We start from the raw sequence: 48,280 nt of genomic DNA, 5'->3' as shown, positions 1-48,280 counted from the left end.
TTGTAGAGTGCGATCGCTTTATCCACATCCCCTTTGTTGGCGTAGATCATTCCCAGACAGTTCAACGTCGCCGCTTTCCCTTGGACATTACCAATGCGTTCATCAATTTCAAGGACTTGATTGTAGAGTGCGATCGCTTCATCCACATCCCCTTTGTTGGCGTAGATACGTCCCAGTTCGTGCAACGTCGCCGCTTTGCCTTGGACATTACCAATGCGTTCTTTTATTGACAAAGACTGATTGTAGAGTGCGATCGCTTTGTCCACTTCCCCTTTATCGGCGTAGAGAATTCCTAGTGCGTGGAGAACGCTGGCTTTGACTCCTACTAAATTTTCATCTTCTTCAGTTAACTCTAAAGCTTGTAGCAAAAAATCTTCTGCTTTTTTCGCCTCACCAATACTGCTGTAAGCTGCACCTAACTCCTTTGAAATAGTAATGCGGGTGCGTATATCTGTTGATTCTTCCATTAGCAAGCGCTCAAGTAAATCAATCCGCTCTTGCCTTTCTGGTAAATCTAAACTTCCTAATATTCTCTCAGACTGAATAGTTTTTTCAATAGCCAAGTCTTGAGTAGACTGGACTGTTTGAAAATAAAATACTCCTTTTCTCCATGCCCAAAAATCTGGGGCATATTTTGCCAAACGCATTAGGGCATGATCTGGCAAAAATATCAGTATAGGGTGAGGAACACTATTAGTAAAAGCGTCTCGGACAAAGTTCAAGTCTTGGAGTACAGGCGGATATTTTCCAGATAAACCAATAGACTTTTCTAAACCCATAACAATTAAAACTAATTTTTTATCTGGTTCTAAATGAACTTCTTTTAAATCACGAATAATTTCATCCCTTAAAAAACGCAAATTAGGAGCAGAAAAATTGAGAATTTCAAACTGAATATCATGACATCCAGGATGGTTGTCAAGGATTTCAATTAAAGTATTTCTATCTTCAGCAAAATTAACAGCAACGAACCCAATCGTTAACTGAGTGTCAGCAAAGTCAATAAAGGTTAACAGTTCCGCTAATGACTGCTGATTTATTTGCAAAAAAGTTTCTTTTGCTAAATTTAAATCATGGGTTACTTGTAGCTGATTTGAGTGCTTCTTGGAAAGCATGGATTTGCCTCACAACTGGATTAACATAATTCCAGCGATTTGTGCCGTTGTACTCAAAAACCCAAAGACTGAACAGCATTAACCTGCCTAGTTCATCTTTAGAAACATCCTTATTTACACATACCGCAGCCAACGCCGAATAGTATTCTGTTGATATACTCCGCTCAAAATTAAACTGTTCTTGCTTAATTGCATAGATGATATCATCGGCAGTAACTTTTTCGCGATCGCGAGTTGCGGCTGTAAGAAATGCTTGTGATGCTATTTGCATCAATTGGCGGATGTGACCACCGCTTGCTTTCGCTAAATCTACCAATAGTTGACGCGATTCAAATACTGCATCTACTTCAACTCTTTGTTCAATTAAACTCGTAATTGCTGTTAGACCATCGTCATTATGATCTAGATCGGTTTTGTCTTGTTCAAACTCATATATGTTGACCATCGGCACAATATTGGGAGTGTCGAAAGAATTACTCAAGTTATTTTCAGAATAGACAATAGAAATTGGTGCTGTATAGATAATCGTACAATGTAGACTTTGTAATTGAAATGCGTAATCACAAAATAAATGTTTAGCTACATTTGGAGGCACTCTGTCTAAGTTATCAAAAATAATTAAAAATCCTTTTTCATATTCAGGATATTTTGATTTAAGCTTGACAAAAGCATCACCTAACAACAAATTTATATCTGCTTGTAAACGACCAATATCTTTTTGTAAATTCTGACGAACCGTTTTTCTTTGTTTGTCAGCGCCTTTAATTTGAGCCTGTATTTTACCCAACAGCTTTGAAATAAAGGGAATTTTTATTCCTGCTTCAGCCTCAGCACCAATACTTGCTGACCTTTCAACTGTTTGTTCAGTTTCTTGAGTAATTTCTTTAAACCAAGACTCAAAATTAGTTAAAAGTTTTGCATCAAAATTTAATTCCGATGTGTATAGGACATCAGCAACTTTTTTAATAATTACTAAATATAAATCTGTGTATTCTGCATCTAATATATCTAGTTCAGCGTCTGCTTCAATATAAATAACTTTATATTGAGATTCCCATTCTTGCTGAATCTTTCTTAATTCTGTACTTTTACCGCATCCCCGATGTCCAGTAAATAGAAGACTGCAAAATTCTGCGGGTTCCAGAAAGTCTAAGCGTTTTTTAATAGTATTAATTGCCTCTGTCTTGCGAACTTTTGATAAGTTAACATAATAACGTTCAATGTCTCTATTACTCACTAAAGGAGCTACATCACAAACACGAAAAGCAGCTTTGAGGGTATTAGCACGATTAGCGGGTAAGGAACTCATCAGGTGTTATTTATATGAAGAATTTATATATACATATTTTACAGCACCGGAATCTTAAAGCTTCTTGGCGTTAGAGAACTTTTAGGAATAACTGGCGCTCAACTAAGATTATTGAAGTGATAGTATGTTCAGGAATACCTGGCTTTAGATTACCAACAGAATTGTATAATGTCTCTTGCTCCTTGGCGAGGTGCGATCGCCCATGCACTCCATCGCAACCGTAGCCTTGTTTATGCCCGTTACCTACAACTAGCAACGTTACAAGCGAATGGTCGCCCCGCTAATCGTACCCTAGTCTTTCGCGGCTTTCTACAAGATACCAACCAGCTAAAATTTATCACCGATACTCGTAGCGCCAAAGCCGATCAGATACAGCAACAACCTTGGGCAGAAGTTTGTTGGTACTTCCCCAATACACGAGAACAATTCCGCATCACAGGTTGTTTGACCTTGGTAAGCGGTGATGATTTTCACCAAGATTTACAGTTAGCGCGGATCGCTATGTGGCAAGAATTGAGTGATGCGGCGCGTTTACAGTTTGCTTGGCCTCATCCTGGTAAACCCAGAGTAAAAACCCCAGAAGTTTTTGCACCACCAGCACCCGACCCCGTGCAGCCAGTACCTAATTTTTGTCTACTGCTACTCGATCCGATGCAGGTAGATCACTTAGAATTACGCGGCGAACCACAAACGCGATCGCTTTACCATCGTCATGACCAACAAGAGTGGTCTAGCCAAGCGATTAATCCTTAAATATTGTCAATTAGGAGTTAGGAGTTGGAAGGTGCAAACCTGACATTGATGATTTTTATTCCTCACTCCTCACTCTTAACTTCTCACTTTTTTAAATACCCGCACCATCGAGAAATTCCTGGATGGTCTTATCCTTGAGGTTGCACCAGCGAATATCGTGGGTTAGTTCATCCTCTTTGGTGACTAAACAACCCACTAAAACAGGAGTTTTTGCAGAAGAGTTGGTGCGCTGAAGAGTTTGTATTTGTTCTTCCAACGCCTCAATCCGGTCTACTAAAGCACGAATTACTTGAGCTTCTGAATCTGGTAAGTTATTGTGTTCAAGAGGTGAAACCCTAACTCCAGAACGATACATGATGCGCCCAGGCACCCCTACCACAGTACAGTCTGAAGGGACATCCCTGAGAACAACAGACCCAGCGCCAATACGGACATTATTACCAATTTGGATATTGCCTAGTACCTTCGCTCCAGCACCGACTACGACATTTTCACCGACAGTGGGATGGCGCTTACCACATTCTTTACCAGTACCCCCAAGGGTGACACCTTGATAAATTAGGGCATAGTTTCCCACGATCGCAGTTTCACCAATTACTACACCCATACCGTGGTCAATAAACACACTTTGCCCAATTGTTGCCCCAGGGTGGATTTCAATTCCAGTGAAAAACCGAGCCAAGTGAGAAATCAGGCGCGGAATAAAGGGAAGACCAAGAGTATACAGCCAGTGAGCCAGCCTATGGAATAGCAGGGCTTGCAAACCAGGGTAACAAAATAAAACTTCCAACCAGTTACGGGCAGCTGGGTCACGTTCAAATATGATACGAAAGTCAGCACGCAGTATAGATAGCACGAGATAGCACCCTCGGAAAGCACAACAAGCTACTCTCCCATATTATCCTCTCAGGTGTTACACGTAAAAATGGGCAATGGGGAATGGGGCATCCCTTCTCTACGAGACGCTACGCGAACGGCTCCGCTCAGGGAAAGTGGGCATGGGGCATGAATTTTTCCCAATACCTAACTCCTAACTCCTCTAGAGACGCGATTAATCGCGTCTCTACTTCACTGCTGCTCTACTTTCAGAGTATAATCCCACTTGACTCCAGGATTAAATGTACCTACCCAAATCCGATAGGTGCCACTTTTCCAGTTGCGATCGCTAACGCTAGCATCTTTACTTTTGCCAGTGTCATCACCGCAACGAATTGTAGTTTTATCTGGGCCTTGGATGAGTAAAGTCGTGTCATTGTTGTTGCTATCGACTTGTATTGTTAGCTGGGAAAAGTCCTTTTCCAAAACCATAATATGATCTGGATTGGGATCGGCAAAGCCAACACAGGCTTTTTGATCGCGATCGCGGTTACTTATGGCAGACAATGAGTATGAACCGCCTGTAAACCCTTGCACTGTTCCTTGTGCTGGATTAAAGTTTGTTGATAAATTGAAAGTGCCAAAATTTGCTGTCTCTGCTATTACAGGGGTAGGTGTGATGACGGTAAGTATAGCCAACAACCAACCACCGCTAAACTGAAGTCGGGGGCGACAGTATTTCATAGTAGCCCTCCAACAGGCTTTTATAGTAGTTATATATACATATTCTAATAAAAAAATTCCAGTGAAATTTCAGTTACTTGTGCCACATTAAAATGTGCCACAAGTAACGGCTTTGAAAGCAAGCAGCTAATTGCTATGCCAGTAGCCAGTACCTATCCAAAGATTACAAATAAAAATAGCAAATACTAGAGAAAATCGAGGTAAATATCATAGGGTAAGAAAGTGTAGAAGGTAGAAAATTATTTTTTACTTTCTACACCTGAGCTTTTATGGAAATCTCACGAATTATGGAGTTTGAAAAAAACGCCACCTTTAAGCGATCGCGTGTCAGTTCCATAACTACTAACTGTGAGCGATCGCAGATTATTAAAAAACGGTTTGCCTAAAACTTCCACAAGTTTTAGAATCGGTACTTGGCGCTCTAACAAATTCTGGCTTTTTGTCCAGTCAAGATATATATAGCCTTGGTTTGGTAAGGGAATTGCTGCGATACTATCTTTGAAATTGGGATTGTCAATTATGGAATTATCCTTGGTTGTAAGAATTTCATCCATCGTCTCTAAATCAGAGGTGAAAATTTCATAATTTCCTAAAGTTGTATGCAATCCCCGCACTTTTGTTTCAATGCTGAAAGTTGCTCCTTCTTTAACATCACTTTTTTTTGTAGCCGTGGTTAACTCTGTCCATGCAGAGATTTTTTGCTGATCTATAGTTAAAGGATTGATACTGAGTCCATTGGATGAGGCGATCGCATCTAAACGAGCAACGCCTTTTTCTACACCTTCAGATTTTTCCACCACAAAAATCCAATGAGGTGTTGTTTGCTCTTTCTCTGGTAACAATGCAATGGCATATTCTCCTTGTACCCAGCTAAAAATATCCTCTGGTAAGTTTATACCCCAGCGTTTTTGAACATCCGCCAAAGGTTTTGCTAGCCGAGAAATCACATCTTCCCCAGAACCATATAGAGTTGCTGTTGCTTGTCTCCAGAGTTTAGTTAAATCACTGTCACCCAAATTACTCAAATTTGAGCCGGAAATTGCTAAACCTGCTGATGCTGGAATATATCGCAATGCTCCCACAGGTTTAGATAGCGGTGCAGATGGAGGGACAATTTCTGATGAAGTCAGAAAGGTGGTTTCTGCTAGCAATCCTTTGGGGTTTAACGCCAAGGATATGATTTGGCTGTTATAAAGTTGTTCTGGTAACTCCAACCCTTGCCATTTTGCTACAATGGGAAGATTCAAGAAAGCTACAGCTAAACCCCCTTTGGGCAATTCTTTGGTAGCTTTTTGGTATTCGGGAGAGCTAGTCAAATTCAGATCGGGCGCTTGGACGTTATTAATCGCATCTCGCAATACTTTAAGATCGTTGGCAAATAACACAAAGCCTTCGCCAACAACAGCACCAGCAAGTAACTGTTGTTCTGGTTGAGAATTGTCAGAAATCAGCTTTATGCCTTTGTATTGTTCAACAGCTAAGTTTGCTCCAGATAACGCCCGTTTGGAAAATAACAACTCAACAAACTCGCGGCTTTTCTCGGGTTGCTTGGTTGCTAGTGCCAATAAATACCCTGGTTGCTGTCCGTTTTCTAAGTCGCGATCAATATCTAAGGTAGTGATAGCTAATGTAATTTCGTTCCCTAACCAGGGTTGAATGTCTTCTTTGTAATTTATGCCACTCTTGGCAAATAAACTGGTTTTGAGTTTAGATAGTTCCTCTTCCCGCTCCAACGCCTGTAAACTGTCAGGATTCGCCAGGAATGAAACCATTACAGGGGAAAGTTTCGACACGAATATGGCTGCACCAGCCTGGGAGGTGGAAGCAATAAGGTTAGCCGGACTTTTGGCGAAAAACCAGTAAAAGCTTGCGATCGCAATTACTAGCAGTGCGATCGCCCCAGCGACGATAAAACCGATAGATGAACGTTGCCTATTCACATTAAACCTATTAAAAAAGACGATTTACAGCCATTTAAGCAGAAAGCCTAGCAAAATTAATCAACCCTCTTAAGAATGGATGCTGATGTCAAGGCAGAGATTTTCTGTCACCATAAATAGTGTTGGGACTGTTTACGAAAACCTCATGACAGGGAACTCATGAACCAAATTAGTGTAGAAGAACTGGCGCAACGTCTTTCTTCTAGTGATGCAAGTATTCAGCTAGTAGATGTGCGTGAACCAGAAGAATTGGCGATCGCTAGCATTGAGGGCTTTGTCAACCTACCTCTGAGTCAATTTGCCGAATGGGGAGATCAAGTACCTACCCTCTTCAATCCCCAAGCTGAAACCCTTGTGCTATGCCACCACGGTATCCGCTCTGCCCAAATGTGCCAGTGGTTGATTGCTCAAGGTTTTACAAACGTGCAAAATATTTCGGGTGGTATTGATGCCTATTCTTTATTAGTAGACCCTTCAATTCCCAAATATTAGCTTTTGCTCAGATGGAACTCACTCTTCCATCTGGCTTTTGCTATACTAAAAGAAGTAGTACATCACTTGAGACGCTTGCTGGAAAGCTTGGAATTTGGGCATTAAGTACATCTGCACAAAAGTTTTCGACTGGTCAAAATCATACTTCAGCATTAGCCCTTGCAAAAAATACGTATCTAATAATACTGTTGCAAGTGAAAACTTGTGCGAAAGTACGGTTAGAAAGAAGCATCGTAAGGGTAGATTATAATTAGCAGCTTTTGCCAGAAAAAGTTGACCTTCTGTTTCTAGCCTACTCTGGAAAATACTGTATATACATCAACTTTAAAAATACTTATCATAAGATAGTTATATAATTTGCTATCTTAATCAATTATTAATATTTTCTGTTTTCGATTAAATCTCCGAATTTTGTCAGAGTTTGATTAAAATTTGCCTTCAGCAAAACATACCATAATGGAAGTTCAGTTAACAAATCGACAACAGCATATACTTTGGGCAACGGTACGTCACTACATTGCTACGGCAGAGCCAGTTGGTTCAAAGGCTTTAGTTGAAGAGTACGATCTAGGTGTAAGCTCTGCGACAATTCGCAATGTGATGGGCGTTTTAGAAAAGTCTGGATTGCTCTACCAACCACACGCTTCTGCTGGACGTGTACCCTCAGATTCAGGCTATCGCATTTATGTTGACCAGCTAATGACACCTTCTCTGCGTTCGCGCAGCGTGTCGCAGACAGACGCTACGCGTAGCTTGCTTCCACGTTCGCGCAGCGTCCCGCAGGGAAGTGGTACGGAAACTTTAGGGCGAGAAGTAGAAGTAGCACTGCAAAAGCGTCTCCAGTGTGAAGATCAGAGTTTAGAAACCCTACTGCAAGGAGCCGCGCAAATTTTAGCAACCTTGAGTGGTTGTATTAGCTTGATCACTATGCCGCAAACTACTACAGCGCTATTGCGACATCTGCAATTAGTGCAAATTGAAGCGGGGCGGATCATGCTGATTGTGGTGACTGATGGTTATGAGACACATTCCAAGTTGATGGATTTGTCGCCAACACCAGAAGAAACAGAACGAGATTCTGAGGTAATCGATCGCGAGTTACAAATTGTTTCTAACTTTTTGAATAGCCACTTGCGGGGGCGAAGTCTGTTGGAATTAGCTCACCTCAACTGGAGCGAACTAGATCAGGAGTTCCAACGTTATGGGGAATTTTTGAAAAATTCAGTCGCCGAATTGACTCGTCGTACTCTTGCACCAACTGCAACCCAAATTATGATTCGGGGTGTGTCAGAAGTTTTGCGCCAGCCAGAATTTTCCCAGTTACAGCAAGTACAAACGATTATCCACCTGTTGGAAGAAGAACAAGACCAACTGTGGCGATTAATATTTGAGGAAGCAGAGCCGGAAGATGGAGGTAAACCAAAGGTAACAGTACGCATTGGCGCAGAAAATCCTCTAGAACCGATACGCACCTGCACCTTGATTTCTTCCAACTATCGCCGAGGTTCTATACCCGTAGGAAGTGTGGGAGTTTTGGGACCAACGCGCCTAGATTATGAAAGTGCGATCGCAGTCGTAGCATCTGCTGCTGATTACCTCTCAGAAGCTTTCAGTTATTTCAATCCTTAAATCCTACTCAGATGAGATTTAGGGACAAGCCGCTACGGGTCTAGGTGAATCAACAATATAATAGCAAGCAGATAGCCTAATTTGTAGTGGCAAAAACAATAATTAATACTACCTAAATCTTTCATGGTTAGAAAAATCGCCTTTGGCTTGCTGTGGCTGGGATTCGCTGTCTATGCTTTTTTTCTCGCGCCTCCTGAGCAACCCGGTACATTCGAGTTAATTAAAAACCTTTCTATTGGGCAGTGGCAAGGCGTTAACCCCTTAGTGATAACACTATTCAACCTCATGGGTATCTGGCCTCTGATCTACAGTGCAGTAGTGTTTATTGATGGCAGAGGGCAAAAAATACCTGGTTGGCTGTTTGCTACTGCATCTTTCGCAGTTGGTGCTTTTGCCTTGTTGCCGTACTTAACCCTACGAGAACCCAATAATCAGTTTCTCGGTAAAAAGAATACCTTAATCAAGGTGCTAGATTCTCGTGTGACTGGTTTGGTGTTGACAGTAGCCACGGTTATTTTAGTTGCCTACGGTTTAAGAGGAGGAGATTGGGGCAGTTTTGTCCAAGAGTGGCAAACTAACCGCTTCATCCATGTGATGAGCATAGACTTCTGTCTACTTTCCCTACTCTTTCCCACATTACTAGGGGATGATATGGCGCGTCGCGGTTGGAAAAATCCGCAGTTTTTCTGGTTAATAGCGTTGATACCACTATTTGGCCCATTGATTTATTTATCTGTGCGTCCACCTTTGCCAGAAGCGGGTTTAGAGTCCATATCCAAAGAGCCAGCATTTTCACAATCCAAAATCTAAAATGGCACTGCCCAAAGTCCCCCAATTCAGTGAATTGAGGGACTTTGTTGTGGGTGCGTAAATCCCAAGAAAAAATTTTTCTGAAAGTACTTTACAAAACGCAATAAATTACTTAAGATGTGTAACAGGTAGTCAAACCTACCTAATTCATTCGCAAATAACAGCACTTATAAAACAATGACAGCAACCATTCAACGTCGCGAAAGCGCCAACGTATGGGAGCGGTTCTGTAGCTGGATCACCAGCACCAATAACCGCATCTACATCGGTTGGTTCGGGGTAGTAATGATACCCACCCTACTAGCCGCTACCGCTTGCTTCGTAATCGCTTTTATCGCAGCACCTCCAGTAGACATCGATGGTATCCGTGAACCTGTTGCAGGTTCCTTGATCTACGGAAACAACATCATCTCTGGTGCAGTAGTACCTTCCTCCAACGCTATCGGTTTGCACTTCTACCCCATTTGGGAAGCAGCTTCCTTAGATGAGTGGTTGTACAACGGCGGTCCTTACCAATTGGTAATTTTCCACTTCCTCATCGGCATATTCTGCTACATGGGTCGTGAGTGGGAACTATCCTACCGCTTAGGTATGCGCCCTTGGATTGCGATCGCCTATTCTGCACCAGTAGCAGCAGCTAGCGCAGTCTTCTTGGTATACCCCATCGGACAAGGTTCCTTCTCAGATGGTATGCCTTTGGGAATAAGCGGAACATTCAACTTCATGATCGTGTTCCAAGCAGAACACAACATCTTGATGCACCCCTTCCACCAATTAGGTGTAGCAGGTGTATTTGGCGGAAGTTTGTTCTCTGCAATGCACGGTTCACTTGTAACTTCTTCCTTAGTTCGTGAAACCACCGAAACCGAGTCACAAAACTACGGTTACAAATTCGGTCAAGAAGAAGAAACCTATAACATCGTTGCAGCCCACGGCTACTTCGGTCGTCTAATCTTCCAATACGCTTCATTCAACAACAGCCGCTCACTGCACTTCTTCTTAGCAGCGTGGCCTGTAATCGGTATCTGGTTCACCGCCTTGGGTGTCAGCACAATGGCGTTCAACTTGAACGGTTTCAACTTCAACCAATCAATCATTGACTCTGAAGGTCGTGTAATTGCGACTTGGGCAGATGTAATCAACCGGGCTAACCTGGGTATGGAAGTAATGCACGAGCGCAACGCTCACAACTTCCCTCTAGATTTGGCTGCTGGTGACTTTGCTCCTGTGGCTCTAACCGCTCCTGCGATCAACGGTTAATTCTGAAAGTTTAGCTAAATCAAAAAGCGCTCTCCGAAAGGGGGGCGCTTTTTGATTTTATGAGTTTTGTTAAGTCAAAAAGTTTCTTTAAATTTACTATGGTATAGAATTAACTAAGCTAATGGAGATTTTGCTTGACCCCAGACAGAATTAGACTACATGCGAATGAGATTAAGCCCAGGTTAAAAGAACTAAGACGGAAGTCCTTGTTTATAGAACCTAACTTGGCAACTCGGATTAATGAAATTGGAATTACACTGTTGAAATATAAGAATGAACTCATTGATAAGAAACAGTTTTTAATTGATTTCCTAAACGAATTTTATTACGATATTCAAACTTATTTAAGTTTACCACAAGAAAAAATACAAGAATTTTACCAGCAAAAGAATATATCATTGACCGAGTATTACTGGTACAGCGTAGTGTTATCTGATTGGTTGAGTAAGGAAGATCCAAAATTTTCCTACTGGATAGAAAAACTATTATTAGAAGAGTATAAAGGTAATGATCAAAACTTAATTCTTGCACTGACTCAAAAAATTAATGCTAGGTCTGACGGTAGTGCTTCACATCGCTATATTCTAGATTTGTCAATGGCAACAGATTTACTTGTAAGCCATGTTCCTAGTCAATTTGAGCCTGTTTTTGTCCAGCTAAAAGGCATTCCCATCTTTCGGGATGGACAACGCAACCCAGATTTTATAAATGAGCAACAGCGATGGAACAGTACTCTGTCGTGTTGGTGTATTAAACGAGCTTTATTAGTTGCTCATAATCCTGAAGTCAACCGTCCAGACAATCTACTTATGTTAACAGATGCTATCCTGAAAGAGAGTAGGGATCGCCCATCTGAATTTCGTGCCTCTATAGTCTTCCATAAATAGCAAAATGAAGAATAATAGAAACATTTATAATCAATCCAACTCTCAGGTAGATGATAAGTCTCTGCAAGCATCCCAACAATTACAGAGTGATAAACAAACTTATGGTTCAGAGTATATTCATCTTTATGTTGATGATATAGAAGGTGACTGGCTAGAAAATTGGGATTGGGAAGATGATTTAATAGATTATATTGATGCCTTTAATCATCATTGTCAGAATAGAAATTATCAATTTGCTATTGATACTTTGAATGCTTGTGATGAACAACTGAAACATCCAGAAAATTATCAAAAAAGTGTAGACCTTTACAGACAGCTAGTAGAACTTTTGGAGCTAAAAAGTATAAATCTATCAAGAATGGAACAAGAAATATTGCTCAAAGCAAAAGAACGTCTTGCTTTGGCGAACTCTTTAATTGAGCAAGTCAATCAACAAGAGAAAGATGCTAAAGAAAAAAATATTATGAATATTATAGAACCAGAAGGAAATCGTATAGGATATATAAAAAAACTACTTGACAAAATACACAACGGTGTAATTAGGAAAACTTGGGAATTTGAATACAGTGTTTATGAAGATGATATCGATACTTTTTCTAGTAAGGTAGGGAAGGCAAATAGTGGCGAATTTGTAGTAAAATTAGGCATCTGGGATGATGTTTTTGGTGGTGGTTATTATTTAAACATAGAAAATGGATCTGAAGAAAAAGAGAAAGTTGATGAACATACAGAGTCGCCAACATTTTCTGTTGATGAATATAAATTAATAAAGGAGTATTTAAAAAAGCTTGATGCAGCAAAATGGCAAACTAAGTCAGTTGATTTAGATGCTTTACCTGAATAAATTAAATTTGACATACATATCTTAATATTATAAATTTTGGCTAACCTTTTGCACATTAACTTTTTCAATAAGTCTAGGTAGAATACATAAGCCTCACCTTTTTCTTCAAAATCATGGGCAACACTTTTGGTCATCTATTTCGCATCACTACTTTTGGTGAATCTCACGGCGGGGGTGTGGGGGTTGTGATTGATGGTTGTCCTCCACAACTGGAAATTTCGGCAGAAGAAATTCAAGTAGAATTAGATAGAAGGCGACCGGGACAAAGTAAAATTACCACCCCTCGCAAAGAAGCGGATACCTGCGAGATTTTATCAGGGGTATTTGAAGGTAAAACACTAGGAACGCCTATAGCGATTTTGGTACGGAACAAAGACGCTCGTTCGCAAGACTACGACGAGATGGCCGAGAAGTATCGCCCTTCTCATGCGGATGCAACTTATGATGCAAAATATGGCATTCGCAATTGGCAAGGTGGGGGTAGGTCGTCAGCGCGTGAGACAATTGGCAGAGTAGCAGCAGGTGCGATCGCTAAAAAAATTCTCCGTCAAGTTGCCAATGTCGAAGTTATCGGTTACGTCAAGCGCATCAAAGACTTGGAAGCTGTAGTTGATCCAAATACTGTCACCTTAGAACAAGTGGAAAGCAACATCGTTCGCTGTCCCGATGCTGAATGTAGCGATCGCATGATTGAATTAATTGAGCAAGTCGGTAGAGAAGGTGATTCTATCGGCGGTGTCGTAGAATGTGTGGCGCGTAATGTCCCGAAAGGTTTGGGCGAACCAGTATTTGATAAATTGGAAGCTGATATCGCTAAGGGTGTGATGTCTCTCCCTGCTAGCAAAGGCTTTGAAATTGGTTCCGGTTTTGGGGGGACGCTGTTAACGGGAATTGAGCATAACGACGAATATTATATTGATGAAAAGGGTGAAATTCGCACTGTAACTAACCGTTCTGGTGGGATTCAGGGGGGAATTTCCAACGGGGAAAATATCATTTTACGAGTTGCATTTAAGCCGACGGCGACAATTAGAAAAGAGCAAAAAACAGTAACTTGTGAAGGTGAAGAAACGCTATTAGCAGCAAAAGGGCGGCATGATCCTTGTGTGTTACCGCGTGCAGTTCCAATGGTTGAGGCGATGGTGGCGCTAGTTTTGTGTGACCATTTGTTACGGCATCATGGACAGTGTAAGGTGTTGTAAGAACTACACTAAGACGTACAGAAAATATTTATGCTTCCGGGGGTGTGTCTTCCTCGCCCTTTTTGATCGAGGAATGATATCATGTCCGCTTGATTACTTATTAAACCCGAAGAACCCCACCCCGCCAAAGCTACGCTTTGTCTCCCCTCCCCGCAAGCTCTTAGGGGTTGGGGGTGGGGTGCAATGACTGCGGGAATCATAACTATTTATACGGACATGATATGACAGGAGGCAAAGGGCAGTTATTGCTGGAGGAAAACAGCCCGATGTTCACGGACTCGCTCTAAGCGTTGGCACAGCCTCTCGTAGAGAAGCTATGCCGAAGGCTTTACGCTGCGCTATCAGCAATAACTGCCGTGACCAAATCGGTGTTGGGTTTAATACCCATACCGAACTACGTTTAGTGGCTCTAACTCAGGAAAGGTGGTCACTAAGCAACGTCGAAGTGTCGAATCCTATCAGTGAATTGCCCCTCCTGCCCCCTTCAATTCTTTGCCTGTCTCATTCTCGATTTTTTTTCTATACTAATCGTCCAAAAAAGCTCTAGCTGTGGCAATCTGAGAAACAGAGATTTATTAAATCTGATATTTTAGCGACAGCAAATTTACCTACTCAGGTTATGCAAACTCTGCCCACAGTAAACACTTCAAGCATCACATCCAGTCAAACCACCTTTGATACAACTATCAAGCGGCGTAAAACCCGTCCTGTACAGGTGGGAAATGTCACTATTGGTGGCGGCTACCCCGTTGTGGTGCAGTCAATGATTAACGAAGACACTCTTGATATTGATGGTTCCGTGGCTGGTATTCGTCGTCTGCACGAAATTGGCTGCGAAATTGTCCGCGTCACGGTGCCGAGTATGGCTCATGCTAAAGCTTTAGCAGAAATTAAACAAAAATTAATTGAAACTTACCAAGACGTGCCAATTGTGGCTGATGTCCATCACAATGGGCTAAAAATCGCTGTGGAAGTCGCCAAGCATATAGAGAAAGTGCGGATTAATCCCGGCTTGTATGTGTTTGAAAAGCCAAACGTCAATCGAACTGAGTATACTAAAACCGAATTTGACGAAATTGGCGATAAAATCCGCGAAACCTTAGAACCTCTAGTAGTTTCTTTGCGCGACCAAGGTAAATCGATGCGAATTGGGGTAAATCACGGTTCCCTCGCGGAACGGATGTTATTTACTTACGGCGACACCCCCGAAGGAATGGTGGAATCTGCCATAGAATTCATCCGCATCTGTGAATCTTTGGATTTCCGCAACTTGGTAATTTCCATGAAAGCCTCACGAGTACCGGTGATGGTAGCCGCCTATCGCCTCATCGCCAAGCGGATGGATGACCTGGGTATGGATTACCCGTTACATTTAGGCGTTACGGAAGCCGGTGATGGCGAATACGGGCGAATTAAATCCACGGCTGGTATTGCTACCTTACTTGCTGATGGCATTGGTGATACAATTCGCGTCTCACTTACAGAAGCACCAGAAAAAGAAATTCCCGTCTGTTACAGCATTCTCCAAGCTTTGGGATTGCGAAAAACGATGGTGGAATACGTCGCTTGTCCTTCCTGTGGACGCACTTTGTTTAACCTAGAGGAAGTGCTGCACAAAGTCCGGGAAGCCACTAAACACCTAACTGGGTTAGACATCGCAGTTATGGGTTGCATTGTCAATGGCCCCGGAGAAATGGCAGATGCCGACTATGGTTATGTTGGCAAAACACCTGGTTACATTTCTTTGTATCGTGGCCGAGAAGAAATTAAAAAAGTCCCAGAAGATAAAGGTGTAGAGGAATTAATTAACCTGATTAAGGCAGATGAACGCTGGGTAGAACCTTAATCGGAGCAGGGGAAGCAGGGGGAGATGAGGGGGACAAAGGAGACAAGAAAAATAACCAATGCCCCATGCCAATCCCCACTCCCCAATTCGCCAGATTGTCAAGTATTTTGTTTAAATTAGAATACATACTCCGTCTGTACAGTGGTAGCCTGTGTTAGATTGAGCATACTGACTATATATTTTCCCTCTGACGCAGCTGTCATTATGGTGATTACAAAAAGTAGGCTTGTTTTGGGTGCTACGGCAGTGACACTCTCCACGATCGCTGTTACTAGCCTTGGCATTCATTCGCGAGGTCAGGCTTTATTTAAAGCAAGTCCTAAAGAATTAGTAGATGAAGTTTGGCAAATTGTTCAGCGCCAATATGTAGATGGTACTTTTAATCAGGTCGATTGGCAGGCTGTTCGTAAGGAATACTTGAGCAAGTCCTACAGTAATCCGCAAGAAGCGTATAAGTCCATTCGGGAAATGCTGAAAAAGCTACAAGACCCCTACACCCGGTTTATGGACCCAGAGGAATTCAAGAGTATGCAAGTGGATACTTCTGGAGAACTCACAGGAATTGGGATCACAATTGGTCAAGATGAAAAAACCAAGCAACTGGTTGTAATTGCGCCAATTGAAGATACACCAGCCTTTAAAGCTGGTGTTTTGGCGAAAGATGTCATCCTGAAAATCGACGGCAAAGATACTAAGGGGATGGATACCAATCAGGCTGTATCCTTGATTAGGGGTGAAGCAGGAACCCAAGTCAGCCTAACTATTCAACGCGACGCTCAGACAAAACAGTTTGACATCAAACGGGCGCGGATTGAAATCCATCCAGTTAAGTATTCCCAAAAGCAAACTCCAGCAGGGAATCTTGGTTACATTCGCTTGAACCAGTTCAGCGCCAATGCTGGTAAGGAAATGCAAGCCGCCATCAAAGATTTAGAAAGCAAAAAGGTAGCTGGATATATTCTGGATCTGCGTGGTAATCCCGGTGGCTTACTCTTCTCCAGTGTGGATATTGCCCGGATGTGGATAGATAAAGGTAAGATTGTCTCCACCGTTGAACGCCAAGGAGAGGCAGAAAAGGAAGAGGCCAATGGACGAGCCTTGACAAATAAACCGTTGGTGGTACTGGTAGATAAAGGTTCAGCCAGTGCCAGTGAAATCCTCTCAGGGGCCTTGCAAGATAATAAGCGTGCTACTTTGGTCGGCACTCAAACCTTTGGTAAGGGACTGGTGCAATCTGTCCGTCCCCTAGAAGATGGTTCAGGATTGGCGGTGACAATTGCTCATTATTATACCCCCAGTGGTAGAGATATCAATCATAAAGGCATTGAACCAGATGTGAAGGTGGATTTGACCAAACAGCAAATCCAGGAATTGTGGCTTCATGGACGTGACAAAATCGCTACCCTAGCAGACCCTCAATTCGCTAAAGCAGTGGAAGTGATAGGTAAAAAAATTGCTGCTAAGGGCACACCCACAGCAGAAAAATAAAGTTAGGAGTAAATAGTGAGGAGTTAGGAATAAAAACCATCATTGTTAACTCTTAACTTCTACTCCTAACTTAAACTGGTTGGCACTTTCCAGCCCTAATAAGTCCAACCCGACGAGCGATCGCTTCTGCTTGCGAACTAAAAGGCCCCCACTGTTCTATAATCTCTAGATTATCGTCCCCAACTTCGTCGCTGGGGATAACTTCGCAGTTTCCACCAGAACGCTTGACAATATACCAAGTTTGTGAATTATTCATATTTTAAATAGAAATCTTGGTTTTTATAGTAAGAATTTTACGGCATACAGAAAATATCTTTGCACTTAGGGACTTGCGTGAAAATAAAGTACCAGTAAACCGAGTTTCGACTGCGCTCAACTCTCGACGGCTGAGGGTTGAGCGCAGTCGAAACCCGTTTGGTTGGGACACTATTAACCCGCAAATCCCTTACTGCTCAATCAGTGTCTTTAAAGAATTTAACTCAGATTCGGCAGGTGCGATCGTAGAACCCTGTGGATTTTTTGCTGACAATCATATATTGGATGTTTGAGGGTAGTTCCTGTTGCTCACCCTATCCTCAAAAGTTAATTCGCTACGAACTTACGCAAACCTGTACTAAGCGGCAATTTAAACTATAGGACTACTATTTGATTTTCAAAAAGATACGTAGGGTGTGTTAGCGACAGCGTAACGCACCAAATCCTTACGAATGGTGCGTTACGGATTTCATCCTAACGCACCCTACAGTACCTAATTTTGTTCAAAAATCAAATAGGAATCCTATATCAAACTAATGTTTTACGTTATGAATAGCATTAGAATTTAGTATGAGCCTTGCTCATGGAATGTACTAAGTAAATGTCACCGTAATTCATCATAATCATTAGAACTTGTAAATAAATTCGGCTCTACCGCCCCTCTTATGCTAAAGCATTAAATTCAGGGTTTTATAGAGAAGTTCCAAATGCTTAAAACTTAAGTCGATCTAAGGAACACAGGCTATAAGACCGTTTGATTTATTATTAAATTCCATAAAGGTAGCGGTAGGGACGTAAATTCTAAAAAATCTTACTTGGAGGAATTAAAAATACATGAAATTAGACTTAGTAGAATATTGTCAGGACAAAGATTTACCAAGTGAGTGGGGTTTAGATGGTTGTCAGTTAGATAATGTAAACTTGATTGTTGGTAAAAATGCCTCTGGTAAATCGAAAATACTGAGAGCTATCAATCTGATATCGGGTTTACTATCTGGTGACGCAAGTTTAAGACCTGATCGTATATCGCGAGAGTGGAAATTAACTTTCGATTCTGATAACGCAGATAACAAGAAAGTCTACATATTGACAGTTGATAAAGGTCAGGTAGTTAGAGAGAGTTTCACTATTGGTTCTAAGAATTACCTTGATAGAAATGAATCAGGTGTGGGTCTGGTTTGGGCTGAAAAACTACAAAAATCTATTGACTTTCAGACCCCTACTGATGAGGTTGCTGCTTTCCAACGGAGAGATTCTATCCAGCATCCTGTTTTTGATGAAATTTACAATTGGGCAAGTTCCTTGAATTACTACCAGTTTGGAACAGACTTAGGTAGGAAAAATCTTGCGGTTGATCACTCTATTAAAAAAAGAAAAAAGATAAATTTAAGAGATGCAGATAACGTAATTGATATATTTAAGTTAGGAAAAGCTCAAATAAGTCCTGATTTTATTGAAGCTATCAAGTCAGATATGTTATCTATAGGTTACAACATATCTGAAATTGGCACTCAAACACCATCAGTTATATTTTCTGAAGAAGAGGATGAAGTGTCATTACAATATGTAGAAATACAATGTCTTTATGTTCAGGAAAATGATCTACAAAATAAAACTGAACAAGTGTCAATATCTCAAGGTATGTTTAGAGCCTTATCTCTAATCATTCAAATAAACTACTCTCTTTTAGCTAAAAAGCCTAGTTGTATATTGATAGATGATATTGGAGAAGGACTCGACTTTGAAAGATCATCAGCGATGATTAAGTTACTTATCAGTAAAGCGCAGACTGGATTAGTTCAGCTAGTTATGACCACTAACGATCGCTTTATCATGAATGGTGTTCCTTTAGAGTATTGGTCAGTGATTGAGAGGAAACCAGGATTAGCTAAACTTCACAATATAGATAATTCAAAGCAAATATTTGAAGACTTTAAATTCACTGGTCTAAACAATTTCGATTTCTTTGCCACTCAATTCTATGTAGAAGGGTTTGGTAATCAGGAGCAGATAGAGCAGTGAAAAAGCTAGCTATTTTTGTGGAGGGGCAAACAGAACAGATTTTTGTAAGAACATTGCTTAAAGAGATTGCTGGAAAGAATAACATTGCAATAGATGAGAGTTCTGTAAGCGGTAAACTAGGAAGTAGAATTACTACCTTAATAATGAGGGATAATATTACTTCTCAAACAAAATTCTATGTCTTAGTTTATAACTCATGTAGTGACAACAGCGTTGTTTCAGACATGAGGGATCAGTATGCTTCTTTAATTGGATCTGGCTTTGAGAGAGTAATAGGATTAAGAGATGTTTATCCAATACCCATAGCTGAAAAACTAAAACTACAAAGTCGTTTGAACTACTTCTTACCAAAAGGGACGATTCCTATTCATCTAGTTCTTGCTGTCATGGAAATAGAGTCATGGTTTTTAGCAGAATGGAATCATTTCATGAAAATAGATTTAAGTCTTACTCCAGACAAAATTCAAGCGACTTTTGGATTTAACCCTCAAACTGATGATATGGAGACAAGACCTCATCCTGCTAATGATATGGACTTGATTTATAAACTTGTAGGTAGAGCTTACAAAAAGCAAAGGAATCAGGTGAATACAATTGTTTCAAGCTTAGATTATGAGTTTTTATATATGCAACTTGTCAATAGTGTTCCTAGCCTTGGAGAATTGGTTAGATATCTTGACCTATTTATAACTCCTTAGTCAAGTATTTGTAATTCTCAAATACTCTGTCTAACTTATCAAATAAAGTATGAAAGATAAAGTTTTTCAGCCTTCATCTTTCACACTTCATCCATAACTAATACTTCCGCTCTTTTGGTTCAAACATGGTGATGGCCACCGGTCGATATTGAATATCAATTCCAGCTGGTGAATAGTAAGCCATTGTGTGTTTGAGAAAGTTAGCATCATCTCGCTGAGAATAATCTTCGCGGAAATGAGCGCCACGACTTTCTTGACGATTCAGGGCTGATGCCAAAATAGTCTGTCCCACTACCATCAAACTTCGCAGTTCCAAGGCTTCTACAAGTTCCGTATTCCAGCAACTACCTTTGTCATCTAAATAAATCTGAGGGTATCGCTGTTGTATTTCTTCTAGTTTCTGCAAACCTTCAGTCATGAATGCCTCAGTACGGAAAACACCACAGTACTCAGTCATACAATCCTGCAAGGCTTGACGGACTTGGTTAATGCGGTATTGTCCTGGTTGTTCTAGCAAAGCTTGAATTTGTTGTTGGGCTTCTGTTATGTAATGTTGCTCATTTAGAGAGGGTAACTTACGTTTTTGCACAAATTTGGCGATCGCAGCCCCAGTTCTCTTACCATAAACTACACACTCCAGCAGTGAATTACTACCCAGACGATTGGCACCATGTACGGAAACACAAGATGTTTCACCAGCAGCAAAGAAAGCATCAACTAAACCATCGCCACTACTACGAACTTGACCATCGGTGTTAACTGGGATACCACCCATACAATAGTGATTTGTCGGGCGGACTGGCATAGGTTGAGTTACCGCGTCCACACCTACCAAACGATGGGCTTCTTCCCAACAGAAGGGAACGCGACTCATAATTTTTTCTTTACCCAGATGGCGCAGATCCAGATAGACAAAGGGTCCACCAGCACTTCCATCGAGATGAATACCACGTCCGGCGCGAATTTCGTAAGTAATCGCTCGTGAGGTAATGTCACGAGGAGCCAATTCCATGCGACTGGGTGCATAGTTCGCCATAAAGCGATCGCCTTCACTATTAATCAGATATGCCCCTTCTCCCCGTACCGCTTCCGAAATCAGCACCCCTACCGGATATAAACCAGTGGGATGAAACTGGACAAATTCCATATCTTCGAGGGGCAAACCTGCGATCGCAGTCATTGCCAAACCATCACCAGAAGAAGCGTAATCATTAGAGGTGGTATTATAAACGCGGCCATAGCCCCCAGTGGCAAACATCACCGCCTTAGCCCGTACCACCTCTATCTGTCCATCCAAAAGATGAAACATGACCACACCCTTAGCCTCATTTTCTTCCAAAATGAGACGCATCACATACCACTCTTCATAAACTTGCACCCCATAACGCCGCAAATTGTTAACCAATTCGTGCAAAATTGCGTGACCGGTCTTGTCAGCAGCGTAACAAGTGCGGTTGTGAGAATGTCCACCAAAAGCCCGTTGAGCAATGCGCCCATCGGGTAAGCGAGAGAACAAAACGCCGATATGTTCCAAGTCAATCACCACATCTGGCGCTTCTTGAGTGAGAATTGCTACAGCATCTTGGTCTGCCAAGTAATCAGAACCCTTGACAGTATCAAAAGCGTGTGCTTCCCAACTATCTTCTGAATCAACATTTTTCAACGATGCAGCCATACCACCTTGAGCCGCCACCGAGTGGGAACGAATTGGGTGGGTTTTGGCAACCACAGCAATATTTAAACTAGGGTCAGTGCGGGCAATTTCCAGAGCAGCGCGACATCCCGCCAATCCACCCCCGACAATAATCACATCATGTTCCAGCATAATAAGCCCCCTGATTGCAAACCACTGCTGTTCTATTGTAGAGAGGTGATTAATCAGGTAGTTAGAGGAATTGCGATCGCGTCTCTACAAAAAAATTCCCTGCCTATAGACAGGGATGTTATTACAAATTTTGAAATTATGAAGAGTTATGAGACAGATTGAGTAACTCCTAACTCCTAACTCCTTAGCTAGTTGCTTGTACAGGTTGTTGCTGAGACACATTACCTGGCATAGGTTCCATTTTGGTTCCCGGTCCTACAGGAGTAACTTCAATATGATTTAACAAGGTCGTGACAAACGCAAACAACAAGAAAGGTAGCGATAGCAGAACTACCAGACCTGCTGTTGCTAAAGCGTACACGGGTCGCTTGGCACCCATCAGTGCCAAGGCTGATGCCAAACTTAGGGTAATTGTAATCAACCAAACAATTATTTGACCGTAGATATCACCAAAAGTCAGAGTACAGACAAACCGATACTTTTGAATATTATTTCCGCTCATCACATTTGCCTCAAGTCTCTCCTAATAGGTTCTACGTTAGAACCATGTTTGCCTTCTAGACAATTTCTAAATATTTTTGCAAGCTTCGTAATATCACTTCACAATCAACTTTTTTTGTCACAAAGGGTAAGTTCTAGTACAGTATGGCGTAAATAGACCAACCCCCTGTTCTGTAGTCGTTACTGCGAGCATTGGTAACTCTTCCCCATTCCCCATGCCCAAGAACTACATCCCTCTGTGGGCGGAGTTTTTTATTTTTCTCGTAATTTAACGCGATGTGCAACTTAATATTCTGACCTCTGTTCCATTCTTCTCTCCTAGAAGGCTACGGTGTATACACAAGTCCTAAAAAACTAGCTTGATGAGGCTTTATCTCGTTTTCTCGTTCTCATACTCCGCATGGAAATGTATTCATTCATCTGGGCTGCTGATTCAATCTCTGACTGGAGGCAGCAGCCCCTAATCAGCCATTCCCCAGCTTTGTATGGGAACGAGATATCAGAATGGAAAAACCGATTTTTTGATGTTAAATTTTGAGTATTGCCCGAATTTGTTGACTTAAATCAACAAAAACCTTTATTTTTCGTGGCAATGTTGTTTTAGGAGTGAACGTGAATACTATTTTTTTTCGTAAAGGTGTTTTTTGGTTCCCAAGTATAGCTGCTCTTGCAGTCCTGAGTAGCGGCTTATCTGCAAATGCCCAGACAGTAGACAAGGTGAGCAGTCAGCCATTAGCCGACCCTTCCGCAACTGTAGCGTCTCCCAAGGAGTTTAGTACAGAACTAGACACTGTAAGCCAAAAACTCTCTACAGAAACAATTGAAACATTTACAGCCACAAATTTAGCTAAGGTACAGCAGTTGTCGAACCCTGCGATCGAGGAAAACGCCAGCGCAACGGCTACACCCGTTCCCGGCACAGTGGCCACCTCATCTGCGACCCTTACCTCTGAGTTTGTACAACCGACTTCTCAAACCACTTCTGAACCATCTGCTACCAAAGTGGCGCAATCGGATATTGATTTAGGTAGAACTACCCGTGGTGGCAGCAGCTATATTGGCGTGGCTGGTAATATTGGTTTGAGTGGTGCTGGTGACGCGTCTTTGGGCGACGGCAACTTCGCAGTAATCAGCAAAATCGGACTGACAAATGCTATATCTGTGCGACCTTCAGCCGTATTTGGGGACGATACCACAATTCTAGTTCCGATCACCTACGATTTTACCTTCAAGTCAGCAGATGCTTTTAGGGAACCGTTAGCGATCGCACCTTACATTGGAGTGGGTGCAGCTTACAAAACTGGTGATAATTCAAAATTGGCCTTTTTGGCATCTGCTGGTGTTGATGTGCCTCTAACTCCTCAATTCACAGCAACGGCTGCTATAAATGCCGGCTTTTTCGATCAAACTGACGTGGGCTTGTTGTTAGGAGTTGGTTACAACTTCACTGGGTTTTAAAAGTTAGAAGTTAGGAGTTAAAAGTTAAGAGTTAGTGATGTTTCACTCCTAACTCCTAACTCCTAACTTTCTACTTAGGGGTAACTTTATCAATTACCTTGATTTTGCCATCCTCTCCTACTGTCCAAACATCGTATACACCGACGACATCGCCATTAGCATCAACATCGACGTTGCCACTGGCTCCTTGGTAGTTAATCTTTTTACCATCTTTAAGTAACTTCAGTCCCTCGCAGACATCGGTAACTTCTGTGCCAGGTCCATCAGCAACTTCACGGATTTTGCTGGCTATGCCAACGCCTGTATTTTCCTTAGCTGCTTGCGCTGCCAATGTCAATAAAGCCGCCGCATCCCAAGCTTGAGGAGCATATTCCCCTGGTTCACTACCCTTTTTATCCTTCCACAGCTTGTTGAAAGCTTCTAATGCTTTACCATCAGAACCGGGTACTGTACCGATCGCTCCAGCTAAAATATATTTATCACCATCTTTGCCAACTTGGTCTGGGAAAGTAGGTGATTTCACCCCATCTGTCAGCAGAATTTGCACTCCCTTAGTCACACCTTGCTGATAGGCGGCTTTCAGGAATAGACTGCCAGTTTCAGCATACAGTACAGCCAGGACTGCATCTGGCTTCCCCGCAAAAGCAGCAGCCGCTTCTGTATCAAATGTCTGGGCTTTGGGGTCGTAGCGCACAGGCTTATCTTTATTAACGATGGTTCCACCCAATTTTTCAAAAGTTTCCACAAATGCTTTTTCAAAACCCACGCCATAATCGTTATTAATGACGACTGTAGAAACTCGTTTGAAACCTTTTTTTCTGGCAAGTTGGGCTAAAGCTAATGCTTGGTAGGTATCGGGGGGAGCTGTACGCGCCCAAAAACCTTTAAAATCGCCTTTTTTGGCTTTTTCAGTAAAGATGGGACTGGTACTACCAGGGGAAATCAGCATGACTTTATTCGGCGTGGCAATGGAGACTGCTGCACTAGAAACGCTACTGGCAAAGGAACCAACTACACCTGCTACTTTATCCAAAGTTGCCAGTTTCGCCATACCAGCAGCACCAGCTTTGGGGTCGGTTTGGTCGTCTACTTGCACCAAGGTAACAGGTTCACCATTCACCCCACCGCAAGCGTTGACTGTATCAACGAGTAAAGGTACGGAACCAAGCATCTGCTGTCCCACAGAAGCCAAGTCGCCTGTTGACGGTAGCAGTGAACCAATTTTTAACCCTTTAGCACTGCTTGTAGTAGTTGAGTTTGCTGCTGGGGTAGCGGTATTTCCGTTGTTAGCTGTGCCATTGGGGGTACTAGTATCACCACAAGCCCCAACTAAAAACCCAGTTGCTATGGTAGCTATACTGAAGGCTAAGGCGGCGCTAATTTTTCTCATAAATAACTTTCACTCCTCAGATATTTAGGAGCCTAAAAGTAAGATTCAAACTAGGTTTGTAACTTAGCTGGATCTTAATCAAGACCCCAAAGGATAAATCATATCATCCATCTTTGGGAGTAGAAGTATTTACGCTGATGCGTGTATCAGAGGCTTAAAAACGGAGAGGGAGGGATTCGAACCCTCGGTACGGAGTTGCCTGCCGTACAACAGATTAGCAATCTGCCGCTTTCGACCACTCAGCCACCTCTCCATGACTCACGAATATTAATTGTAGCAGGTTTGTTGGGGGGAGTCAATAGTCATTTTTAATTGGGCATTAGTCATTAGTCATTAGTTATTAGTGAATAACAAAGGACAAATGACTAATTTTTTAAAGGACTTGCGATCGCATCCAAGCTATAGGTAAAGTACGTAACTTTTTCCACTGGGGAACGTAAGCCCTTTGACTGAATACATCGTAATCGTTGCGTTCAATCGCCTCCAAAATTTGACCGTACAGCATTGATGCTGCCCACACTGGCCAACGGGCATCGGATGCTAAATAAGTAATTCCCTGGTCGGATGTGGTGTAAAATTGGCGAGCGCGGTCAATTTGAAAGCGCATCAACGCCCGCCAACGATCATCTACCACACCTTTGAAGAAGTCTTGCTCGGTATAGTTGAATTTTGCCAAGTCCTCAAGGGGGATGTAGATCCGCCCCCGTTTGGCATCTTCTCCCACATCCCGCAGGATGTTGGTGAGTTGATTGGCAATTCCCAGAGCGATCGCTTCTTCTGTGGGAAGATATGGTTGTTTGTTCTGCCGCCACGGTGCTGTGTATATGGTGCTATCGACACCCATAACTGACGTTGACATTAAACCAACAGTGCCAGCAACGCGGTAACAGTAGAGGTATAAATCCTCAAAGCTTTCATAACGACTGCGATATAAGTCCATACGCTGACCGGCAATCATATCCCGAAAGGGCTGAATGTCCATCGGAAAGCGCTGGAGGGTATCAACTAAAGCGACATCGTAATTTTCTAATGGGCGTCCCGCAAAAATCGATTCCAGCTGCTGTTCCCATAGGTCTAGGGTTTCTGGCGTGGTAATGGCAGATGCGGGGCCATCCACCAATTCATCTGTACGGCGACACCAAGCGTAAATTGACCAAATACATTGACGTTTTACCGGACTCATGAGCAAAGTACCCAGGTAAAAAGTCTTGGCATACTTTGCTGTGAGATGCCGACAAAGTTTGTATGACTCGTCTACAGAGACCAGCGTTTTCATGCGCGGCGGGGAATCAGGCAGTTGCAGCATTCGTTGCGGGCGGTCGGGTGAGCGTTTGCAGGTTTGAGGAATTTGCTACCGGGAGGGCCTCAGAAATCGCCTGCGCTGTCAGCTTACCAGAAAGTACGGCACCTTCCATACTGGCTAAGTAGCGTTGCATGGTGTAATCCCCGCTGAGATAGAAGTTACTAATGGGGGTTGTTTGCGAGGGACGGTACTGTTGACGACCAGGGGTCGCTTTGTAAACTGAACGGGGCGTTTTCACCACATGAGATTTCAGCAATGTTGCTGGATTGTCTCCCCCAAAGTGGTCGGGGAAGAGTTTTTCTAACTCGGCAATAGTAGCAGCCACAATCTCCTCATCGGATTTGGCAATCCAATCTTTTGCCGGGGCTAGAACTAATTCCAGCATCGAGCGTTCGGGGTTGGCGTATTCACGGCAGGTATTGCTCATATCAGCATAAACGCTTAGGAGGGGCGATCGCGAGAATAGCAAGTGATCAATTTGCGTAAGTTTACGATCAAACCACAAATGCACGTTGATCACAGGTACGCCTTCCAAGCCTTCTAGCTTTTGGAAAAACTCCATTTCCTTCCAAGGTGCTGGCAAAATCACCTTCAGAGGGTCAACCGGCATGGCAGATACATACAAATCCGCCGTGAAAACTTCATCTTTGTCCCCATTCAACCCCCGAATCAAGTATCCTTTGACGCTACCATCGGCGTTTAGCAAAATCTCTTTCAAAGGGGCATTCAAACGGACTTCTCCACCGCTTTCGGTGATGTAATCCACTAGTGGCTGACACAATCGTTCTGTGGGCGAACCATCCAGAAAGGCCATTTTCGAGCCATTTTTCTCCTGGAGGAAACGATTGAGGGCAGTTAAAAGAATCGTTGCCGAAATTTCATCTGGGTCGATGAAGTTCAGCGACTTGGCCATGGCAATAAAAACTTCTTTATTAACCCGTTCTGGAATGTTGTGTTTCCGCAGCCAATCTGTCCAGGAATATTTGTCCATTTCTTCAACGTACTTTTGCCCCTGAATCATGACCGGCAATAACCCGATGCCAAAGCGGATTTTTTCTGGCCATCTCAGCATATCGTTGTTTCGCAGAATTGCCACTATACCATTAATCGGTGCTGGCAAATCTGGGAAATCAAAGCGGCTATAAGTACCTGGTGCATCCGGCTGGTTGAAGATCATTGTGTGTTCTTTCCACTGCAACCGATCTTCAATGTCCAGTTCTTTAAATAACTGCAACATATTGGGATATGCGCCAAAAAAGATGTGCAGACCTGTTTCGTACCAGTCTCCATCAGCATCTTTCCACGCGGCCACTTTACCGCCTAGAACGTCTCGACGTTCCAAGACAATGGGTGTGTGACCTGCATCTGTAAGATATTTCGCGCAGGAAAGTCCTGCTAGTCCCGCTCCCGCGATCGCTACTCGCATGTAACCCTACTGCTCTTCAATATTTCTTAACCGTTTTATCGTTCTCATTATACGTTGCAATCCGTTACATTTGGCAGTTATTGTGCGATCGCTTCCCCAAAAAACTTTTGCCAAAGGGAATTTTACCTATGCACACCTGTCCAAGCAAATTATCAATACCATTGTTGGCAATAGGTTTGAGCAAGCATTTCATCTATCTTTACATCAAGGAATTTTAGGCAAACAAAAGTATTTCCTTTGACTGAAAATAGGTAATCTCAAAAGCAGTTGATTTTTTTGGTAATCTGTGTATCTAATCTGAGAAAATATCTAGGGTACTGGTTAAAGAGTGCTATTGAACAACTCAGTTAGGTAAAAGATTATGAGTGGATCGCAGGAGCTAAAACGCTTTGGACATCACCTGATTTTAGGTATTTCCGGCACTAAATTAAGCGATGACGATAAACGCGCACTCAATGAATTGAAACCGATTGGGGTGATCTTTTTCGCTAAGAACTTTCAGGATGGCACCCCATATCAGGTTTGGCTGGAAAGCTTCAAGGATTTAAACAGGCAGATACGAGAATATACTGAACGTGATTCCATGTTCATCACTCTCGATCATGAGGGAGGTCGTGTAATTCGTACACCACTGCCAATTACCCGCTTTCCTTATGCTTTGTTGTTGCGATCGCACGCCTACGAAGTAGCAAAAGCCACATCGGTAGAACTAAAATCATTGGGAATCAATTTATCATGGGCACCTGTAGCAGATATTTTTTCCCATCTCAACAACCCTGTGATTGGGCCTCGCGCCTTTGGTAGCACTCCCGAAACTGCTACTCAAGGTGCCCGTGACTATTACCTTGGACTTCGAGATTCAGGAATTTTGGGATGCGCCAAACACTTCCCCGGACATGGAGACACCAGCAAGGATTCTCACATTGAGCTACCAATACTCAATTTAACTTTAGAAGACCTACGACTTCGAGAACTGATACCCTTCAAAACCTTAATCGAAGTCCAGATTCCTTTGATCATGACTGCTCATATCTTATTTCCCAAGATAGATGCCGAAGCGCCAGCAACCCTTTCCCTGGCTATCCTCAAAACCGTACTTAGAGAAGAACTTGGCTTTGAGGGAGTGGTTGTATCTGACGACTTAGATATGAAAGCGATCTCAGATATGTTTATGAAAGCTGGTACTGTGGCGCGGTCATTTCATGCAGGTTGTGACCTGTTTATTGTCTCACGCAATATCAACTCATCATCTATAGAAAGAACTTATCAGATTGCTGAAGATTTTGCTGATTCGCTCACTAACGGTAGCTTAGATGAAGCAGTGGTCGAAGCAGCTAGAGAAAGAATTGAGAAACTACTGGCAGTAACACCGCAATATCCCGTACATACTCTGGATAAAGATATATTATTGCAACACGCTCAACTAGCGATCGCAAGTTGCTATTCATAACCCAACGTGCATTCAAGTTACATATTAGCGATTGCCAAAAGTCCAACTAAAATTGCATTTCTTAAATTTTGAATTTTGAATTTTAAATTTTTAATTGTTTAATGGGTGGTATAGGGGTCGAACCTATTTCTGCGGGTTAAAAGCCCGCTGCACAGCCGTTATGCCAACCACCCTAGTTAATTTGAAAAAGAAATGAGCAAGTGCGATCGTATTACACCGCAATCTTTGTAACACAAAACCTAGATATAAATCCACCTGGGAGGTACTGCCCCTCCTATTTCTGTGTTATCAGCACAGTGCCTCGCTTTTCGGCTCCAGGTGGAAAAAGAGGAAGATGGAGGAATCGAACCCCTACAGTTGCCCATACCCTGGTTTTCAAGACCAGTTGCCGTCCATTCAGCGGCATCTTCCATTGAGGGGCGTCTGACGGGACTTGAACCCGCTATGACTGGTTCCACAAACCAGCGCCTCGACCACTTTGGCTTCAGACACCATCAGTGGAATCAATGGGAATTGAACCCATAACCTCCTGCTTGCAAGACAGGCGCTCTAGCCATTTGAGCTATGACCCCATATTTGGTGGATACTGGTCGGAATCGAACCGACAACCTTCTAACAGCCAGTTAGACGCTTTACCAATTAAGCTACAGACCCATAGGCGGGAGTGGTAGGACTCGAACCCACAACTTTCGAGGTAGAAACTCGAAGCTCTATTCCATTGAGCTACACTCCCAATATTTGGTAGTCCTGGCAGGAATCGAACCCGCAACATTCTTCTTGTAAGGAAGACACTCTACCAATTGAGTTACAGGACTACGCAAGCGAGTGGAGGGACTTGAACCCACGCACTGAGTATGGCGTACTCAGATGCTACCGATTACATCACACCCGCAAGTTTTTAAAGCGGATAACGAGACTTGAACTCGTGCCTAGAGTTTGGAAGACTCGAATCCTAGCGTTACACCATATCCGCACTATTTAAAATCCAATATTCTTTTTAGAGATTGCTATTCGTTAGGAAAAATCTTTATGAATTCGAGGGAAATCGCCTTTGAAATTCTGCAAAAATCCTGCTTTCTTTGCTCGAATCGAGAACCGAAAATAGAACGCTTTTAAATTTACCCCAAAATTGACCATTCGGTAATAAGAAGTCTGCAAACATCTGAGCAACCATTGATGGATCGTTTCTAAAAACACCACATCCCCAAGCTCCTAAAATTAAGGCATCGCAACCTTTATAAGTAGCCAGAGATAATAATTTTTCACCGCGTTTATACAAGATTTCTCTGATTTTTTCTACACTTTCAGGCTCTTTTTTCCAAACTTGACCAGCATTAGGAGCGCAACTCGTAATAAAATCGACCAAATAAGCTTCTTCGAGCAGAGTGCCATCATCTTTTCGGAATACTGGACAACCGGGAGAGTAAATGATGCGATCGGAGTAGAGCAAGGATTTATGAGCGCGATGAAAATCGTAGTATTCGCGACATTTCAACAAGCTTTTGTACAGTGCAGAACTGCGTGTTAAGCTTTCTTCTTGAGCATGAGCGCCTTTGATAAATCCACCACCAGGATTTTTAGCAGAAGCAAAATTGAGAACTCCAATTCTTTCAAATTTCTGCGTAGGCGTAGCCCGTCGTAGACATCGCGCTGTGCGTTCGGCTCCCATAAGCGTTGTCTCATTTTTCAGTGAGAATTCAGTCTTTGCAAATTGAGAATTACCTGAGAGAATATTTCGAGCGATCGCTGAAAGAGTTTCCGGCTCGTAGTATTCCGTCCCAGCAATACAGGATACTAATTCTCGGCCAATATTAATTTGCTTACCTTCAGGAGAGAAGTAGTGACCGGCTTCGAGAATTTTTAGGGTGTCTTGAGCGATCGCAATTCGTTTCATACTTTTTCATAGGATTTCCTAGTTACAAATTGTCTCACTAATTTCTAGTCAAGCTGGTGACAGGAATTGAACCTGCAACCTACTGATTACAAGTCAGTTGCTCTGCCAATTGAGCTACACCAGCATTTGGTAGCGGAGCCGGGATTTGAACCCGGTACGTGAAGGCTTATGAGACCCCAGAGCGCACCATAGCTCCATCTCCGCGAGTACCCCTGACAGGAGTCGAACCTGCATCCTCTTTACCCTAAATAAAGCGCCTCGTACCAATTGGGCTACAGGGGCAAAAATCAAAGAATATCAATCACATCTGAAGCTTGGAATATTGTTTTTTCGCCCAATAACCTCTAGGCGGTTTTTCAATACCGTAAGCCTTACACCATTTTTCTACCGCCTTGTCGCTCACACCAAAATCTTTTGCTATTTGAGAAGTTGGTTTACTCCAAATCATTTTTTCTAGTTCTTCTTTAGAAGGTCTTACAGTTCGTCTGCCGGCTAATTTAGAGCATTGCTGAGAACAGTAAGTATCTTGATCTGGCTTAGTTAGTAGCTTGCCACAGTACAAGCAAGTTCCATGTGCAAATTGACAACTATAAATGCCATCTCCATTGTTAATAAGTTGTCTTAGTAATAGTGGTATTTTGTGCCAGCGATTGCGACTTTCTGAACTATCAAACACTAAGACGCTGATGAAACGTTCGTTAGCCTCAATCTCATTTATTGATTCTGCCAATTTTAACTTTCGCTCTAAATCTTTGTGAGCCTTGCCTGCATGGTTATCGGTCAAAGCGTGACAGTTAGGACATAATAGTAGGAGATTTTCCAATCTATTGTCATGTCGATCTCCATTGATATGATGAAGCTCTAAAGGAATAGTACCATCAAGCCAAGTATCAGTGTGACACGACTCACACTTTGGAACTTTAATACCATCCCTAATGAGCTTGAGTTTCAAACTATGCGTCTGAATAGTTGACCCTTTGTAACAGTAATCACTTGCTGGCTTTAGCCTATTTGATTTGCGTCCTCTTCCACCTTGATTTCCTTTATAGACAATGTTCAATTTAGCTAGATAAAAATCTAAAGTAAGAGGTTTGCAATTTAATTGACGACAAATAAAAGCTTTAGAACGATGATCGTCAATCCATTGCCTAATTTGTGCTTCTTTTTTTAGGATGTCATTTCTTCTCATACCTCCATATTATGTCATACGCTATTTTATTGTTTTTAATACGTCTGCCTTTTAATTTATGTTGGATGCAGGAGTTGGGCTTGAACCAACCTCTCCTTGATTCAGAGTCAAGGCGACTTGCCAATTGTCCATCCTGCAATGAATGGCTGCCTCAGTAGGACTCGAACCTACAACCGCGCGGTTAACAGCCGCTTGCTCTACCATTGAGCTATAAGGCAACGAAGCCCCCCAGGTCGGAATCGAACCGACGACCTCCTGTTTTTCAAACAGGCGCTAACTACCAACTGAGCTACCAGGGGATAGGAGAAGAGATCATGTAACGAGAGCGGAGGGAATCGAACCCTCAAATCTACCCTTCGGGAAGCAAGCTACAGTTTCGTAGACTGAGATGTTATCCAGTTACACCACACTCTCAAAACGGAGAGAACAGGATTTGAACCTGCGACGGGTATTAGCTACCCGTTTCCTCTTAGCAGGAGGACGCTTTTAGCCACTCAGCCACCTCTCCATAGTGGGTCGAGCAGGATTTGAACCTGCGCGCAAAAAAGAACAGTTTTACAGACTGTCGCCTTCAACCAGACTCGGCCACCGACCCATAATCATTCCCCCGACGAGAATTGAACTCGCATCTGTGCTTTGAAAGAACACTGACTTAACCATTAGTCCACGAGGGCATAATTGAGCGAATTTTGGATTTTAGATTTTGGATTAAATTTTTTAATCTAAAGTCGGCAATCCAAAACCCAAAATTGTCTGACGCAGGGACTAGGATTTGAACCTAGAACATCGGATTTGGAGTCACGAGATGTTACCGTTACACCATCCCTGCATTTGGTGGCAGTGGCGGGATTTGCACCCGCATATACCAGGGTATGAACCTGGGGCTTTGCTAATTAAGCTACGCTGCACCAGAGGTCAGGGCGGGATTTGAACCCGCGCTAATCGGTTTTGCAGACCAACGCCTTACCAACTTGGCTACCTGACCATTTGGGAGTCCCGACGAGATTCGCACTCGCAATCTTCAGCTTGAGAAACTGACGGCTTAAACTATTCGCCTACAGGACTACAACCAGGGTGACGGGACTTGAACCCGCAACATTTCCGCAGACAACGGAACGCTCTAGCCAATTGAGCTACACCCCGATTTTTTGGAATCTGTGCCTAAACTTTGAGGTTTTTAGGCACAAATTTTATTGGTGAACTTGCCCATTTCTTATTTAGTTTTCAAGGTTCAGAAAATTTACTTTTAACTGTTAGGAAAACAACCGAAACTCTAGGTAGCAAGCCTGTTGTGTATTACGGATGTATTCAGTGGTTTTGATGAGTGCAAAATTAGAACTTTTTTCGTTTATTGCCTCTACTGCCGATGGTTTGCAAGTAAAAGCAGCTTTGCTGACTAAGGATTATGGTTTGTTTCAACGCCTTTCCTTTAGTTGTATGTAGAACGTAACTTTGACTCTTGGGAAGCTTGTCTTTTGCTTCACTACAAATATGCTACAAAATACTACAAGAGGTGTCAAGGGGTTTTAGAAAGTTTTTTTGAAATTGTCTAGAAAAGCTGCTGTACTTAGATATGAACTTGCGAAACCCTCTGAAAAGTCAAACTACAGCTTATGATTGGGTGAGTCTTTAAAAGCCTGACGTGACAGACAACTACCTCAAGCGACAAAAAATAATTAGTATTGTCGCGATCGCCTCTAGTATTACAGCTTGTAGTATTGCTCCAGGCACCTCCCCACAATCGGGGTTGAACCAGCCAGTAAGCAAAAACCGTACTGCACAAGTTCAAGATCCTGCAAAGGGTCAAATTAATGCCCAGCTACCGCCATCAGCCAAAGTAGAAAACCCTACCTTTACAGTCCCAGCTAAATTTCAGGGAAAAACAGTTTATAAGGTGCAACCCAGCAATAACGAAAAGGTTATTGCTTTAAGCATTGATGATGGACCTTGGCCAAAAACAACCCTAGAAATGCTGGATATCCTCAAGCAAAATGATGTTAAAGCAACATTCTTTTGGGTAGGACAAGCTTTACAAGCAAATCCCGACCTAGCCAAGCGTGAAGTCGCCGAGGGACACGCCATTGGCAACCATACTTGGCATCATTGGTATCGGCGAATGGATGAAGCCACAGCCAAGAGTGAAATTGATCGCACAGCGGATTTGATATACAAAACTACAGGAGTCAAAACGGCTCTGTTTCGTCCTCCTGGAGGCTTTTTAAACAACGGATTAGCTGCTTATGCTAAAAGCCAGAAGGACGCTGTAATTATGTGGTCACTAACTTCAGCTGATACCGATCCTCACGCCAAACCCCAGGCATTTGTAAATAATGTCCTGAAAGGTGCGAAACCTGGTTTCATTGTTTTAATGCATGATGGTGGTGGCGATCGCCGCAGAACTGTAGAAGCTTTGCCACAAATCATCAGTGGACTCAAACAGCAAGGCTACCGATTTGTGACAATTCCCGAACTGCTGCAAATGAACCAATAAAGGGTAAGAAATTCTCCTCACCTGATTTTAAATTTGGGATTTTGGATTGAGTAATCCAAAATCCCAAAATGTTTGTTCTCGCAGCGTCTCCAAGAGTTGCCTCCGAATTTCAATGTGAGAACAAATCCAAAATAGAGTCACCCTACTATTTTGTTTATTCGCTCACTACAGAAGCACTACTTTCTTGAGCTTCCTGCCAAAGTTTGTGCAAAAAGAACTCGGCGCGATCGCTCATAGTGGTGACAAACACACCGACAGCATCCTTAGAACTATCTGATAGCCAAGAACCCCGCAGAGTGACTTCCATATATTCGCCATCACAGGCACAGAGGGCAATGATTTCTCTGTCATCTCTTTTTACCTCAGCCCTGAGTACTTCTACTCCTGGCAAATCAACAGGAAGCAAAAAGGAAGCGGTACTGGGTTCAATGCATAAACTTTGCCCAACTCGCAGGGCTAAAATTACTCGCTGCGCTACCCATTCTTCTAGCGACAGAGTGACAAATTCCAAATCAAAACTGCTTTCAGTGTAAGTTAATTTCAGCATTCCTTATGCTCTCCTGTTATTCCAGGTTTGCTTGCATATCTATCCAAAACTGTTCAGCAAAAGAAATCGCGGGGTGCATTGGTGCTTTTGGTTTGGTACGCAGTTGCATACCAGCTTCAAACAGGGTGCGATCGCCTTTACGGGAGTTACATCTCTCACAAGCTGTGACTACGTTATCCCAAGTGTGAGAACCGCCTTTAGAACGCGGCATCACATGATCTAGCGTTAAATGTTTGCCGCTACCGCAATATTGGCAACTCTGATGGTCTCGTCGCAACACTTCCCGCCGATTCACTGGCGGAACTTTCCACATCCGCTCATTGGAAGTGATTGTCAAGCGAATGTGTTTAGGCACATCAATTACCAAATTGGGTGAATGCACTTGCCAGCCGCCTTCTGTGGTCAAACCAAGGGGTTGGGCTTTGTTGGTTACTAACAGCACGATTGCCCGCTTGATATTCACCCGACACAGGGGCAAGTAATTTTGGGAAAACACCACCACAGATTGCTCTAACACTTGCATTGCGTTCGCGCCGCGCATGGAAGATATCGTCACAGACTTAACTCCTTATAAAAAAACCCCCGCTTCAAGTTTTCGGTGAAGCGGGGGTTAGAATTGACCGGAAAATTTTCTGGTCTCATATCGGTACAGTATTCCTTTGTCTGTACCCCCCGCTTTGTTCATCTAGTTCTGGTTTCGCAATCAGCCCACTAATGCTGAGATATCTAGAATCATCATTACCCTCTGTGATTTGCCCATGATTTTGGCTACCATCGCCCATAAATAAATACTCCACTCCCATAGCAGCTGATTCCCAACTGACTCGGCAATTGGTGGCACACAAAATTGAAGTAGATATGGGGCAAATGGATTTCACAGAAAATTTCACCTATTGAACATTCCTTTAAACATACTACACTTGTATTACTATCCTGTCTATACCTTTAAGGAGAAAAAGTGATGCATACGATCGCCCGCACCCCAACCACCGATATGGAAGTTACCAGCATTCGTCTAGAGCGGGAACTCAAAGATAAACTCAAAGAAATAGCTGGGAATCAGGGATATCAAGCTCTAATCCGAGATATCCTTTGGAATTATGTCCAGCAAAAATCAGGTGAGTGGAAGCCTCGATTTTCGCGAACTGACATTCGAGCTAGCATCGCTGCCACCGCCCAGCAGGAAGAACGCTGCGTACTAACAGGTCAACTAATTCAAGCCCAACAACCGATGTTGTTAGGACTGACGAGGAATGGCGATATGGTTCCTCTGAGTGTCGAGAGCTTGGCTGGATAGTCTTAATATTCAGACGAATGCAGCCCAGTTATTATCACTAATAACTAGGCTGCATTCCAAATTTAGCTTTATTAATATTTTACTGAGAGTTACGGAGATTAAAGAGTAGCTTGTTAAACCTCTTATTTTTTTTTTAAAAGTCACAAAAATTTATAAAGTAAGTTAAGTAAGTTAAGTAATTTTACGTGAACTGAAGGGTGATTTTGCTGGAATTCCAGAGAAATTACGGTTTATGTATACTTACAGACAGGATAAAGTTAGTAAATTATTTCAACATAAAGCAGTTAAAAATAAGCTAACTGAAACATTTATAGGATATCTTAAGTATTCTATTACTTATGTAACGCTGTAGCAATTTGCTTGATGCAGTGGAAATTTGGCGATCTGAGATAGAAAAGGGCTATAACAGGTGAGAGAAAGTATTCAGACCAGATTTGTCAATTATCAGGGTGTAGCAACACAAGTAGCGGTGAAGAATATGCCAAGAGGTTGGGTGCAAAAACAATGGGGTTATTATCCGAGGGCGTGCCAAGAATGAAAAAACCTTTATCATCGCCGCCATATTACGTAGATGACATAGATCGACTACAACCTTATCAAGTCAAGCTGATGCATCATCAGGAAGAACGTGCCCGCCAGTTGGTACAAAAGATTAACCAAATAATTGCCAATAGCTCGGCGACGGCATCGATGCTGCAAGATATTGCCCAATTGTTAGGAGTTGCTTTTCAAGTAGATTGCTGCTGCTTGGTTTCAGTAACGGGTGAGACATCCGACGAAGCGACTACTACTAATTGGTGTGCTGATGAGTATATCGGGTTGCCACACCCAGAAGAGATGTTTTCGATGGAACAGTTGCTTATGCACTCGCCAGTGCTGCAATGTGCTGCCCAACCATTGACTATTGAAGACATTTCCATCATTCAGAACAGTCTGGTAATTGGGTGTCAGTATTTACCACTACCAATCAAAGCAGTTTTGGCAATTCCCACTCGGTTTGGTGGCAATAATAACGGAGTGATTAATCTGATTAAATTCCAACCTTATGAATGGAGTGAATCAGAAAAACAACTGCTCAAAGAAGTGGAGTCGGCGTGCGCCATCGCTTTTGCTGGAGTGGCACAAGCTCAATTAATTGCTCATCAAGAGCAGTATGTGCAAAAGAGCAACCAGCATCAAAGCTTGATCAAGCAATTAACTTTATTGAGTCGTAGCAACTTGGAGCTTAATCAAATGCTCCAGTTAGTTGTTGTCTCGACTGTCGAATCTCTCCAGGCAGATCGGGGTTTACTCATTTTACTAAAATATACAGATCCACTATTTAGGACTCAAGCTAAAAAACAAATTCCCAAAGCGAAAGCTACTGTGAACGCTGAATGGGCTAGGGAAAGACAAAGTTCCCCCACTAATGAACTAGACGCCTTAGCTAAGTCTTTCTTGGTTTCAGAGTGTGGTTTATGCCAGCGTGCCTTCATAGATTCTGGAAAACCAGTCATCTTCGATGACTATACAGACGAAAACGAGGCATTGACAGCTGCTCCATTATTTGCAATAGAGGAATTCCCTGCGGTTCTCTTAGTGCCATTAGAGAGTCAAGGTAAAATCTTAGGATTCTTGGTGCTACAGCAATCTGTAATTCGCAATTGGCAACCAGCAGAATTAAATCTTGTGGAAATGGTTTGCGCTCAAATGAGTAACGCCATAATTCAGTCACAGACATTGCGCCAAGTGCAAACTTTGGTAGATGAACGCACGGCGAAACTCCAGAGTAGTCTGGAACTGCAAGCGAAACTGCATGAAAGAACCCGGCAGTATGTTGAGCAACTGCGGAAACTTAACGAACTCAAAGATGAATTTTTGAGTAATATGAGCGATCGCCTACGCTATCCTCTGACAAATATGCTGATGTCAATTCGGAACTTACGTTTGCCAGGAATAGCACCAGAGCGTCAAGTTAGATATATGGATATCCTGGAGCAGGAATGTACAAAGGAAATTAACTTGATTAATGACTTGTTGACACTCCAAAAACTAGAATCGCCTCACGAAGCTCCGCTATTACAATCTATAGATTTAAATACTAGAATCCAGGATATAGCAGCATCTTTTGAGAAAAAACTCGCAGAGAAGGGATTAAGGATTTCTGTAGATTTGCCAGAGGAATCGCTAAAACTGCAAACTGAACTGGAGAGTTTTGACCGCATCCTGCAAGAATTGTTAACAAATGCCTGTAAATACTCAGAGCAGGATACAATAGTCCGCCTGGAAGCGGCTCACCAAGTTGATCAACAAATTGATCAAGTTATCATAAAGGTGACGAATACAGGACGCCCCATATCTGAAGAAGAAGCCACCTACATCTTTGACAAGTTCCGTCGCGGAAAAGGGCGTTGGACTCCAGGGACAGGCTTGGGACTTGCTCTAGTCAAGTCTTTAGTACAGCATTTGAATGGAGCGATCGCTATTCAAAGTCTCCCAATCCCGGATTCTGAACAAAGCGAAATTTGCTTCACCCTGACTCTGCCCCAATTTTCTGACGAAAGCAAACCATAATTCTGAAAGTGACTAAACAACAGAACACAACAGAGAACCTTGATTTCCAGTCTTCCACTGATGACATCAACCTAGAAGGGGATGTAGCTGTTAAGGTAGAAGTTAAAATTGAGAAAATAGCAGAGCGACAGAGGCAAATCAGTGCCAAAATCCAAATCCCCCAACCAGTGGAGCAAATCTGGAAGGTTCTCACAGATTATGAAGCCTTACCTGACTTCCTTCCCAACCTTGCCAAGAGTCGTTTAATCGAGCATCCCAATGGTGGGATTCGACTGGAGCAAGTAGGCTCCCAGCGCTTACTGAATTTCAAATTTTGTGCGCGGGTAGTTCTGGATTTGGAAGAATGCTTCCCCAAAGAAATTAATTTCCGTATGGTAGAGGGAGATTTTAAAGGCTTTTCTGGTAGCTGGTGCTTAGAGCCTTATTCCCTCGGTGAGTATATAGGAACAAATCTGTCCTACACAATTCAAGTTTGGCCTAAACTCACTATGCCAGTAGGAATCATTGAAAATCGCCTTGGTAAGGATCTGCGGTTAAACCTCCTGGCTATTCACCAACGCGTAGAAGAGCTAGCCAGCAAAGAACCGTATTTATAACAATTAAACCATCATTCAGGCTTATTCACGGATGATGGTTTTAATTTGTAAATTTCAAACAAAAAAGCTTCTGCTTTTATTGTTTTTAAGTACCCCCAGGGGAATTCGAATCCCCGTTACCTCCGTGAAAGGGAGGTGTCCTAGGCCTCTAGACGATGGGGGCATCAGACTCAGACCTTTTATAAGGTAACGAATTTTCTTGCAGTTGTCAACAGGTTTTGCAAAAAAAAGTTTGTGGCAGCTAAACTGGGTGCAGATAAAAGCTTGAAGAGGATACAAAGATATGGAGACACACAAAAAACTCCGTAGATACTTCTGCGGGAAGGTGCAGGGTGCGTCACGGTGTGGCGATCGCAATTTCAGGGGATATACAGATATAAAAAACGCTAAAGACAGCAAGGAACAAAGGGTATGATGTTGTACCCTGTAGATTTAATATCTACGGTTTTTTACAAAGGATTTTGAAATAAATCGCTCAAAATCTACAATATGGAAGCATCTTTTGAAATCACCATCCAGATGGCGATCGCTGTCTTTGCAGGCATTAGCGCCCAAGTGCTAGCTGCGTACCTTCGTGTACCCAGCATCGTCTTGTTGTTGCTGTTGGGCATTTTGTTTGGCTCCGATGGCATCGGGCTGTTGCATCCCCATTTACTAGGCTCTGGACTAGAAGTTATTGTCGCCTTAGCAACGGCAATAATTTTGTTTGAAGGCGGACTTAATTTGGATTTGCGAGAGCTAGGCAGAGTTTCAGTCAGCTTGCAATTGCTTGTCACTCTCGGAACGCTAATCACATTGCTTGGTGGGAGTATGGCAGCCCACTGGCTGGGGGAATTTCCCTGGAAGATAGCTTTTCTCTATGCTTCCATAATCGTGGTCACAGGGCCAACCGTCGTTGGCCCTTTGCTCAAACAAATCAATGTAGATCGGCAAGTGGCAACACTTTTAGAAGGGGAAGGGGTTTTAATTGACCCTGTTGGGGCTATCCTCGCTTTCGTTGTCCTCGATACGATTTTAAACGGCGATGCTGACCCAATTAATGCAATCGTTGGTTTACTGATGCGCTTGGGTGTTGGTGCGGCAATTGGTGGGGCTGGCGGTTATCTGATGAGTTTGATTTTCAAACGCGCCAGTTTTCTGTCATTCGAGCTAAAAAACTTAGTGGTGTTAGCGATACTTTGGAGCCTGTTTACCTTATCGCAAATGATCCGCAGCGAATCGGGAGTAATGACAACAGTAGTTGCAGGAGCTGTATTTGCTAACTCCTCAGTTCCAGAAGAACGTCTTTTGCGAAGTTTTAAGGGTCAGCTGACAATTCTCAGCGTCTCGGTGCTATTTATCTTATTAGCTGCTGACCTATCCATTGCTAGTGTGTTTGCTTTGGGTTGGGGTAGTTTATTCACTGTTTTGGTATTAATGTTTGTCGTTCGCCCGATTAATATCGTCTTGTGTACCTGGAACAGCGATCTAAACTGGCGACAGAAATTATTTTTAAGCTGGGTTGCGCCGAGAGGAATTGTTGCTGCTTCTGTCGCTTCTTTTTTTGCGATTTCGCTGACACAGCGCGGCATTAACGGTGGTGATTCTATCAAAGCTTTAGTTTTTCTCACAATTATCATGACTGTTGTCTGTCAAGGGCTAACAGCTGGCTGGGTGGCTAACTGGCTGCAAATCACCTCTAAAGATGCAACTGGGGCAGTGATTGTGGGTTGTAATCCCTTGAGTCTTTTGATTGCCCGGTTCTTCCAAGAACGGGGAGAAAACGTGGTGATGATTGATACTGACCCCGACTGTCTTGTGCAAGCTGAGGCGCAAAATCTACGGGTGATTGCCAGCAGTGCCTTAGATGCTGTTGTTTTGGAAGAGGCAGGACTTGCCTCTATGGGTACTTTTTTGGCGATGACAAGTAATGGTGAGGTGAATTTTGTTTTGGCTCAACGAGCAGCTGAGGAATTTAATCCGCCGCGTGTCTTAGCTGTTTTCCCCCGCGATCCCCAGGCGAGTACTTCGGTTAGTAATAAAGTTAATCAAGCTTTTATCCCAGACTTGGCGATTAAAACTTGGAATGAATATTTGAGTGATGGGCGAGTTAAGTTGGGAACAACCACCCTGAATGAGTCGGAATTTTCCACTCAATCCGATCGCATCCAAGAAAAGATGCGGACTGGGGTGTTGATACCGCTATTGGTAGAACGAGAAGAACGCTTACAGGTAATGCCAGTTAACCAAGATTGGGAAATTGGCGATCGCATTATCTATCTGTTATATGATCCCAGACCTAGCCTTTTAAAACGCTTATCTGGTGTCACCCAATCCACTCCCCTCTCCCTAGAAAAGTTACCAGAGGTTGAAGACTTATCCCTCGCCCAATTATCTCAACTTTCTACTAGTGAAGTTCCTGGGGGATGAGGTAGATTGGGCACTTGTACTGAGCGTTCGCGTAGCGTCTCCAAGAGTTGCCGTTGGCGCAGCCTAAGAAGAGAAGTATTGGGCATTGGGCACTTGTACTGAGCGTACCCCTTCGGGGATCTTGCTACGCGTAGCGTCTCCAAGAGTTGCCGAAGTATTGGGCATTGGGGAGAGAATAATAAGGGACTGACAAGAAATAAATTATCCAAAGAAACGAACCACTCCAGACACAGAGAACACAGAGAGAGGAGAAATAGAGAGGGTTTTTGGGTCAGTTTTTAGGACATTTTTTTATTTGGAAGTCCCAAACTCCTAACTCCAAACTCCTAACTCCAAACTCCTAACTCCAAACTCCTAACTCCAAACTCCTAACTCCAAACTCCTAACTCCTAACTCCTAACTCCTAACTCCTAACTCCGCTTGCGATTCCTGCCAGAGTAAAGCAGACAAATGTACTATGGCAAGAATTAGTGTCGCTACCGAAATCAGATAACTGTGTATTGTGTAAAGGTGTTCAACGGTAACTGTGTTAATTGCTCCACCACCGGTTAGGATGTCGCGCAGTTGCCCACCAATGAAAGGAATAGCTTGGATGGTTCCTAGCTCAATGTTAAAACGCCAGTAACCTTCCTGAGTCCAATCTAAAATCATCGCTGTCCAATCTAGCCCGATCGCACTTAGGGTCAACAAAATCACGCTAATCCAAGCAGCTAGCCAGCTATTGCGAAATTGGCGACCTAAAAACATCACCACAATTTGAATTAGAGCGATCGCAATTACTGCATTACCAGCAATATTATGCGCTCTCCAAAACAACCAGCCGTATGGCAGTTGTGTATTAATCATCTTCAATGAGTTATAAGCCCCGCCTGCTGTCGGCTCATAGTAAAAAGAAAGCAAAACTCCGGTAGAGACATAAATTAAGCACAGAGTCAGAATCACGACCGATAATATCGTCGCTATTCGTCGCAAAATCCGATCGAACTGGGTGCTTTGCATAGTTCACCCCTCCTGTTCTTAACTAAGTATTTATTCTTATTACGATTTTAGCTAAGAAATATTAATAAATTTTGCATTTCTCAAAGAAAAATAAAGTTTTTCAAATCAAATATTTCACCCAAGCTTTTAAGGGTTCTGCTGAACCATACCAAATCCCAGGACTTCTCGGAGAATGCTTCACACCTTCAATCACCAGATTTTCTGCACCTTCCAAATGAGCAGCTTCGATGGGCGTGATTCCGTCTCCCCAAGTGTTACCCTTACCACAGGTTAATTGATAACTACTGTAAGCTAACCAACTACCAGGCCGCCTTTGGCCAAAGATAGTTTTGCCAGCCACACAAACGTAACGAACGTTTTTGTAAAAAGCTCCTGGGTAATTATTGGTGACAAAATCTAGATTGAAGCGCGTCCAGCGTTCTTGGCTAATATGGGGTGTACCCAAGGTGATGAGAGTAGCAACCAGAGGATGGGCTTCCCAGAGAAATGGTTTGACATCAGGGCGTGTCAAATAAGGCTTTTCTCCCATATAAATGCGGGATATCCAACCCCCGGCTGAGTGACCGATCAAGTTAACTTGAGTAGCATTATGTTGTTGCAATGTTTGCTTGATCGTGCGATCAAGTTGTTGCAGAATAGGGGTTACGGGTCTCCCTCCCAGAGTGGGAAACCAGTCACGCCGTCGCAGTGGTACTGTAACCGTGGGAAAATCTAATTCTTGTAGGGATTGTTCTAGTTGGCGATAAGCGATCGCGCTTTCTAGATATCCAGGTAAAATAACTATCGGTAAGGGCATTTGGAATTTTGGATGCAATGATTGAGGGTTTGAACTTTTTTGAGGAACAAGCAATCATGATTCAGAAGCTAGAATTGCGATCGCCTGACTCACTCCCTTGATAAAAACCCAAATAGCCTTGGTGTGGTTCAGGGCTAGAATTGTCAATAAAACTGTACAAATTGCAACAGTTTGAGAGACTGCCGATGTGGTAGTATTTTTACATAGGGACTAGTATTGGACAAGCAAGTGTGCCATCTGTTACAGAAGCGTGGTTAGCTGGAAGACAGTAGAAAAACAAGGCAACTTCAGCAGATGTTTTGATGAAATCAGACTTGTACATTCACTTAAGCTTTATAAATCTCCCAGATATTAATTTTAATTTGTGTGCGTCATAAAAATAAAAAATCAAAGGTAGTAATTTTTCAAATATCTCTTTAGCAAGCTCAAATTTTGAAGATATGATACAGCGTCATTGATTAAAGAAGAAGTCAGAATGAATGAGTAGGGAATTTAAACCCCTTGATTCATCCACTAGTCGTAGAGAATACCCAACTGAATTCTGACTCCTGAATTCTGTTTGTTATAAAACTTGAATAAATGGCAATTTTGGCGTTTTGATTGTCAACAGAGGAAGTTATTATTTCCTTAGAGGAACGCATCTCTTTCAGGATATTGGAATATAGTCGGAAAGAGAAAATCGGTAGTCAACTGTAACTGAGTCGAGTGAACGATAATAGCTATGTCTTACGTCTCCCTGCTGAAAAATATACCAGATATCTTAAGCCAGCCAATTGGGATAGCAGCTATAGCTTCCCTTGGTATCCACGGTGCCATCGCCATGATTGTGCCATTGATGCCTATGGAGTCTAACAAGCCCAAAGAAACAGCATCATCCAAAACAGTCGGACTTTTGGAATTGAGCCAAGCCGATCAAAACCGTTTGCCGCAAACCACACCCCAAATTGGTTTACAACAATTCCCCCCAGTCGCGCCACTTTCTGCTCCGAACTTTAGCGCCCAAGGTGGATTATCGCCATTAGCACCACCACCATCCAGTCAGCTAGTACTGCCTCCGCTACCCGCATCGTCGAATAACTATCAGGTCTCCTCCTTACCTACAAGGCAGTCTTTGCGGATGATTCCTAGTGATAATTTGCGATTTGATGCCTCTAAGTTTGACAGTTCTAAATTTAATAACAGCCCAAAATTCTCTCCATCAGTTCCTCGTGTGAATAACATTGCCACCAATTATGAGCCACCTAAGCCTCTGGCTTTAAATAGGTTGCCAGAATTGCAGCCGCAGAAAATATCTAATGATCTTCTGCAAAATGCCCAACCTCAAAACTTATCTGACACTAGTGCCATTACAACCACTAGCCCCATTACAACAGCACAGGGAAATATAAGTTCACAAATAATGACGCAACCGGCTAATGATGCGTCTAGAATTTCTCAAAACTCGCTGATAAATTCTCTAAAACAAGCTCCCAGGAGTGGAAATACTTTAATCGGAACGAGGGGAACCACGCCCCAGACAGCCGATTTATCAGCGAAGAGAACTCAACTGGCCATCGCCCAGCTAGACTCCTACACAAAGCTGAGAAAAGAAGTTCAGCAAGAATACCCCAATGCTGAACAAAAACCAGTCATCCGGCAAATATTACCTACGGATAAGCCGAATCTTCAAGGTGCTGTTTTGGGTGTATTAGTGGTAGATCCTGATGGTAAAGTCTTAGATATCAAGTTTCAAGACAAGTTACTTTCCCCAGAATTGCAATTAAAAGCAAGGGAATACTTTAATAAGCAATCCCCCAAGGGAGATAAACAGATTAGTTCCTATCCATTTAACCTACATTTTCAAAACAACACTAGCAATACCACTGGGACTAATCAAGAGCAAAATCCCTCTTCATTAGCTACACCAGGAATCAATAACAATCAGCTTATACCCTCACCAGCAACTACTTCTAAGCCATTATCTGAACTGCCAATCATAAATAACCAGTTCACACCTTCATCGTCACCCACTACTTCCGAACCGTTATTACTACCGAGAGTCAATAATAGTCAGTCTACGCCCTCTGTTGGATCGGAGCAAAAATTAGTAGAACAATTACGCCAAGTGAAGGAAAACAGAAAAAAATCTAATCCAGACAAATAATCACCCGGTGGTGATTTTGGATTAAGGGACTGACAAGAAATAAATTATCCATTTTGTGGGGTGGGCAACATGAGCGCTCTAAATCTGGGACGGGTGGGGACACCATTAGTGTCAACTTAAGGTTAAAACCCATTTGTCAACGATAGGTTTTGTGAGGAACGAAGTATAAAGGTGAACTTTTTCTGACTTTTATACGCAAGCTGGGAGTGATGCTAATAAACAAAGCATTAATAGTCCCTGAAAAAGTTCGTTTTTTGTCCCTTTAAAACCGAATTCTTCAGCATAAATGCTTATTGACATAGGAAGTTTGAGCTTAACTTGACACCAATGGTGGGGACACCCATCCCACAAAAATTTGGGATGTTTTTTTATTTGGAAGTACCTAACAAACAAGCTAAAAGCGATGAATGATAAAAATTGTAAATTTATCATTCATCTTGAAAATATCGTTTTTAGCAGTTGATGAACTGGCGATCGCTAGTTCATCATATATATACATATAGTTAACTAATTAGGGCGGGCAAGATGCCCACCCCACAAGAAGTAGATGGTATCGCTAATTTACCAGCCTTCTTCTGCATTCTGAAAAACGTAAGCAGCCACCTCCAGAATCTCCTCAGCACTTAACTTGGCTTTAAAGGCAGGCATAGCATTTTTACCATTTTGCACTTGGTGGATAATCGCCTCAATTGAATCGCGATCGTAATTTTCTAGGTACTTTGACAATGCTTCCTTTTTCAAAGTTTTCTGGATAATCAGGATGTTACCGCCACCTATATGGCAAGAAGCGCAGTTAGCCTCGAAGATTTTAGCACCGTTGGATGTTTCGGCAGCTAGTGCTGGACTAATGAATGTCAATTTGAATAGAGCGATCGCCAACAGTAGGATTAATAAAAGTATTCTCAACAGAATTTCCTCGCAACAAGCCTCCAGCAAGAGTATAAACGCGATCAATCCCTGATTAAGTCAAATTTGATCAAAATTGGCGGTAACTAGTTCATCCCTCCATCGCCACAGGTTATTTAGCGTCTTAGGGGAGGATAGGACTCGTTACCGCCATTATGGATTTTGTGCGTCACTCTAGGAGTGTGGCGTGTTGCGATGAGTTAATTTAACTGAGTAATCATCTTGTATCAAAGGCTGGTGTTTCTAGCCTTGGACAGTGATTGTACCAACCATGCCAGCCCCACGGTGAGGTTCGCAGTAGAAGGTATAGTCACCAGCAGGTGCATCTGCGGGGAAGGTGGTTGTTTCCTTTTTACCAGGACTCATAAGAAGTTGCTTATGAGACAGAGATTTTGCTAAATCCTTGTCCTTGCCGGGGTTTTTGGCAGCATCAAACACAACATTATGGGGAGGAACTTTGTTGTTCACCCATTCAATTGTGTCACCTGGTTTAATGGTCAACTTTTTCGGTTCAAATGCCAGCATTCCTTTATCGCTACCCAATTTCACCTGGTAGGTTTCAGCCGCATCAGCGCTGGGAGTGAAAACAGCGAAGCTGCTAACAACTAAAAGGATTGTCAACACAGCTAAACCAAGGCGTCGCCAGCTTGCCGAAATCAATTTCATGGCTCTCTCCTAACAAATAATTTTTTTCTCTTTCTCATTTTAAATAAAATCAACGCCAAATATGACAGATTGTCATATATCAATTTTTTTTTAAGAATGGGGAGTCATTTATTGCAAAAAGCTGTGTAATCAGTAGTAAATGGGGAATGGGGAATAGGGAATGGGGAATGGGGAATAGGGAATGGGGAATAGGGAATAGGGAATAGGGAATAGGGAATAGGGAATAGGGAATAGGGAATAGGGAATAGGGAATAGGGAATAGGGAATAGGGAATAGGGAATAGGGAATAGGGAATAGGGAATAGGGAATAGGGAATAGGGAATAGGGAATA

General features: G+C 42.7%; 43 protein-coding genes and 26 tRNA genes. 22 read left to right on the top strand and 47 right to left on the bottom strand.

The annotated features are described in order from the left end of the window. On the bottom strand, window positions 1-1,115 hold a 1,115-nt coding region (locus V7K97_RS28940), incomplete at its 3' end, for a tetratricopeptide repeat protein (protein ID WP_334804392.1). Next, window positions 1,072-2,424, bottom strand: a complete 1,353-nt coding sequence (locus tag V7K97_RS28935) for a P-loop NTPase fold protein (RefSeq protein WP_334804391.1) — start codon at window positions 2,422-2,424, stop codon at window positions 1,072-1,074. The genes V7K97_RS28940 and V7K97_RS28935, both read right to left, overlap by 44 nt. A 168-nt stretch (window positions 2,425-2,592) precedes the next feature. On the opposite strand from V7K97_RS28935, the gene V7K97_RS28930 reads away from it, so the two are divergent. Further along, window positions 2,593-3,177 carry an Npun_F5749 family FMN-dependent PPOX-type flavoprotein gene (locus tag V7K97_RS28930; RefSeq protein WP_334804390.1) on the top strand — a complete coding sequence of 195 codons (585 nt, stop codon included), beginning with the start codon at window positions 2,593-2,595 and terminating at the stop codon, window positions 3,175-3,177. 91 nt (window positions 3,178-3,268) lie between these two features. On the opposite strand, the gene cysE is transcribed toward V7K97_RS28930, so the two are convergent. The 3 genes from cysE to V7K97_RS28915 all read right to left on the bottom strand — a co-directional run bounded on the left by cysE (window position 3,269) and on the right by V7K97_RS28915 (window position 6,677). Continuing rightward, the gene (gene cysE / locus V7K97_RS28925) at window positions 3,269-4,033 is read right to left on the bottom strand and encodes a serine O-acetyltransferase (RefSeq protein ID WP_334804389.1); all 765 of its coding nucleotides are present in this window, start codon (window positions 4,031-4,033) and stop codon (window positions 3,269-3,271) included. Window positions 4,034-4,245: 212 nt separating this feature from the next. Beyond that, a complete protein-coding gene (locus V7K97_RS28920) occupies window positions 4,246-4,737 on the bottom strand; it encodes a hypothetical protein (protein WP_334804388.1) in 492 nt (163 codons plus the stop codon). Window positions 4,738-5,015: 278 nt separating this feature from the next. After that, a complete protein-coding gene (locus V7K97_RS28915) occupies window positions 5,016-6,677 on the bottom strand; it encodes a DUF3352 domain-containing protein (protein ID WP_334804387.1) in 1,662 nt (553 codons plus the stop codon). A gap of 159 nt (window positions 6,678-6,836) precedes the next feature. Here V7K97_RS28915 and V7K97_RS28910 point away from each other — a divergent pair, with 159 nt between their 5' ends. From V7K97_RS28910 to ctpC, 9 genes are all read left to right on the top strand, one after another. Then, window positions 6,837-7,169 (top strand): rhodanese-like domain-containing protein, encoded by a 333-nt coding sequence (locus tag V7K97_RS28910; protein ID WP_334804386.1) that lies wholly within the window; start codon window positions 6,837-6,839, stop codon window positions 7,167-7,169. 456 nt (window positions 7,170-7,625) lie between these two features. Continuing rightward, on the top strand, window positions 7,626-8,798 hold the full coding sequence (locus tag V7K97_RS28905; RefSeq protein ID WP_334804385.1) for an HrcA family transcriptional regulator: 1,173 nt from the start codon (window positions 7,626-7,628) through the stop codon (window positions 8,796-8,798). A gap of 123 nt (window positions 8,799-8,921) precedes the next feature. Next, window positions 8,922-9,608: a DUF2834 domain-containing protein gene (locus V7K97_RS28900; RefSeq protein ID WP_334804384.1), complete on the top strand. Its 687-nt coding sequence runs from the start codon at window positions 8,922-8,924 to the stop codon at window positions 9,606-9,608. Window positions 9,609-9,785: 177 nt separating this feature from the next. After that, a complete protein-coding gene (gene psbA, locus V7K97_RS28895) occupies window positions 9,786-10,868 on the top strand; it encodes a photosystem II q(b) protein (protein WP_334804383.1) in 1,083 nt (360 codons plus the stop codon). A 206-nt stretch (window positions 10,869-11,074) separates the two neighbouring features. Continuing rightward, window positions 11,075-11,755, top strand: a complete 681-nt coding sequence (locus V7K97_RS28890) for a hypothetical protein (RefSeq protein WP_334804382.1) — start codon at window positions 11,075-11,077, stop codon at window positions 11,753-11,755. Window positions 11,756-11,759: 4 nt separating this feature from the next. After that, window positions 11,760-12,599, top strand: a complete 840-nt coding sequence (locus V7K97_RS28885; RefSeq protein WP_334804381.1) for a hypothetical protein — start codon at window positions 11,760-11,762, stop codon at window positions 12,597-12,599. Between the two features lie 113 nt (window positions 12,600-12,712). Next, window positions 12,713-13,801 (top strand): chorismate synthase, encoded by a 1,089-nt coding sequence (gene aroC, locus V7K97_RS28880; protein WP_334804380.1) that lies wholly within the window; start codon window positions 12,713-12,715, stop codon window positions 13,799-13,801. 619 nt (window positions 13,802-14,420) lie between these two features. Further along, window positions 14,421-15,647 carry a (E)-4-hydroxy-3-methylbut-2-enyl-diphosphate synthase gene (gene ispG / locus V7K97_RS28875; protein ID WP_334804379.1) on the top strand — a complete coding sequence of 409 codons (1,227 nt, stop codon included), beginning with the start codon at window positions 14,421-14,423 and terminating at the stop codon, window positions 15,645-15,647. A 204-nt stretch (window positions 15,648-15,851) separates the two neighbouring features. Beyond that, window positions 15,852-17,135: a carboxyl-terminal processing protease CtpC gene (gene ctpC / locus V7K97_RS28870; RefSeq protein ID WP_334804378.1), complete on the top strand. Its 1,284-nt coding sequence runs from the start codon at window positions 15,852-15,854 to the stop codon at window positions 17,133-17,135. A gap of 70 nt (window positions 17,136-17,205) precedes the next feature. Here ctpC and V7K97_RS28865 read toward each other — a convergent pair whose 3' ends face one another. Further along, window positions 17,206-17,391 carry a DDE transposase family protein gene (locus V7K97_RS28865; protein WP_334804377.1) on the bottom strand — a complete coding sequence of 62 codons (186 nt, stop codon included), beginning with the start codon at window positions 17,389-17,391 and terminating at the stop codon, window positions 17,206-17,208. 16 nt (window positions 17,392-17,407) lie between these two features. On the opposite strand from V7K97_RS28865, the gene V7K97_RS28860 reads away from it, so the two are divergent. The 3 genes from V7K97_RS28860 (at window position 17,408) to V7K97_RS28850 (ending at window position 20,110) form a co-directional block, all read left to right on the top strand. Further along, the gene (locus tag V7K97_RS28860; RefSeq protein ID WP_334804376.1) at window positions 17,408-17,683 is read left to right on the top strand and encodes a hypothetical protein; all 276 of its coding nucleotides are present in this window, start codon (window positions 17,408-17,410) and stop codon (window positions 17,681-17,683) included. 541 nt (window positions 17,684-18,224) lie between these two features. Next, window positions 18,225-19,412 (top strand): ATP-binding protein, encoded by a 1,188-nt coding sequence (locus V7K97_RS28855; RefSeq protein ID WP_334804375.1) that lies wholly within the window; start codon window positions 18,225-18,227, stop codon window positions 19,410-19,412. Then, window positions 19,409-20,110 (top strand): DUF4276 family protein, encoded by a 702-nt coding sequence (locus V7K97_RS28850; RefSeq protein WP_334804374.1) that lies wholly within the window; start codon window positions 19,409-19,411, stop codon window positions 20,108-20,110. Before V7K97_RS28855 ends, V7K97_RS28850 begins: the two co-directional genes overlap by 4 nt. A 97-nt stretch (window positions 20,111-20,207) precedes the next feature. Here V7K97_RS28850 and V7K97_RS28845 read toward each other — a convergent pair whose 3' ends face one another. Both V7K97_RS28845 and V7K97_RS28840 read right to left on the bottom strand, forming a co-directional pair. Beyond that, window positions 20,208-21,935, bottom strand: coding sequence for a succinate dehydrogenase/fumarate reductase flavoprotein subunit (locus V7K97_RS28845; RefSeq protein WP_334804373.1), 1,728 nt, complete (start codon window positions 21,933-21,935; stop codon window positions 20,208-20,210). 184 nt (window positions 21,936-22,119) lie between these two features. Beyond that, entirely contained in the window at window positions 22,120-22,437 is a 318-nt protein-coding gene (locus tag V7K97_RS28840) for a hypothetical protein (protein WP_190732038.1), read from the bottom strand. Between the two features lie 611 nt (window positions 22,438-23,048). On the opposite strand from V7K97_RS28840, the gene V7K97_RS28835 reads away from it, so the two are divergent. Further along, window positions 23,049-23,894, top strand: coding sequence for a hypothetical protein (locus V7K97_RS28835; protein ID WP_334804372.1), 846 nt, complete (start codon window positions 23,049-23,051; stop codon window positions 23,892-23,894). Window positions 23,895-23,964: 70 nt separating this feature from the next. Here V7K97_RS28835 and V7K97_RS28830 read toward each other — a convergent pair whose 3' ends face one another. The 5 genes from V7K97_RS28830 to V7K97_RS28810 form a co-directional block, all read right to left on the bottom strand. Beyond that, window positions 23,965-25,284, bottom strand: coding sequence for an ABC transporter substrate-binding protein (locus V7K97_RS28830; protein ID WP_334804371.1), 1,320 nt, complete (start codon window positions 25,282-25,284; stop codon window positions 23,965-23,967). Between the two features lie 161 nt (window positions 25,285-25,445). Beyond that, a tRNA-Ser gene (locus tag V7K97_RS28825) sits at window positions 25,446-25,537 on the bottom strand. A 120-nt stretch (window positions 25,538-25,657) separates the two neighbouring features. Further along, on the bottom strand, window positions 25,658-26,590 hold the full coding sequence (gene crtB, locus V7K97_RS28820; RefSeq protein WP_334804370.1) for a 15-cis-phytoene synthase CrtB: 933 nt from the start codon (window positions 26,588-26,590) through the stop codon (window positions 25,658-25,660). Beyond that, window positions 26,574-28,013, bottom strand: a complete 1,440-nt coding sequence (pds, locus tag V7K97_RS28815; RefSeq protein ID WP_334804369.1) for a 15-cis-phytoene desaturase — start codon at window positions 28,011-28,013, stop codon at window positions 26,574-26,576. Before pds ends, crtB begins: the two co-directional genes overlap by 17 nt. Before the next feature lie 64 nt (window positions 28,014-28,077). Further along, window positions 28,078-28,206 carry a hypothetical protein gene (locus tag V7K97_RS28810; protein ID WP_334804368.1) on the bottom strand — a complete coding sequence of 43 codons (129 nt, stop codon included), beginning with the start codon at window positions 28,204-28,206 and terminating at the stop codon, window positions 28,078-28,080. Between the two features lie 168 nt (window positions 28,207-28,374). Between V7K97_RS28810 and nagZ the strand changes: the two genes are divergently transcribed. Next, on the top strand, window positions 28,375-29,463 hold the full coding sequence (gene nagZ / locus V7K97_RS28805; protein ID WP_334804367.1) for a beta-N-acetylhexosaminidase: 1,089 nt from the start codon (window positions 28,375-28,377) through the stop codon (window positions 29,461-29,463). 102 nt (window positions 29,464-29,565) lie between these two features. Here nagZ and V7K97_RS28800 read toward each other — a convergent pair. The 26 genes from V7K97_RS28800 to V7K97_RS28675 form a co-directional block, all read right to left on the bottom strand. Next, window positions 29,566-29,636: transfer RNA gene (locus V7K97_RS28800), tRNA-Lys, on the bottom strand. Between the two features lie 155 nt (window positions 29,637-29,791). Continuing rightward, window positions 29,792-29,874: transfer RNA gene (locus tag V7K97_RS28795), tRNA-OTHER, on the bottom strand. A 7-nt stretch (window positions 29,875-29,881) separates the two neighbouring features. Next, window positions 29,882-29,955 (bottom strand) — tRNA-His (locus tag V7K97_RS28790). A 6-nt stretch (window positions 29,956-29,961) separates the two neighbouring features. Next, window positions 29,962-30,035, bottom strand: a tRNA-Ala gene (locus V7K97_RS28785). A 5-nt stretch (window positions 30,036-30,040) separates the two neighbouring features. Beyond that, a tRNA-Ala gene (locus V7K97_RS28780) sits at window positions 30,041-30,117 on the bottom strand. Window positions 30,118-30,122: 5 nt separating this feature from the next. Then, window positions 30,123-30,196, bottom strand: a tRNA-Arg gene (locus V7K97_RS28775). Window positions 30,197-30,202: 6 nt separating this feature from the next. After that, window positions 30,203-30,278, bottom strand: a tRNA-Val gene (locus tag V7K97_RS28770). A gap of 5 nt (window positions 30,279-30,283) precedes the next feature. Further along, window positions 30,284-30,355: transfer RNA gene (locus V7K97_RS28765), tRNA-Gly, on the bottom strand. Window positions 30,356-30,365: 10 nt separating this feature from the next. Beyond that, window positions 30,366-30,436 (bottom strand) — tRNA-Gly (locus V7K97_RS28760). Between the two features lie 54 nt (window positions 30,437-30,490). Further along, window positions 30,491-31,357, bottom strand: coding sequence for a TIGR02452 family protein (locus V7K97_RS28755; protein ID WP_334804366.1), 867 nt, complete (start codon window positions 31,355-31,357; stop codon window positions 30,491-30,493). A gap of 51 nt (window positions 31,358-31,408) precedes the next feature. After that, a tRNA-Thr gene (locus V7K97_RS28750) sits at window positions 31,409-31,481 on the bottom strand. A gap of 3 nt (window positions 31,482-31,484) precedes the next feature. Further along, window positions 31,485-31,562: transfer RNA gene (locus tag V7K97_RS28745), tRNA-Met, on the bottom strand. A 2-nt stretch (window positions 31,563-31,564) separates the two neighbouring features. Then, window positions 31,565-31,639: transfer RNA gene (locus tag V7K97_RS28740), tRNA-Leu, on the bottom strand. Between the two features lie 19 nt (window positions 31,640-31,658). After that, entirely contained in the window at window positions 31,659-32,546 is an 888-nt protein-coding gene (locus tag V7K97_RS28735; protein WP_334804365.1) for an HNH endonuclease signature motif containing protein, read from the bottom strand. 62 nt (window positions 32,547-32,608) lie between these two features. Then, window positions 32,609-32,684: transfer RNA gene (locus V7K97_RS28730), tRNA-Gln, on the bottom strand. Window positions 32,685-32,689: 5 nt separating this feature from the next. Further along, window positions 32,690-32,764 (bottom strand) — tRNA-Asn (locus V7K97_RS28725). 6 nt (window positions 32,765-32,770) lie between these two features. After that, window positions 32,771-32,845 (bottom strand) — tRNA-Phe (locus tag V7K97_RS28720). Between the two features lie 21 nt (window positions 32,846-32,866). Beyond that, window positions 32,867-32,960, bottom strand: a tRNA-Arg gene (locus V7K97_RS28715). 4 nt (window positions 32,961-32,964) lie between these two features. Next, window positions 32,965-33,054: transfer RNA gene (locus tag V7K97_RS28710), tRNA-Ser, on the bottom strand. Between the two features lie 4 nt (window positions 33,055-33,058). Continuing rightward, a tRNA-Tyr gene (locus tag V7K97_RS28705) sits at window positions 33,059-33,141 on the bottom strand. Window positions 33,142-33,148: 7 nt separating this feature from the next. Next, window positions 33,149-33,221: transfer RNA gene (locus V7K97_RS28700), tRNA-Glu, on the bottom strand. Window positions 33,222-33,303: 82 nt separating this feature from the next. After that, a tRNA-Trp gene (locus V7K97_RS28695) sits at window positions 33,304-33,375 on the bottom strand. A gap of 3 nt (window positions 33,376-33,378) precedes the next feature. Further along, window positions 33,379-33,454: transfer RNA gene (locus tag V7K97_RS28690), tRNA-Met, on the bottom strand. A gap of 4 nt (window positions 33,455-33,458) precedes the next feature. Continuing rightward, a tRNA-Cys gene (locus V7K97_RS28685) sits at window positions 33,459-33,531 on the bottom strand. A gap of 3 nt (window positions 33,532-33,534) precedes the next feature. Beyond that, a tRNA-Glu gene (locus tag V7K97_RS28680) sits at window positions 33,535-33,611 on the bottom strand. Between the two features lie 4 nt (window positions 33,612-33,615). Further along, a tRNA-Asp gene (locus tag V7K97_RS28675) sits at window positions 33,616-33,689 on the bottom strand. Window positions 33,690-33,866: 177 nt separating this feature from the next. On the opposite strand from V7K97_RS28675, the gene V7K97_RS28670 reads away from it, so the two are divergent. Together V7K97_RS28670 and V7K97_RS28665 are read left to right on the top strand one after the other, a co-directional pair. Then, on the top strand, window positions 33,867-33,989 hold the full coding sequence (locus V7K97_RS28670) for a hypothetical protein (protein ID WP_334804364.1): 123 nt from the start codon (window positions 33,867-33,869) through the stop codon (window positions 33,987-33,989). A 199-nt stretch (window positions 33,990-34,188) separates the two neighbouring features. Beyond that, on the top strand, window positions 34,189-35,037 hold the full coding sequence (locus V7K97_RS28665; protein ID WP_334804363.1) for a polysaccharide deacetylase family protein: 849 nt from the start codon (window positions 34,189-34,191) through the stop codon (window positions 35,035-35,037). Window positions 35,038-35,191: 154 nt separating this feature from the next. Here V7K97_RS28665 and V7K97_RS28660 read toward each other — a convergent pair whose 3' ends face one another. The 3 genes from V7K97_RS28660 to V7K97_RS28650 form a co-directional block, all read right to left on the bottom strand. Continuing rightward, a complete protein-coding gene (locus tag V7K97_RS28660; protein WP_334804362.1) occupies window positions 35,192-35,584 on the bottom strand; it encodes an alr0857 family protein in 393 nt (130 codons plus the stop codon). A 16-nt stretch (window positions 35,585-35,600) separates the two neighbouring features. Continuing rightward, the gene (locus tag V7K97_RS28655) at window positions 35,601-36,107 is read right to left on the bottom strand and encodes an HNH endonuclease (protein ID WP_334804393.1); all 507 of its coding nucleotides are present in this window, start codon (window positions 36,105-36,107) and stop codon (window positions 35,601-35,603) included. Window positions 36,108-36,222: 115 nt separating this feature from the next. Next, window positions 36,223-36,474 (bottom strand): hypothetical protein, encoded by a 252-nt coding sequence (locus V7K97_RS28650; RefSeq protein ID WP_334804361.1) that lies wholly within the window; start codon window positions 36,472-36,474, stop codon window positions 36,223-36,225. A 71-nt stretch (window positions 36,475-36,545) separates the two neighbouring features. On the opposite strand from V7K97_RS28650, the gene V7K97_RS28645 reads away from it, so the two are divergent. The 3 genes from V7K97_RS28645 (at window position 36,546) to V7K97_RS28635 (ending at window position 40,030) form a co-directional block, all read left to right on the top strand. Further along, window positions 36,546-36,881 carry a hypothetical protein gene (locus V7K97_RS28645; RefSeq protein ID WP_334804360.1) on the top strand — a complete coding sequence of 112 codons (336 nt, stop codon included), beginning with the start codon at window positions 36,546-36,548 and terminating at the stop codon, window positions 36,879-36,881. Window positions 36,882-37,415: 534 nt separating this feature from the next. Continuing rightward, window positions 37,416-39,434: a sensor histidine kinase gene (locus V7K97_RS28640; protein WP_334804359.1), complete on the top strand. Its 2,019-nt coding sequence runs from the start codon at window positions 37,416-37,418 to the stop codon at window positions 39,432-39,434. Between the two features lie 8 nt (window positions 39,435-39,442). Continuing rightward, entirely contained in the window at window positions 39,443-40,030 is a 588-nt protein-coding gene (locus V7K97_RS28635; RefSeq protein ID WP_334804358.1) for an SRPBCC family protein, read from the top strand. A gap of 90 nt (window positions 40,031-40,120) precedes the next feature. Here V7K97_RS28635 and V7K97_RS28630 read toward each other — a convergent pair. Next, window positions 40,121-40,193, bottom strand: a tRNA-Glu gene (locus V7K97_RS28630). A 326-nt stretch (window positions 40,194-40,519) separates the two neighbouring features. Here V7K97_RS28630 and V7K97_RS28625 point away from each other — a divergent pair. Beyond that, the gene (locus V7K97_RS28625; RefSeq protein ID WP_334804357.1) at window positions 40,520-42,439 is read left to right on the top strand and encodes a cation:proton antiporter; all 1,920 of its coding nucleotides are present in this window, start codon (window positions 40,520-40,522) and stop codon (window positions 42,437-42,439) included. A 396-nt stretch (window positions 42,440-42,835) separates the two neighbouring features. On the opposite strand, the gene V7K97_RS28620 is transcribed toward V7K97_RS28625, so the two are convergent. Then, a complete protein-coding gene (locus V7K97_RS28620) occupies window positions 42,836-43,438 on the bottom strand; it encodes a cytochrome b N-terminal domain-containing protein (protein ID WP_334804356.1) in 603 nt (200 codons plus the stop codon). Window positions 43,439-43,538: 100 nt separating this feature from the next. Beyond that, entirely contained in the window at window positions 43,539-44,234 is a 696-nt protein-coding gene (locus tag V7K97_RS28615; protein WP_334804355.1) for an esterase/lipase family protein, read from the bottom strand. 721 nt (window positions 44,235-44,955) lie between these two features. On the opposite strand from V7K97_RS28615, the gene V7K97_RS28610 reads away from it, so the two are divergent. After that, a complete protein-coding gene (locus V7K97_RS28610; RefSeq protein ID WP_334804354.1) occupies window positions 44,956-46,377 on the top strand; it encodes a hypothetical protein in 1,422 nt (473 codons plus the stop codon). Window positions 46,378-46,938: 561 nt separating this feature from the next. Here V7K97_RS28610 and petJ read toward each other — a convergent pair. Together petJ and petE are read right to left on the bottom strand one after the other, a co-directional pair. Then, the gene (gene petJ / locus V7K97_RS28605; RefSeq protein WP_334804353.1) at window positions 46,939-47,283 is read right to left on the bottom strand and encodes a cytochrome c6 PetJ; all 345 of its coding nucleotides are present in this window, start codon (window positions 47,281-47,283) and stop codon (window positions 46,939-46,941) included. A gap of 243 nt (window positions 47,284-47,526) precedes the next feature. Next, window positions 47,527-47,949, bottom strand: a complete 423-nt coding sequence (gene petE / locus V7K97_RS28600) for a plastocyanin (RefSeq protein WP_334804352.1) — start codon at window positions 47,947-47,949, stop codon at window positions 47,527-47,529. Between the last annotated feature and the right edge of the window lie 331 nt (window positions 47,950-48,280).

Source organism: Nostoc sp., from assembly GCF_036917815.1.
GTDB lineage: Bacteria > Cyanobacteriota > Cyanobacteriia > Cyanobacteriales > Nostocaceae > Nostoc.
This window is presented reverse-complemented; position numbering and strand designations above follow the sequence as displayed.

Coding starts and splice junctions, on each gene's coding strand:
- V7K97_RS28935 (WP_334804391.1), bottom strand. CDS start 2,424: ATGAGTTCCTTACCCGCTAATCGTGCTAATACCCTCAAAGCTGCTTTT.
- V7K97_RS28930 (WP_334804390.1), top strand. CDS start 2,593: ATGTCTCTTGCTCCTTGGCGAGGTGCGATCGCCCATGCACTCCATCGC.
- V7K97_RS28920 (WP_334804388.1), bottom strand. CDS start 4,737: ATGAAATACTGTCGCCCCCGACTTCAGTTTAGCGGTGGTTGGTTGTTG.
- V7K97_RS28910 (WP_334804386.1), top strand. CDS start 6,837: ATGAACCAAATTAGTGTAGAAGAACTGGCGCAACGTCTTTCTTCTAGT.
- V7K97_RS28905 (WP_334804385.1), top strand. CDS start 7,626: ATGGAAGTTCAGTTAACAAATCGACAACAGCATATACTTTGGGCAACG.
- V7K97_RS28900 (WP_334804384.1), top strand. CDS start 8,922: ATGGTTAGAAAAATCGCCTTTGGCTTGCTGTGGCTGGGATTCGCTGTC.
- psbA (WP_334804383.1), top strand. CDS start 9,786: ATGACAGCAACCATTCAACGTCGCGAAAGCGCCAACGTATGGGAGCGG.
- V7K97_RS28885 (WP_334804381.1), top strand. CDS start 11,760: ATGAAGAATAATAGAAACATTTATAATCAATCCAACTCTCAGGTAGAT.
- aroC (WP_334804380.1), top strand. CDS start 12,713: ATGGGCAACACTTTTGGTCATCTATTTCGCATCACTACTTTTGGTGAA.
- ispG (WP_334804379.1), top strand. CDS start 14,421: ATGCAAACTCTGCCCACAGTAAACACTTCAAGCATCACATCCAGTCAA.
- ctpC (WP_334804378.1), top strand. CDS start 15,852: ATGGTGATTACAAAAAGTAGGCTTGTTTTGGGTGCTACGGCAGTGACA.
- V7K97_RS28865 (WP_334804377.1), bottom strand. CDS start 17,391: ATGAATAATTCACAAACTTGGTATATTGTCAAGCGTTCTGGTGGAAAC.
- V7K97_RS28855 (WP_334804375.1), top strand. CDS start 18,225: ATGAAATTAGACTTAGTAGAATATTGTCAGGACAAAGATTTACCAAGT.
- V7K97_RS28845 (WP_334804373.1), bottom strand. CDS start 21,935: ATGCTGGAACATGATGTGATTATTGTCGGGGGTGGATTGGCGGGATGT.
- V7K97_RS28840 (WP_190732038.1), bottom strand. CDS start 22,437: ATGAGCGGAAATAATATTCAAAAGTATCGGTTTGTCTGTACTCTGACT.
- V7K97_RS28830 (WP_334804371.1), bottom strand. CDS start 25,284: ATGAGAAAAATTAGCGCCGCCTTAGCCTTCAGTATAGCTACCATAGCA.
- crtB (WP_334804370.1), bottom strand. CDS start 26,590: ATGCTGCAACTGCCTGATTCCCCGCCGCGCATGAAAACGCTGGTCTCT.
- pds (WP_334804369.1), bottom strand. CDS start 28,013: ATGCGAGTAGCGATCGCGGGAGCGGGACTAGCAGGACTTTCCTGCGCG.
- V7K97_RS28810 (WP_334804368.1), bottom strand. CDS start 28,206: ATGAAATGCTTGCTCAAACCTATTGCCAACAATGGTATTGATAATTTG.
- nagZ (WP_334804367.1), top strand. CDS start 28,375: ATGAGTGGATCGCAGGAGCTAAAACGCTTTGGACATCACCTGATTTTA.
- V7K97_RS28755 (WP_334804366.1), bottom strand. CDS start 31,357: ATGAAACGAATTGCGATCGCTCAAGACACCCTAAAAATTCTCGAAGCC.
- V7K97_RS28735 (WP_334804365.1), bottom strand. CDS start 32,546: ATGAGAAGAAATGACATCCTAAAAAAAGAAGCACAAATTAGGCAATGG.
- V7K97_RS28670 (WP_334804364.1), top strand. CDS start 33,867: ATGAGTGCAAAATTAGAACTTTTTTCGTTTATTGCCTCTACTGCCGAT.
- V7K97_RS28660 (WP_334804362.1), bottom strand. CDS start 35,584: ATGCTGAAATTAACTTACACTGAAAGCAGTTTTGATTTGGAATTTGTC.
- V7K97_RS28655 (WP_334804393.1), bottom strand. CDS start 36,107: ATGCAAGTGTTAGAGCAATCTGTGGTGGTGTTTTCCCAAAATTACTTG.
- V7K97_RS28645 (WP_334804360.1), top strand. CDS start 36,546: ATGCATACGATCGCCCGCACCCCAACCACCGATATGGAAGTTACCAGC.
- V7K97_RS28640 (WP_334804359.1), top strand. CDS start 37,416: ATGAAAAAACCTTTATCATCGCCGCCATATTACGTAGATGACATAGAT.
- V7K97_RS28625 (WP_334804357.1), top strand. CDS start 40,520: ATGGAAGCATCTTTTGAAATCACCATCCAGATGGCGATCGCTGTCTTT.
- V7K97_RS28620 (WP_334804356.1), bottom strand. CDS start 43,438: ATGCAAAGCACCCAGTTCGATCGGATTTTGCGACGAATAGCGACGATA.
- V7K97_RS28615 (WP_334804355.1), bottom strand. CDS start 44,234: ATGCCCTTACCGATAGTTATTTTACCTGGATATCTAGAAAGCGCGATC.
- V7K97_RS28610 (WP_334804354.1), top strand. CDS start 44,956: ATGTCTTACGTCTCCCTGCTGAAAAATATACCAGATATCTTAAGCCAG.
- petE (WP_334804352.1), bottom strand. CDS start 47,949: ATGAAATTGATTTCGGCAAGCTGGCGACGCCTTGGTTTAGCTGTGTTG.